Raw genomic sequence first — 55,917 nt, forward strand, 5'->3', positions numbered from 1 at the left:
GGTGGAGGGGGGCAGTTGGGGCCGGGGGTGGGTGCGTCGGCCGTCGGAGGGCGGGGGGTGCGGCGGCACTGGGGGCGGTGGGTGGGGGGTTGTGCGGCGCTGGTGATGGTCGCCGTTGGCGGGGTGGGGTGGACGGTCTACCAGAAGCTGGACGGGAACATCACGCCCGACGAGGCCGCCGCGGCGGAGCTGGCGCGGTTCGAGAAGGAACGGCCGACGTCCCTCGTGAAGGACGCGCAGAACATCCTGCTGATCGGGTCGGACTCGCGGGCCGGTCCCGGCAACGCCCGCTACGGACGGGACCCGGGGACCGAGCGGTCCGACACCACGATCCTGCTGCACCTGTCGGGCGGGCGGCGCAGCGCGACCGCGGTCTCCTTCCCCCGGGACCTGATGGTGGACGTGCCGGGCTGCCGGAAGCGGGACGGCTCCCGCAGCGAGCCGATGTTCGCGATGCTCAACTACGCGTTCCAGATCGGCGGTTCGGCCTGCACGATCCGGACCGTGGAGAAACTCACCGATATCCGCGTCGACCACCACATGGTCGTCGACTTCCAGGGGTTCAAACGGATGGTCGACGCCGTGGGCGGGGTGGAGGTCTGCGTCGCGGAACCCATCAACGACAAGCAGGCGAAGCTGCGGCTGCCCGCGGGGCGGGTGAAACTCAACGGTGAGCAGGCACTGGGGTACGTGCGCGTCCGCAAGACCCTCGGCAACGGCAGCGACACCGGCCGCATGGACCGCCAGCAGCAGTTCCTCGGGGCACTGGTCAGCAAGGTGCGCAGCAGTGACGTACTGATGAATCCGGTGAAGCTCTATCCGCTGCTGGATGCCGCGACGTCGTCGCTCACCACGGATCCGGGGCTGGCCAGTCTGCGTGGTTTGTACGAACTCGTACGTGGCGTGCGCGACATTCCCACGGAACGCGTGCAGTTCCTGACGGTGCCGCGGGAGTCGTACGTCAATGACACCAACCGCGACCAGCTCGTCGAACCGGAGGCGGAGCGGCTGTTCGCGCGGTTGCGCCGGGACGCTCCGGTGGTCGTCGCGCAGGACATTCCGCGGAATTCCCCCGAAAGCGGCTTCTCGCACGGAGATTCGGGTCGACCGTCGTACGATGTCGGGCGGTACGAAGGAAGCAACTGGTACGACGGCAGGCTCTACCCCCGAGGCGACGTTTCCCCCGCGCCCACCTTTCGCGGGAATACGGCGGCAGAGGACGCCTGCAAGTAAAACGCTCGCCAAGGACTCGCCAAGGCGACGAACGCCAGTCCAATGAATTGGGCGATTTTGCCCGGTTGTAGGGACGTGGAATTTGTCACCGCCGTCGCTCGACGCTGAGCTGGGCGGATAGTGTGAGCGACCTTGTACGAGACCCGAGCGCCTTTGAGGGGGAAGGCGCCGCGTGGCCCCGACGGAGGATTCAGACAACCGTGGACGCGCAAGGCCGTGGGCGGGCGGACGACATCGATCCCGCCGACCAGTGGGTGCTCAATCCGAACACCGGCGAATACGAACTGCGACTGTCTCCTTCCGCACCGCAGTCACCGGTGCCCAGGCCCCGCAGGGCGGCCTCCCCGGGCAGCGGCGGGACCGCCACCGTGCCGAGCGGTCGCAGGGCTGCGCCCGGCCGCTCGCCCGCCGCGCCGGACCGGGACGAGCCGGGCCGCGACGTCCCGGGACCGCGCAGACGCCGCGACGCCCCCGAGGAACCGCCCCGCCGCCGTTCCCGACGCCCGGCGAAGAAGTCGAAGTCCAAGGCGAAGAAGGCCGTCATGTGGACGGGCGGCACCATGGCGTTCGTGCTGGTCGCCGTCGGTACCGCCGGATACCTGTACCTCAAGCACCTGGAGGGCAACGTCTCCACGACGGACGTCGGTGACGTGGCCGCCAACGGCTTCAGCAAGGACGAGGCCTTCAACATCCTGCTGATCGGCACCGACAAGCGCACCGGTGCGGGCAACGAGGGCTACGGCGACGCGGGCAGCGTCGGGCACGCGGACACCACGCTGCTGCTGCACGTGGCCGAGGACCGGTCGAACGCGACCGTGCTGAGCATCCCGCGCGACATGATCGTGGACATCCCGGACTGCGAGACCAAGCTCTCCGACGGCAGCACTACGGTCATCCCCGGGACCACCGGGCAACGCTTCAACACCAGCCTGGGCCAGAACGACCGGGACGCCGGCTGCACCATGCGCACGGTGGAGGCGGTCACGGGCATCGAGGTCGACCACTTCATGATGGCCGACTTCAACGCCGTGAAGACACTGACCACCGCGGTGGGCGGCGTCGACGTCTGCGTCGAGAAGGCGGTCGACGACCCGGACTCCAAGCTCAAGCTGCCCGCGGGCGAGTCGACCGTCGAGGGCGAACAGGCGCTCGCCTTCGTCCGCACCCGGCACGCCTGGGGCAACCAGGGCGACCTGGACCGCATCAAGGTGCAGCAGCAGTTCCTGGCGTCCCTGATGCGCAAGATGTCCTCGAGCGACACCCTGACCAGCCCCGCCAAGCTGCTCAAACTGGCGGAGGCGGCCACCAACGCGCTGACCGTGGACACCGCCATCGGCAAGGTCGGCACGCTCAAGGACGTCGCGCTGGAGCTGAAGAAGGTGCCGCCGAAGAACATCTCCTTCGCCACGGTCCCGGTCGTCGACAACCCCGCAGAAACGGTCAAGGCGACGGTCGTCCTCGACGAGACCGCGGCCCCCCCGGTCTTCGAAGCCATCAAGAACGACGTCTCCTTCACCGAGGTCGAGCAGAAGAAGAAGGCGCAGAAGAAGAAGGAGAAGGCCGCCGTCGCCGCGCGGCTGGAGGGGGCGAAGGCCGACGCGTCCGAGGTGCGGGTCAGGATCCTCAACGGGGGCGCGCCCTCGGGGTCCGCGCAGGAGACGCTCAACTGGCTCCAGCTGGAAGAGGGCGTGACGAAGTCCGAGAACGCGGGCAACGCGGACGAGGAGCTGAGCAAGACCACGCTGGAGTACGCGCCGGACCAGGCCGACCAGGCCCGTCGGCTCGCCGCCATCATGGGGCTGTCCGGCTCGGCGATGAAGCCGGGCGAGAGCGTCCTGAACGCGCAGGGCCTGCCGACGATGACGCTGACGCTGGGCGAGGACTTCAAGGGCGCGGGCGTGTCGCTCACCGCACCGACGAAGGCACCGGACGTGGACAAGTCGACGGCCGACAAGGTCCAGTGCGCAAGCTGACGTTCATTCGGTGAACGTCAGCGGTCGCTTGTGAACAGGGGGTTCGTCCGAGTCTGACTCTCGGTGACCGGACGACCGCAAATTGGGGGGTAACCCAACGGGTCCGTCGTGCGTCTGACTTGACGCGGGACGGACCCGTGTCGGGTACAGGGCGGGGAGGGGCGGCCAGTTGGCGCGCAGCAGTGTGCGGGAGGATGTGGCCTCGGCGCCTTCGGCGGAGGACACCATGCCTCTCGCGACGAAGGACGCGGAGCGCACCGGTGACGAAGAGGCACCGGGTTCCGGCCGCCACGGCGGCGGCGGGGGCGGCGGACCGCGCCGTACCGGCGCGGGGTCGCGGGGGCGGCGGGTACTGCGCTGGACGGCGATGGCGCTCTCGGTGGTGGTACTGGGCACGGCGGGCGCCGGATACCTCTACTACCAGCACCTGAACGACAACATCAAGAAGGACGACCTCAACCTCGGGGACAGCAAGGTCGCCGCGCCGACGCCGAACGCCGCCGGGCAGACGCCGCTGAACATCCTGCTCATCGGCTCCGACGCGCGCGACAGCAAGGCGAACCAGAAGCTCGGCGGCGCCCGGGAGACGTTCGGGGCGCCCCCGCTCGCGGACGTCCAGATGCTGCTGCACCTGTCCGCGGACCGGTCCAACATGTCCGTCGTCAGCATGCCGCGCGACACCCTCGTACAGATACCGAAGTGCACCGACCCCGACGACGGCGAGGTGTACCCCGCCAGCGACGGCCGGACCATGACCAACGAGAGTCTCGGTCACGGCGGGCCCGGCTGCACGGTCGCGACCTGGCAGGAGCTGACCGGCATCCACATCGACCACTTCATCATGGTCGACTTCGCCGGTGTGGTGTCGATGGCGGACGCGGTCGGCGGGGTGCCGGTGTGCGTGGACGCCAACATCCACTCCCGCGACAGCAAGGGGCACGGCTCCGGGCTGAAGCTGGAGAAGGGCACGCACCCGGTCAAGGGCGAGCAGGCCCTCCAGTGGCTGCGGACGCGGTACGGCTTCGAGGACGGCAGCGACCTCGCCCGCGCCAAGGCCCAGCACATGTACATGACGTCGATGGTCCGCGAGCTGCGCGAGAACGCCACCCTGAGCAGCCCCAACAAGCTGCGCAAGCTCGCCGAGCAGGCCACCAAGGCGCTCACCGTCGACCCGGGCCTGGACACCGTCAAGAAGCTCTACGACCTCAGCAACGAGCTGCGGAAGGTGGAGCCGGAGCGGATCACCATGACGACGATGCCGAACCGGCTGGTCGGCAACCGGGTGGAGCCCACCGAGGACGCCGAGCAGCTGTTCCGGCTGGTGCGTGAGGACATCTCGCTGGACGGCAAGGACGCCCCGAAGAAGACCGGGGACGCCGACGACAAGGAGTCCGACGACCCGGCCGCCCCGGACGCGGAGATCGCCGTACAGGTGCAGAACGGCACCAGCACCGAGGCGCTGGGCGCCGCCAACGGGCGGGCCAGTACCGTGGCCGGTCAGCTGGCGGAGCTGGGCTTCACGGGCGCCGTGGCCGACCCGTCCACGATCCTGAGCGAGGACCGGACCGTCGTCCGCTACCCGAGCGCGGACCTGGAGGGCGACGCCCAGGCGGTGGCCAAGTCACTGGGGATTCCGCTGGGTTCGGTGAAGAAGTCGACACAGGTGTCCGGGGTGACGCTGGTCGTCGGCGCCGACTGGCGCGAGGACACCGCCTACGAGGCGCCCGAGCAGGACAACACCACCCCGGACAGCGCGGACGTCCTCAACGGTGCCGACGACGAGGCGTGCATGCACGTGGACCCGAACTTCAGCTGGTCCTGACCGGCGTCAGCTCAGCTCCGCGGTGTCCGTGCTGCGCACCGCGGGGCGGCGGCTCGCGATCACCTTCCTGGCCAGCGACCTGGGGCTGGTCAGGAAGCCCCAGCCCCACGACATGTGCATGGTGGCCAGGGCGACGGGGATCTGGAGGCGGGCCTTCAGCGGCAGCCCCTTGCCCGCGGGGACGGAACCGGCGGCGATCGCCGCGAGGTAGCCGCCGGGAACCAGCAGGCCCCACGGGGTGAGCAGGGCGCCGACGACAAGGCCCGCCGCTATCGCGCACACCGCGGTGGGCGGGGCGAGATAGCGCAGGTTGATGGAGCCGGAGTGGTAACGGGCGACGACGTGCCGCCAGCGGCCGTAGTCCTTGTACTGCTTGGCCAGCGCCCGCACGCTGGGCCGGGGCCGGTACGACACCCTCAGCTCGGGCGAGAACCAGATCAGCCCGCCCGCTTCCCTGATGCGGAAGTTCAGCTCCCAGTCCTGGGCGCGGATGAACTCCTCGTTGTAGCCGCCCTGCTGTTCCAGGGCCGCGCGGCGGAAGACACCGAGGTAGACCGTCTCTGCCGGGCCCGCCTGACCGCCGGTGTGGAAGGCCGCGTTGCCGACGCCGATCTTCGAGGTCATCGCCGCGGCGACGGCGTGCTCCCAGTCGTTCTCGCCCTCGGCGTGCATGATGCCGCCGACGTTCTGCGCGCCGGTCTCCTCCAGGAGGCGTACGGCGGTGGCGATGTAGTCGGGCGAGAGCATGCCGTGCCCGTCGACGCGGACGACCACCGGGTGCCGGGAGGCCTTGATGGCGGCGTTCAGCGCGGCGGGGGTGCGGCCCGTCGGGTTGGGGACGGTGTGGACGCGCGGGTCCTCCCGGACCAGCTCGGCCGCGATCTCGTCCGTGCGGTCCGTGGAGGGACCGAGGGCGATCACGACCTCCATCTCACCGTCGTACTCCTGGGCGAGGATGGCCCGGACGGCGCCGCGCAGATGCCGCTCCTCGTTGAGGACGGGCATGATGACGGACACGGGCGGAAGCTGCACGTCGGACTTGGCGTTCATAGGGCCCTCACGTTACCGCGTACGGGGGACAGCGATGCGCGCCGCGGGGGCGGTACACCGGGCAGCAGATCGTATGGGCCTACGGTGCTCACGGATCCCCCGCCCCCTTGTGCCCGGGATCTCCACGCACGGCCCGAGCGCCCGGCCCCGGCGCCCGCCCCGGAGGTGTCCCCATGCCCCGCACCACCCCGCCCCGCTCCCCCGCAGCCCGGCCGCCGCGCCGCCCGCGGCAGCGCCAGGGCGGACGTCCGCCCGTACGGCCCAGGCGCCCGCGCTGGGCCATGCGGGCGGTGACGACGCTGTCGGTGCTGGTGCTGGCGTCGGCGGGCATCGGGCACGCGGTGCTGACCGGGCTGGAGTCCGACATCGCCCGTGTGGACGCCTTCCGCGACATGAAGAACCGGCCGCGCGCCGGGCACGGCATGAACGTGCTGCTGGTCGGCACCGACGGCCGCGACAGGATCTCGGAGGCGGAGCGGCGGGCGTACCGGCTCGGCGGTGAGCCCTGCCACTGCACCGACACGATCATGATCGTGCACATCTCGGAGGACCGGGAGCGGGCCAGCGTCGTCAGCCTGCCGCGCGACTCGTACGCCGAACTGCCCGCGCACACCGACGCCACCACCGGCGCCCGGCACCGGCCGCACCCCATCAAGCTGAACGCGGCGTACGCGGAGGGCGGGCCGCAGCTGACCGTGCGGACCGTGGAGCAGATGACCCGGGTGAAGATCGACCACTACCTGGAGGTCGACTTCACCAGCTTCATGAAGACCGTCGACGTCCTCGGCGGGGTGAAGATGTGCACCGCCAAGCCGCTGAAGGACTCCCACAGCGGCCTCGACCTGCCCGCCGGGACGCATGACCTCAACGGCGGCCAGGCCCTCCAGTACGTCCGCGCCCGCTATGTCGACGGCGCCTCCGACCTGGGGCGGATGGAGCGGCAGCAGCGTTTCCTCGCCGCGCTCGTGGACCGGGCGACGTCCTCCGGGGTGCTGCTGAACCCGATGAAGTTCCGGGACGTCACCCGGGCCGTGCTGGGCTCGGTCCGCGCGGACGAGGGCTTCGGCACGGACGAACTGCTGGCGCTGGGCCGGGCGATGCGGAACTTCTCCCCTTCGTCCTCCGAGTTCACCACCGTCCCGATCGGGCAGATGGGGTACGCCGTCGAAGGCGTCGGTTCGACGCTGAAGTGGGACCCCGTCAAGGCGGGGCGGCTCTTCCAGGCCCTGCGCGAGGACCGGCCGCTGTCCGCGGAGCGGCCGAAGAGCACCCCGGTGCCGCGGGTCGAGGTGGCGCCGTCGGAGATCCGCGTCCAGGTGGAGAACGGCACCCCGACCGCCGGACTCGGCAAACGCGTCGACACCGCGCTGGCGGCGGCCGGGTTCCGCACCACCGGCCTGCCCGCGAACGCGGCCGACACCTCCGTGAGCCGTACGGTCGTCGCCTACGACCCCCGCTGGGACCGCTCCGCCAAGTCCCTCGCAGCGGCCCTGCCGGGCAGCGAGCTGCGGGCGGTGCGGGGGCAGGGGGCGACCCTGAAGGTGATCGTCGGCTCGGACTTCCGCCAGGTGCGGAAGGTACGGCCGCAGGAGCGGCCCGCGCAGGGGGAGTCGCCGGTGGTGCGGGGCGACGAGGTGAAGTGCCCGTAGCACTGGCCTCCGTGGGCCGTCTCAGTCCTCGAAGCCCTCGGCCGCCCGCTGGGCGCGCAGCTCCGTGATCGCGCGGCGGCGGGCCAGGCGGTGGGTGCGGCGGATCTGGGCCTCCTGGAAGCGGCGCTTGTCGCGCTCGGTCTCCGGCAGGACCGGCGGCACCCGGCGGGGCTTGCCGTCGGCGTCGACGGCGGCGAAGACCAGGTAGGCGGAGCCGACCTGGGTGGGCGGGGCGGACTCGTTCCAGCGCTCGGCGAGGACGCGTACGCCGACCTCCATGGAGGTCCGGCCGGTCCAGTTGACCTGGGCCTTCACATGGACGAGGTCGCCGACGCGGACGGGTTCGAGGAACGCCATCTCGTCCATGGAGGCGGTGACGGCGGGACCGCCGCTGTGCCGGCCGGCGACGGCCCCGGCGGCGTCGTCGACGAGCTTCATGATCACGCCACCGTGCACGGTGCCCAGCAGGTTGGTGTCGCTGTGGGTCATGATGTGGCTGAGCGTGGTCCGGGAAGCGGAGGTGGGCTTGCCCGGCAGGTCCGCCTCGGCGGGTATATCCGTGATGCCGGGGTTCTCCGGCTCCGGTGCGCTGGCCTGGTCTGTCATGGCCTCCACCTTATGCCGAAGCGACATCCGGGGTTTTTGTGTCAGCTTCGCAACAGCGGCGCTCCTATTTTCCGCCATCCCTTGTAAGGACCACGGCCGCGACCGGCAGACTGGGCGCATGAACGATTGGCCCCAGGGGTGGTCCGACGACAACCGCGGCACCCGGTACGGACGCGGCAGCTCCGGTGCGCAGCCCGAGAGCGCCCGCGTCATGCGCCAGGTGCGGCGCGGACCCTCGGTACCCCCCGGCGGGGGCCAGGCGGCACCGCCGTATCCGGCTGGCGTCCCGCAGCAGCCGTCGTACGTCGACGGACACGGTGAGGCGGGCTACGACAGCGGTTACAACACCGGCCAGGTCTACGGCAGCCCCGGCGGCCGGGGCCCCGGCGGCGGGGGCGGGTACGGCGAACCGCGCCCCGCGCCGAACTGGCGGCGCCGCATCAAGATCACCGCGATCACGGTCGTGACCGTCCTGCTGGTCACCACCATCGGCACCTACTTCTGGGCCGACTCCAAGCTCAACCGCGAGGTCGACCTGTCCAAGGTGATCGACAGACCCGAGGCGGGCGAGGGCACCAACTACCTGATCGTCGGCTCCGACAGCCGCGAGGGCATGTCCGCCGAGGAGAAGAAGGAACTGCACACCGGGTCCGCCGAGGGCAAGCGCACGGACTCGATGATGATCCTGCACACCGGCGACAACGGCTCCACCCTCATCTCCCTGCCCCGCGACTCCGACGTGGAGATCCCCACCTTCGTGGGCTCCGAGTCCGGCAAGACGTACCAGGGCACGGGCCGCCACGTGAAGCTGAACGCCGCCTACGCCGAGGACGGCCCCGAACTGCTGGTCCGCACGGTCGAGTTCAACACCGGCCTGCACATCGACCACTACGTCGAGATCGGCTTCGCGGGCTTCGCGAACATCGTCGACGCGGTCGGCGGCGTCGAGATCGACATCCCGCAGGACATCAAGGACACCAAGTCCGGCGCCGACCTGAAGAAGGGCAAGCAGACCCTGAACGGCGAGGAGGCGCTCGCCTTCGTCCGCACCCGCTACGCGCTCGCCGGGTCCGACCTGGACCGCACCAAGAACCAGCAGAAGTTCCTCTCCGCCCTCGCCAACCAGGTCGCCACGCCGGGCACGGTCCTCAACCCGTTCAAGCTGTACCCGACCATGGGCGCGGGCCTCGACTCCCTCATCGTCGACAAGGAGATGGGCCTGTTCGACCTCGCCTCCATGTTCTGGGGCATGAAGAGCGTCAGCGGCGGCGAGGGCACGTCCATGAACATGCCGATCTCCGGCTCCTCCGGCGGCAACCTCATCTGGGACAAGGCCAAGGTGAAGACGCTGGTGGAGCAGTTGAACAACGACGAGAAGGTCACGGTGACGAGTGACTGACGGAGCGGGGGACGCTCCGTTCGACGCCGTCCTGTGCGACGTCGACAACGTCATCCGCTTCTACGACCCGACGGAACTGCTGGCCCTGGAGCGCGCCGCCGGTCTGGCCGAGGGCACCACGATGAAGATCGCCTTCGCCCCGGAAACGGACCTGCCCCTCCTCCTCGGCCAGGTCACCCAGGACGAGTGGGCCGAGTCGGTGGCGGCGGGCCTCACGGGGCTGGTCCCGGAGGCGCAGGCGAGGCAACTCGCGCAGACCCTGTCCCACCAGCCCTTCCACGCCGACGAGACGGTGGTGGACCTGCTGCGCCGGGCCCGCGCGCACGTCCCCTTGGTCCTCCTCACCAACGCGACCCTCCAACTGGAGGAGGACCTGGCGTCCCTGGGCCTGACCGACCTCGCCGACCACCTGGTGAGCAGCGCCCGGGTGGGCCTCGCCAAGCCCGACCCACGCATCTTCGAACTGGCGGCGGACCGGGCGGGGGCCCGTCTCGACCGGTGCCTGTTCGTGGACGACACGCTGGAGAACGTGGAGGCGGCGACGGGGCTGGGAATGCGGGCGGTGCACTTCCGCTCCGCTGCGGATCTACGGCGGGCCCTTGCCCCGCTCCTGGAAGCCTGAGCGAACCGGGTCAGCGGGCCAGCATCCAGTCCACCGCCACGAGGGCGAGGACACCGAGGGCCCACAGCACCATGGGCGGCCCCAACTCCCGCCGCGTGGCAGCCCGGGTAGGGCGCAGCTCGGGGTAGCGGGCCATGAGGGTGAGCAGGTCGGCGGTGCGCTGCGCGGTCGCGGGCACCCCGGGCAGCCGATGAAGCACCGGCGGCACGAAGGCCCCCGCACGGAGGGTCGGCCCGTCCCCCGTGGCGAACTCCAGCACGCCCTCGTTCCCCGGCTCGACCCCGCGCAACTCATCCCAGCCGATCCGCCGGACACCGAGGAAGCCCCGCACCCACACGCCCGCCGCGTCCGCACCGATGCGCGCCAGGGCGAGCCTGCTGCCCAGCCACGCCCAGACGACCAGCCCCCAGACGAGGAAGAACCAGTCGTCGTACCCCCACCGCGAGGCCTCCGGCTCCACGCCCCACAGCAGGTACCCGACGGTGAGCGCCACCGCGAGACCCCGCATGAACCAGCTGGCCCCCACCGCCAACGGCGCGGGCGCCACAGGCATCACCGGCAACAGCTCCACGAGCCGCTTCTCCCGCGCCAGCAGCACGGCCTCCCGCACCTGTCTGCGCTTCACCCGGCCCCTCCCCCACCGCCCACCTCGAACCACAGCAGTTTCCCCGTACCCTCCCCCATCGCCCAACCTCCCCAACAGTCGGCGTACTCCTGCACGAGCCGCAGCCCGCGCCCACCCTCGGCGTCAACCGGGGCGGGACCACGGAGCAGCGCGGGGATGTGCGGGTGGCTGTCCCAGACCCCGACGCGCAGACGCCCGTCCGCGAGGGCGGTCAGCCGGAGGGAGGCGGGGCCGTCGGTGTGCAGGTAGGCGTTGGTGACCAGCTCGGACGCCAACAGCTCGACGGCGTGCAGGTGTTCACCCTTCCCGTGCCCGGTCAGCGCGGCCCGCACGGTCATCCGTGCGACCCGTGCGGCACGGGGGTCGTGGGGCAGACGGAGGGCGTACGTCCAGGTGTCGGGCGGGGATACGGTGTCCATGAACGGCTCCTAGGGCGGAAGGACTTGGCGTGCTGGACAGCTCGGGTTCACCGTAGAGTCCGTTCACTGAAGGTTTTGCCGAGTTGAGCAAAACCTTCAGCACTTCCCTTCCTGCGAGTGACCGCTACGCCAGGTGTACGAAACGGAGCGAGGGCATGCCCCCCAGGCCCATCCCCACAGCGCGCCGCCTCCGCATCGGCACGGAACTGCGTCGGCTCCGGGAACGCGCGGGCATGACCGCCGCCGAGGCAGCGAGAGTCCTGGGCACGACTCCCGGGCAGCTCAGCAACATCGAGTCCAACCGCTTCGGCATCAGCGCGGACCGCGTCCACGCGCTCGCCCACATCTACGACTGCACGGACCAAGCCCTGGTCGACGCCCTCGCCGCCATGGCCGCCGACCGCACACGCGGCTGGTGGGAGGAGTACCGCGACACCCTGCCGCCCCGACTCCTTGACCTAGCCGAGTTGGAACACCACGCCACGGCACTGCGCGTGACCCAGGTCATCAACATCCCCGGCCTGCTCCAGACGCCGGAACACGCCCGCGCGCTGTTCCGCCAGGCGGTTCCCGCCCTGCGTCCGCATCAGGTCGAGTACCGCATCTCCCACCGCATCAAGCGTCAGGCCATCCTGCACCGCGAGCAGCCGCCGTCGTACACGGCGATCGTCCACGAGGCCGCTCTGCGCATGCAGTTCGGCGGCCGTGAGGTGACCAGGGCGCAGTTGCGCCACCTCGCCGCGATGAGCGAGCACCCGGCCGTCAGCCTCCGCGTCATCCCGTTCGACGGCACCTCGTTCCCCACTACAGGCCACGCCGTCGACTACTTCCACGGCCCGGTACCCACCCTCGACACCGTCGAGGTGGACACGGCACATGGCGGCACACTCGTCGACGCGGCAGGACAACTCGAGAAGTACCGTCTCGTCCTGGACCGTATGGAGGCCGTAGCCCTGAAGCCAGCCGCGTCACGCGACCTCATCCACCGCATCGCCCAGTCCATCTGAGGAACGGCCCATGACGAAACAGACCTGGCAGAAGTCGACCTACAGCGAAGAAGGCTCCGCCTGCGTCGAGATATCCCCGACCCCCACCACCATCCACATCCGCGACTCCAAGCACCCCCACGGCCCTCGCCTCGTGCTTCCACGCGCCGCGTGGTCGGAATTCATCCGGTACACCGGGCAGGAGAGCCCCGAGGGGTGACCGGACCGGACGGTAATTGGCCGCATTGGCTCAGACCCGACCCAGGAAAACCCGGGCCCTCCCTGAGCCAAAGGCGCCAATCAGTACCCCTCTTGGGCGGGGTCACCCCTGCCGACCGTCGCCGCCCAGCTCACGGTGGAGGGGGCTTCCACCGACACCATTCCTGCTTTGTGCGCGGCGCGTACGGCGGCCTGGTTGTAGGTCACCGCGGGGGTCTTGGTGCCGCCCTCGAGCCCCGGCCACGCCGGCCGGGGGTTCCTTCGGCGGCCGGTTACGGCAGGTTGCGGGCCATCACGATGCGCTGGACCTGGTTCGTGCCCTCGTAGATCTGGGTGATCTTGGCGTCGCGCATCATGCGCTCGACCGGGTAGTCGCGGGTGTAGCCGTAGCCGCCGAGGAGCTGGACCGCGTCCGTGGTGACCTCCATGGCGACGTCGGACGCGAAGCACTTGGCGGCGGCGCCGAGGTACGTCAGGTCCGCGTCGCCGCGTTCGGAGGCGGCGGCGGCCTGGTAGGTCAGGGCGCGGGCGGCGGAGATCTTCATGGCCATGTCGGCGAGCATGAACTGGATGCCCTGGAAGTCGGCGATCGGCTTGCCGAACTGCTTGCGTTCCTGGACGTAGCCCTTGGCGTAGTCCAGGGCGCCCTGGGCGATGCCGAGGGCCTGGGCGGCGATGGTGATGCGGGTGTGGTCCAGGGTCTTCATCGCCGTGGCGAAGCCCGTGCCCTCCTCGCCGAGCATGCGGTCGGCCGGGATGCGGACGTTGTCGAGGTAGACCTCGCGGGTCGGGGAGCCCTTGATGCCGAGCTTCTTCTCCGGGGCGCCGAAGGAGACGCCCTCGTCGGACTTCTCGACGACGAAGGCCGAGATGCCCTTCGAGCGCTTCGAGGGGTCCGTCACCGCCATCACCGTGTAGAACTCCGAGACGCCCGCGTTGGTGATCCAGCGCTTCACGCCGTTGAGGACGTAGTGGTCGCCGTCGCGGACCGCCTTCGTCTTCATGCCCGCCGCGTCCGAGCCCGCGTCCGGCTCCGAGAGGCAGTAGGAGAACATGCCGTCGCCCTTGGCGAGCGGGGTCATGTACTTCTTCTTCAGCTCCTCCGAGCCGGAGATGATCACCGGCAGGGAGCCCAGCTTGTTGACCGCCGGGATGAGGGAGGACGACGCGCAGACGCGGGCCACCTCCTCGATCACGATCACCGTGGCGAGCGCGTCGGCGCCCGCGCCGCCGTAGGACTCGGGGACGTGCACGGCGTGCAGGTCGTTCGCCACCAGGGCGTCCAGCGCCTCCTGCGGGAAGCGGGCGTCCTCGTCCACCGCGGCGGCGAACGGCGCGATCTTCGCCTCGGCCAGCGCGCGGACGGCGTCGCGGAGCATGTCGTGCTCCTCGGACGGGCGGTACAGGTCGAAGTCAGCCGATCCGGCCAAGGTCTCTCACGCTCCAGAACGATGCGATGGTGACGCTCACTGTCGTCGCTAACAGCCGTTGCTTACTAGCCTTGCTAACTACCGTTAAGTAACCCAAATTTTAGAGGTCGCCCCGCCTCCGGGGATACGTGAGTTTGGCGACAGCGGGAAATCTTCCCAACAGCCCTCCGGGCTATGCTCGACCAGCGCATCCACGCCGTATTTCCCCAGGAGCACGCATGGCCCTCAAGATCACCGTGATCGGTACCGGCTACCTCGGCGCCACACACGCGGCGGCCATGGCCGAGCTGGGCTTCGAGGTGCTGGGGCTCGACGTCGTGCCGGAGAAGATCAAGATGCTCCAGCGCGGCGAGGTCCCGATGTACGAGCCGGGGCTCGAGGAGCTGCTGCGCAGGCACGTCGCCGGGATCGAGGGGGCCAGCGGGCGGCTGCGGTTCACCACCGACTACGCCGAGGTCGCCGCCTTCGGCGATGTCCACTTCGTCTGTGTGAACACACCGCAGCGGCACGGGGAGTACGCGTGCGACATGTCGTACGTCGAGGCCGCCTTCGCCTCCCTCGCTCCGCACCTGACCGGGCCCGCCCTCGTCGTCGGGAAGTCCACCGTGCCCGTCGGGTCCGCCGACCGGCTCGCCGACTACCTCGCCGAGCACGCGCCCGCCGGGGCCGACGCCGAGCTGGCCTGGAACCCGGAGTTCCTGCGGGAGGGGTTCGCCGTCAAGGACACCCTGCACCCCGACCGGATCGTGGCCGGTGTGCGCAGCGAGCGCGCCGAGAAGCTGCTGCGCGAGGTGTACGCCACGCCGGTCGAGGAGGGCTCGCCGTTCGTCGTCACCGACTTCCCGACCGCCGAGCTGGTGAAGACCTCCGCCAACTCCTTCCTCGCCACCAAGATCTCCTTCATCAACGCCATGGCCGAGGTGTGCGAGGCGGCCGGCGGGGACGTGGCCAAGCTGGCCGAGGCGATCGGGCACGACGACCGGATCGGGAAGAAGTTCCTGCGGGCCGGGATCGGGTTCGGGGGTGGCTGTCTGCCCAAGGACATCCGCGCCTTCATGGCGCGCGCCGGTGAGCTGGGGGCCGACCAGGCGCTGACCTTCCTGCGCGAGATCGACTCGATCAACATGCGCCAGCGCGGGCAGATGGTCGAGCTGGCCCGGCAGGCGCTGGGCGGCGGGCCGTTCCTGGGCAAGCGGGTCGCGGTGCTCGGCGCCACCTTCAAGCCCGACTCCGACGACGTCCGCGACTCCCCCGCGCTGAACGTCGCGGGCCAGATCCACCTCCAGGGCGGCCAGGTCACCGTCTACGACCCCAAGGGCATGGAGAACGCCCGCCGGATCTTCCCCACCCTCGGCTACGCCGACACCGCGCTGGACGCCGTACGCGGCGCCGATGTCGTACTGCACCTGACCGAATGGCGCGAGTTCCGCGAGCTGGACCCGGCCGCGCTCGGTGAGGTCGCCGCGGCCCGCGTCGTCCTGGACGGCCGCAACGCCCTCGACCCGGAGCTGTGGCGGCGGGCGGGATGGACGTACCGGGCTATGGGGCGCCCGACCGCCTAGCCGTAGCGAGCGACACCGGTTCGGCCGAGGCTCAGTCGGCCGAACCGGTGTCTGCACGCATTCTGCACCACATGCCGGGGGCTCACGTCCCCTTCGCCCGGTAACGGCGCATCTTGGCGCGGGCCCCGCACACCGACATGGAGCACCAGCGGCCGCGTCCCGCGGGGCTGCGGTCGTAGTACGCCCAGTGACATTCGGGCAGCTCACAGGCCTTCAGCCGGTCCCAGGTGCCCGCCGTGAGCGCCTCGGCGACGGCGGCGGCGACCCGGGAGAGCAAGGGGCCGCCGTCGGCGGGCACGAGGGTGGCCGAGCCGTCCCGCTGGTCGACCGCGATGTAGAGGGGGGCGGCGGCGAGCAGCTCGCCGAGCGGGGTCACCGGGGCGTGCGGCGGGTGCCCGGCGTGGGCCAGACAGGCCGCGCGCAGCGACTCGCGCAGTCGGCGTACGTCCGTCAGGTCGCGTTCCTCGATCCCGAAGCGGGCGCGGCCCTCGGCGGTGTCCAGCGTGTCGGCACCCGATTCCAGGTCCACCGTGTTCACCAGCGCCTCGACCAGGGCGAGGCCGCCCGGCGCGGGCGCTCTGTCATTCATGGTTGCGACGTTACCGCCAATGCGGGAGCATGCAGTAACCGTTACCGGTTACCCGGCTCTAGAGGTAACCGGTCCCTGAGTATCTGTGAGCTTCGAGGAGGAAGTCATGGCTCTCGCCAAGCTGGACGTCGTCGTCCTGGACTGTCCCGACCCGCGCGCGCTGGCCGGTTTCTACGCCGGGGTGCTGGGCGGTGAGGTGGAGGCGCAGGAGGACCTGTCCTGGGTGGACCTCAAGGTGCCCGGCGGGCCCTCGCTGGCGTTCCAGGCCGCGCCCGGCTTCACCCCGCCGCAGTGGCCGCGCGCCGACCAGGACTCCCAGCAGTTCCACCTGGACCTGACCGTCGACGACCTGGACGCGGCCGAGCGGGGCGTGCTGGAGCTGGGCGCGAAGGTGCTGGACGCCGAGGACCGGTCGCGTTCCTGGCGTGTGTACGCCGATCCGGCAGGGCACCCGTTCTGCCTCTGCGCCAGCTGACCCGGTCGGTCCACAGGAGTTTCCCGGAGGAGTTCATGCCACGCGTCGCCCGCTTCCGTTCCGTCGTCCTCGACTGCCCCGACCCGCGCGCCCTCGCCCGGTTCTACGCGGAGATCGTCGGCGGTGAACCGGAGAGCGACGATCCCGACTGGGTCGTGCTCCAGGTCCCCGGCGGTCCCCGGCTCACCTTCCAGCGGGCGGAGGGGTACACGCCCCCGGAGTGGCCGCGCGCCGACCGCAACTCCCAGCAGTTCCACATCGACCTCGACGCCGGGTCGACCTGGGAGGAGATCGACCTGGCGGAGAAGCGGGTGATCGCGCTGGGCGCCCGGGTGCTGGACGCGGAGGACTTCGAGTCGAAGGACTTCCGGGTGTACGCCGATCCGGCCGGGCATCCGTTCTGCCTGTGCCGGATCGAGCGGAACCCGGGTCCGTCCTAGCCGCACGTTCCGCTCAGCCGTCCAGGTCGGCGATCTGGGCCGTGGACGGCTCGCGGCGGGTCTGGGCGGCGCGGGCCGTGAAGTCGGCGGTGCGCAGGACGCGCTGGAGGTTGCCCCAGGTCAGCAGGGCCAGGTCGGTGTCGGTCCAGCCGCGCCGGAGGAGTTCGGCGACCAGGTACGGGTAGCAGGAGGCGTCGCCCAGCTCCTGCGGGTGGGCGCTGCCGGTGTCGTAGGTGCCGGACAGGCCGACGCACTCCGGGCCCGCGACCGCGCGTACGTGGTCGAGGTGGTCGGCGACGTCCCGGACGGTCGAGCCGGTCTGCGCGGCGGTCAGCGGCACCATGACCAGGCCCTGCGCGGCGCCCAGCTCGGCGAGCAGGTCGTCGGGCAGGTTGGCCGGGTGGGGGCGCAGCGCGCGGGCGGCGGAGCGGGTGCACAGGACGGGGGCCTTGGACACGGCGAGGACCCGGGCGCCGGTCTGGTCGGAGGCGCCGGAGAGGTCGATGAGGACGCCGAGCCGGTTCATCTCCCGGACGACCTCCTCGCCGAACCGGGTCAGCCCCGCCTCGCTCGCCCAGGAGGTGCCGGTGAGGGTGATCACGCGCAGGCCGAGGTCGTGCAGGAGGCGCAGGATGCCGAGGGAGTCGTCGAGGGCGGCGCCCGCGGCGGGGCCCAGCAGGACGGCGGTGCGGCCGCAGGCGCGGGCGTCGAGGACCTCTCCGGCGGTGCGGGCCGGCCGTAGTCCCTCGGGGTGGCCCGCGATGATCGTGCGGACCAGGTCCAGCTGTTCCAGGGTGGTGGCCACGGCCCGGTCCGCCGCGAGGCCCTCGGGCAGGTGGAGGGAGCAGAACAGGGCGCCGACATGGCCTTCCCGCAGCCGTGGTACGTCGGTGTCGACGGCGGACTCGCCCAGTTCGAGGTCGTACCAGGGCAGGTGCCGCAACGCCCAGGGCAGCCCGCTGTAGCCGTCGGCGACGGGGTGTTCGGCGAGCAGGGCGTGGGCGCGTTGGAGGAGGCCGGTGTCCGGGTCCGTGGCGGGGGCGGCGGTTCCGGTGGTTCCCGTCGGGAGAGGGTCGTCCAGGGGCAGCCCGTCGAGGTCGGCGACCTCGGTGGTGGGGTGCAGATCGTCCTGGAGTTCTGCCATGCGGCCCTCCGTGCGTGCGCGGTGATCGCTGTACGGTCACCGTCGCACGCGGTACGGGGGGCTTCGAGGTGGATGGTGCGTTCGGGGTATGGCCCGGCCGGGGGTCGCCCCGTCCCGGTGGCGTCAGCCGTCCAGTTGCTCCAGCGTCGCGTTCGACGGGCCCCGGGTGGCCTTCAGGTCGCGGGCCACCGATTCCGCCGCGTCCAGCACGCGTACCGCGTTCTGCCAGGTCAGCTTGGCCAGGTCCGCCCTGGACCAGCCGCGGTCGAGAAGTTCGGCGATCAGGTTGGGGTAGCCGGAGACGTCGTCGAGGCCGTCGGGCAGGAACGCCGTGCCGTCGTAGTCGCCGCCGACGCCGATGTGGTCGATGCCCGCGACGTCGCGCATGTGGTCGAGGTGGTCGGCGACCGTGGCGACGGTGGCGACCGGGCGCGGGTGCTCCTCCTCGAAGGCGCGGTGCACCTTCATCGCCTCGGCGGTGGTGTCGAGATGGTGGAAGCCGTGCGCGCGCATGTTGTCGTCGGCGGCGGCGGTCCAGTCGACGGCGGCCTGGAGCACGAACTTCGGCACGAAGGTCGCCATGGCGACACCGCCGTTGCCGGGCAGCCGCTCCAGCACGTCGTCGGGGATGTTGCGGGGGTGGTCGCAGACGGCCCGCGCCGAGGAGTGGGAGAAGATCACCGGTGCGACGGAGGTGTCCAGCGCGTCCCGCATCGTCGTCGCGGCGACATGGCTGAGGTCCACGAGCATGCCCTCGCGGTTCATCTCCCGCACCACCGCGCGGCCGAACGCCGACAGGCCCCCGACGACCGGTTCGTCGGTCGCGGAGTCCGCCCAGGCCACGTTGTCGTTGTGGGTGAGGGTGAGGTAGCGCACGCCGAGGGCGTACAGCGCGCGCAGGGTCGCCAGCGAGTTGGCGATGGAGTGGCCGCCCTCCGCGCCCATCAGCGAGGCGATCCGGCCCTCGGCACGCGCGGCCTCGAGGTCGGCGGCGGTGAACGCCGGACGCAGGTGCTGTGGGTAGCGGGCGAGCAGCTGCCGTACGCAGTCGATCTGCTCCAGCGTCGCGGGGACCGGGTCGGGCAGGTCCGAGCGGACGTACACCGACCAGTACTGCGCGCCGACGCCGCCCGCGCGCAGCCGGGGGATGTCGGTGTGCAGGTGGGCGCGCTGGTCGGTGCCGACGTCGCGGGCGTCGAGGTCGTAGCGGACCTGTTCGCGCAGCGCCCAGGGCAGGTCGTTGTGGCCGTCGACGACGGGGAACTCGCGCAGCAGTTCCCTGGCCCGCTCCAGCGCGCTCATGCCCGTCACTTCCCGGCGCCGAAGCCGAAGCCCGCGGCCCCGTCGACCTTGGCGCGCAGCCGCTTGCCCTTCTCGGTGGCCTGGTCGTTGAGGTCCTGCTGGAAGTCGCGCATGCGGGAGAGCAGGTCCTCGTCGTGGGTGGCGAGGACGCGGGCGGCGAGGAGACCGGCGTTGCGGGCCCCGGCGACGGAGACGGTGGCGACGGGCACTCCGGCGGGCATCTGCACGATGGACAGCAGCGAGTCCATGCCGTCGAGGTACTTCAGCGGCACGGGTACGCCGATCACCGGCAGCGGGGTCACAGAGGCGAGCATGCCGGGCAGGTGGGCGGCGCCGCCCGCACCGGCGATGATCACCTTGAGCCCGCGGTCGGCGGCCCGCTCGCCGTAGGCGACCATCTCGCGCGGCATGCGGTGCGCGGAGACGACGTCGACCTCGTAGGCGATCTCGAACTCGTCGAGGGCCTTGGCGGCGGCCTCCATGACGGGCCAGTCGGAGTCCGACCCCATGACGATGCCTACGACGGGGCCTGCGCCGGTGCTCATTCGGTGATCGTCCCTCTCAGGTATCCGGCAGCGTGACGGGCGCGCTCCAGCACGTCGTCGAGGTCGTCGCCGTAGGTGTTGACGTGGCCCACCTTGCGGCCGGGCTTCACGTCCTTGCCGTACATGTGGATCTTCAGCTGGGGGTCGCGGGCCATGCAGTGCAGGTACGCGGAGTACATGTCGGGGTAGTCGCCGCCGAGGACGTTGACCATGACGGTCCACTCGGCGCGCGGGCGGGGGTCGCCCAGCGGCAGGTCGAGGACGGCCCGGACGTGGTTGGCGAACTGGCTGGTGATCGCGCCGTCCTGGGTCCAGTGGCCCGAGTTGTGCGGACGCATCGCCAGTTCGTTGACGAGGACGCGGCCGTCGCGGGTCTGGAACAGTTCGACGGCGAGGTGGCCGACGACGCCGAGTTCCTTGGCGATGCGCAGCGCCATCTCCTCGGCCGCCAGGGCGAGGGACTCGTCGAGGCCGGGGGCGGGCGCGATGACCGTGTCGCAGACCCCGTCGACCTGCTGGGACTCCACGACCGGGTAGGCGACGGCCTGGCCGTGCGGGGAGCGGACGACGTTCGCCGCGAGTTCGCGGACGAAGTCGACCTTCTCCTCGGCGAGCACGGGCACCCCGGCGCGGAACGGGGCCTCGGCCTCCTCGACGGAGCGCACGACCCACACGCCCTTGCCGTCGTAGCCGCCGCGGACGGTCTTGAGGACCACGGGGAAACCGTCGCCCTCGGCACCCTCGGGAAGGCCTTCGGCCGCGAACGCGGCCACGTCCTGCGGGTCGGCCACGATGCGGTGCCGCGGGCAGGGCACGCCGATCGCGTCGAGCTTCGCCCGCATCACGCCCTTGTCCTGGGCGTGGACCAGCGCGTCCGGGCCGGGGCGGACGGGGATGCCGTCCGCTTCGAGGGCCCGCAGGTGCTCGGTCGGGACATGCTCGTGATCGAAGGTGATCACATCGCAGCCGCGTGCGAAGGCGCGCAGCGTGTCCAGGTCGCGATAGTCGCCGACGACGACCTCGTTCACGACCTGTGCCGCGGAATCCTGGGGGGTGTCACTGAGGAGCTTGAACCTGATGCCGAGCGGGATGCCCGCCTCGTGTGTCATACGAGCGAGCTGGCCACCGCCGACCATGCCGACTACCGGGAACGTCACGCCCCCAGGGTATCCGGCGCGCCGCAGTGGCCGGATCGTGGACCTCCGGGCCGTCCACAAGCGATCACTCAGGGGGGATGGTTAGCATGGCCGGGTTGACGATACCGACGGATGGGGGCCGCACGACCATGGGACGTGCCTCCTCGGGGCTCCAGACCAAGCCCCCCAGCGCACTGCGCGTGCGCGTCGAACGGCTGACGCGCGAGGTCGCGAAGTTCGGTGCCGTGGGCGGTGCGGGCCTGCTCGTCAACCTCCTCGTGTTCAACCTGGTGCGCGCCGTGACCGACCTGCCGGTGGTGCGCGCGAGCGTGATCGCGACGGTCGTGGCGATCGTCTCCAACTACCTGGGCTTTCGCTACTTCACCTACCGCGACCGTGACAAGAACGCGCGCACCCGCGAGATGACCCTGTTCCTGCTCTTCAGCGGGGTGGGGCTGCTGATCGAGAACGGTGTGCTGTTCGCGGCGACCTACGGGTTCGGCTGGGACAGCCCGCTCCAGAACAACGTCTTCAAGTTCCTCGGCATCGGCATCGCGACCCTGTTCCGCTTCTGGTCGTACCGGACGTGGGTGTTCCGGGCGCTGCCGGAGCCGGCGCCGGCGCCGGTGCCCCTTCCGGAACAGCCCCTCGCCACCGAGCGGGTCAGCCCGCCGCAGCGCGCCCGGGTGTGAGAACCGCCCGGCGTCTCGCTACCGCCCGGCGTCTCGCTACCGCCCGGCGTCTCGCTACCGCCCGGCGTCTCGCTACCGCCCGGCGTCTCGCTACCGCCCGGCGTCTCGCTACCGCCCGGTGTCTCGCTACCGCCCGGTGTCTCGCTACCGGACGGCGTCTCGCTACCGGACGGTGCGCCGCTCCTCCCCGGCGTCCTTCCTGACCGGCGTACGGGACAGGAACAGCCCGAACACCGGCGGTGTGGCCTGGAGCATCTCCAGGCGTCCCCCGTCCGCCTCCGCGAGGTCCCGGGCGACCGCGAGGCCGATGCCGGTGGAGTTGCGTCCGCTGATCGCCCGCTCGAAGATCCGGGCGCCGAGGTCGGCGGGGACGCCGGGGCCCTCGTCGGTGACCTCGATGACGGCCTGGTTGCCGGTGACGCGGGTGCGCAGGGCGACCGTGCCGCCGCCGTGCATCAGGGAGTTCTCGATCAGTGCCGCCAGCACCTGGGCGACCGCGCCCGGGGTGCCCACGGCGTGCAGATGCCGTTTGCCGGAGCTGACGATGGCGCGGCCCGCGCTGCGGTAGGCGGGGCGCCACTCGGCGAGCTGCTGCTGGATGACCTCGTCGATGTCGAAGGTGACGGCGGAGCCGGTGCGCGGGTCGCGGGAGTTGGTCAGCAGCCGCTGCACGACGTCGGTGAGCCGCTCCACCTGGGCGAGGGCGATGGTCGCCTCCTCCTTCACGGTGTCCGGGTCGTCGGTGAGGGTGATCTCCTCCAGGCGCATGGACAGCGCGGTCAGCGGGGTGCGCAGCTGGTGGGAGGCGTCGGCGGCGAGCCGTCGTTCGGCGGTGAGCATCCGGCCGATGCGCTCGGCGGAGGAGTCCAGGACATCGGCGACGCGGTCCAGCTCGGGGACGCCGTACCGCTTGTGGCGGGGGCGGGGGTCGCCGGAGCCGAGGCGTTCGGCGGTCTCGGCGAGGTCGGTGAGCGGGGAGGCGAGCCGGTTGGCCTGGCGTACGGCGAGCAGGACGGCGGCGATCACGGCGAGCAGCGCCACCGCGCCGATGATCAGCAGGGTGCGGGCGACCTCCCGGGTGACCGCCGAGCGCGGCTCCTGGACGGTGACCGTCTCGCCCTCCTCGCCGGTGCGGGTGGCTTCGATGACATCGCCGTCGGGCCGGTCGCCGACCTCGATGGGGGCGCGGTCGGGGATGCGGATGACGGCGTACTGGTCGGCGCCGAACTGGTCGCCGAGGAGTTCGGGGGTGATCTTCTCGGCGGCGAGGATGCGGCTGTCGACGATGCTGGCCAGCCGTACGGCCTCGGAGTCGACGCGCTCCTGGGCGCTGGCGGTGATGGTGCGGGTCTCCACGATGACGAGGGAGACGCCGAACACGGCGATCACCACGAGCACCACGGCGAGCGTGGACTGGATCAGTCGGCGGCGCATGTCCTCTTACTCACGGGTTCAGCTCTTCTCGAAGCGGAAACCCACTCCGCGCACGGTGGCGATGTAGCGCGGGTTGGCGGCGTCGTCGCCGAGCTTCTTGCGCAGCCAGGAGATGTGCATGTCGAGGGTCTTGGTCGACGACCACCAGGTGGTGTCCCAGACCTCGCGCATCAGCTGGTCGCGGGTGACGACGCGGCCCGCGTCCCGGACGAGGACCCGCAGCAGGTCGAACTCCTTGGCGGTGAGCTGGAGTTCCTCGTCGCCCATCCAGGCGCGGTGCGACTCGACGTCGATGCGGACGCCGTGGGTGGCGGGCGGCTGCTGCGGTTCGGCGGCGCCGCGCCGGAGCAGGGCCCGGACCCGGGCGAGCAGTTCGGCGAGGCGGAACGGCTTGGTGACGTAGTCGTCGGCGCCCGCGTCCAGGCCCACGACGGTGTCCACCTCGTCGGCGCGCGCGGTGAGGATCAGGATGGGCACGGTGTGACCCTCGGCCCGTAGTCGCCGCGCCACTTCCAGGCCGTCCATGCCGGGCAGGCCCAGGTCGAGCACGACCAGGTCGATGCCTCCCTGCATGCCCGCGTCGAGCGCGGCGGGTCCGTCCTCACGTACCTCGACCTCGTAACCCTCCCTGCGCAGTGCGCGGGCCAGCGGCTCCGAGATGGACGCGTCGTCCTCGGCGAGCAGTACACGGGTCATGGGGTGATGGTAGTCCGCCGCCGACAACTGCCGGGGTGTGACCGCCGAGCCGGGATTCTCACCTCCTCCGGAAGGGACTCTTACCTCCGCGTGTTAGTGACACGAACCTGTGTCTATAAGGTGAGAAGCTGGAGTGGGCCTTGGAAAGCGGGTGTCTGGTTCCCTCAATTCCTGTGATCCATCTCTCAAGTCCTTCCATTTCCGGCAGTGGGCTGTCGTATGGTGATGCAACGCCTTTAGCACCGCGGGGACCTTTGGCGGCGTATGCACCGGATGGGCACGGTATACGCGCGCTGAAGGTCTTCTTTGTGTGTGCGCTGAAAACGGAACACCCCCACCGAGCGCGCATCGCTCCAAGCGGACCCACGCGCGTCTTGACAGCAAGGAACGACCATGGCGTCCAGCCTGACGAAGGACTCGGTCACCCCGGGCACCCCCGGTTCCGAGAAGACCTTCTTCGGCCACCCCCGCGGACTGGCCACTCTCTTCATGACCGAGATGTGGGAGCGTTTCTCCTACTACGGCATGAGGGCCCTGCTCCCCCTGTACCTCGTCGCGCCGGGCGGGCTGCACCTCAACGCGGCCACCGCGACCGCGATCTACTCCGTCTACGTCTCGCTGGTCTACCTGCTGGCGATGCCGGGCGGCTGGTTCGGCGACCGGGTCTGGGGTCCGCGCAAGACGGTCGCCGTGGCCGGAGCGGTCATCATGCTCGGCCACCTCACGCTGGCGCTGCCGTCCTCCGGCACGTTCTACGCCGGTCTCGGTCTGGTCGCCATCGGCTCGGGTCTGCTGAAGGCCAACATCTCCACGATGGTCGGCCACCTCTACAACGGCCCGGACGACCCGCGCCGCGACGGCGGCTTCACCGTCTTCTACATGGGCATCAACCTCGGCGCGTTCGCCGCGCCGCTGGTGATCGGCACCATCGGTGAGAACGTCAACTGGCACCTGGGCTTCGCGCTCGCCGCGCTCGGCATGGCGCTCGGCCTCGTCCAGTTCCTGCTCGGCAGCCGCCACCTGGCCGCCAACTCCAGCGTCGTACCGAAGCCGCTGACCGTCGCCGAGAAGTCGTCCACCCTGCGCAAGGCCGCCTTCTGGGCCGCCCTCGCCGTGGTCTTCTACGCCATCGTCGGCTTCTCCGGCGTCTACACCCTGAACTGGATCCTGGTCCCGCTGACCCTGCTCGGCGTGATCATCCCGGTGATGGTGCTGGTCAACATGAAGCGCGACAAGGAGCTGGACCGCTCCGAGCAGTCGAAGCTGTCCGCGTACATCTGGTTCTTCGTCGCGGCGGCCGTCTTCTGGATGATCTACGACCAGGGCGGCTCGACCCTGTCGATCTTCGCCGACTCCTCCGCCGAGAACAGCGTCCTCGGCTGGGAGTTCCCGGTCTCCTGGTACCAGTCGGTCAACCCGGTCCTGATCATGGCGCTGGCCCCGGTTTTCGCCTGGTTCTGGCTGGCCCTGAACCGGCGCGGCAAGGAGCCCAGCACGATCGTGAAGTTCGGCTCCGGTCTGGTGCTGGTCGGCGCGTCCTTCTTCCTCTTCCTCGCCCCGCTGTCGATCGCCGAGGGCGGTCACAAGGCGGCCGCGATGTGGCTGGTGGCGATCTACTTCACGCAGACCGTCGGTGAGCTGCTGCTCTCCCCGGTCGGCCTGTCCGTCACCACCAAGATGGCGCCCGCCAAGTACGCCTCCCAGATGATGGGCGTCTGGTTCCTGGCCGTCACCGCCGGTGACGCCACGACGGGTCTGCTCTCCATCGCGGGCGTCGACCTCAACAAGACCGGCGTCGTCGCCATGGAGGCCACGCTCGCCGTGGTCGCGGGTGTGGCGGTGTGGATGTACCGCGGCAAGGTCAAGGCCCTGATGGGCAGCGTCCGCTGACCCCGGCCGCCTGACGCGGTCGGACCCGTCCGGTCCGACCGGCCCGGTCCGACCGAGGGGCCGCCGCATCCGAGGGGGATGCGGCGGCCCTTCGGCGTGTCAGCGCGCCCGCCGTCCCGGCAGGAACGTGAAGATCGCGCCGCCCAGCAGCAGGACCGTGCCCGCCACCAGGGCGAGGGCCTTGAGGGCGGCGTGGTCCCCCGCCCCGGTCTCGGCGAGGCCGCCGCCGGAGGCCGCCGCGCCGCCGCCCGTCGAGCCGCCCGTACCGGCCGAACCACCGGAGCCGCCCGAGGCGCCGCTCGCCTGCTCGGTGGTGTCGAGGGTGAGGGAGACCTCGCTCCTGCTCGGGGTGCAGGTCGTGGTCGTCCCCAGCGCCTCCACCGTCAGCACGCCCGGCGACAGGGTGGATCTGCCGCTGGCGCCCGGTTTGTAGGTGCCGGTCAGGTCGGGGATCTCGATCGGGTCGCCCGCCTTGACGGCCTCGGCGTTGGTGGGCCCCTCCACATGGACGGTGCCCCGGTCGGCGCCGCCCAGCACGACCTCCATCGACGGCTTCACCGAGTCCGCGGGGATCTCGGCCGGGCTGTCCATGACGGACGCGCCGAAGCGCACGGTCACAGCGAAGCTTCCGCCGTCCTTGCGGGCGTCGATCCGCACGGGTGAGGTGGCGCTGCGGTCACCGATGGGGGTCTTGCACTCGTAGGGGACCTGGACCTCCACGCCGGTGAAGTCGGTCTGCCCGCCACCGGTCTCGCTGGGGGAGGCGGTCGGGGTCCGCGTCGGGGTCTCCGTGGGAGTCTCCGTCGGCGTCTCCGTAGGGGTCCCGGTCGGCGGGGTCGGGGTGCCGGGGCCGCCTCCGTCCTCGGTCACCTGGATCGTCGCCGCGGGCGTCACCGCCTCGGTCGGGGCGCACTTGGTGTCCGTCGAGATGGGCTTGTTGACATTGATGTCGTAGGCGTCCGGTGTCAGCGTCACCTCGCCCGCCGCCGTCAGCTTCAGCTTCCCGGTCATGTCGGACAGCTTCATGTCGCTGTTCCTGGGGATCGGCGGGTTCTGCCGGGGCCCCTCCATCGCGATGTCGCCGCTCTGCGCGCCGCCCGCCTTGAGGGTTCCGGTGGGCTGGACGGTGTCCTGTTCCAGGTCGAGGATGTCGGGGTTCTTCGAGGCCGCCCGCACGAACTTCCAGACGATCTCCACCTCGTCGCCGACCTTCGCCGTCGCGGGCGCGGTGATCTCCACCTGAGTGGTGCCCTGCACCGGCGGCAGCCCGGAGATCGCGGGCGGTACGCACTCGGTGGCGTACGACACCTCGGCGGCCTGCGCGGGCCCCGCCGTCAGACCGAGGCCGCCGAGCAGCAGGGCGACGCCCGCCACGCGGGCCCCGACGCGTCGGACGCCCGGGGTGGTTCTCCTTCGGCTGGCTCTCCTTCGCTCGCTCACGTGGGTCCCTTTCTGGTGGGGGCCGTACGGCGGTCTGCCGCGCCCGGGTCGGAGTCCGGGGTGAACCAGGGCAACGTCGGGGCCGGGTCGGCGGGCGGGCCGGGGGACCGACGGGGCCGGGCCCCGGGCCGGGCGCGGGCCAGATCCGGCAGTCGGGGGAGGTGGGGCCGCGTGCGCGCGCCACCCGGCCGGGGCGGTCGCACCCGGTCGACGACCGCCATGCCCACCCGGAACAGCGCGGCCGGGACGACCAGGCACACCAGCACCCAGAACAGGGTCACGCCCCAGGGACGGCCGACCCGCCAGGGCTGCTCGGCGAGGACCTTCCCGCCGTACTTGAGGGAGACGGTGTAGTCACCGTGCGCGCCGCCCGTCAGTTCGACGGGCAGCCGGATCTGCGTCCTGCGGCCGGGGGCGAGCGTGCCGCGCCACTGCCGTTCGTCCCACTGCGGCGCGAACACGCCGTGGGCGGTGCCCACCTGGAAGACCGGGTCCCGGACGGCCTGTGTGCCGACGTTGCCGACGGTGAAGACCAACTCGCGGGCGGGCGGGGCGCCGAACCAGGTCAGCAGCCCGCTGGAGCCGTCGAGCCGGGTGCCGGTGAGGACCTGGAGACGGCCCCCCGCCGGTTCCGGGGGCAGCGGCTCGACCGCGTGCCCCGCCACCTGGAAGATCGCGTCGGCCATCGCCTGCGGACCGGTCACGGTCGCCACGTGCACCACGCACGGGCACGGCACGGGCGGCTCGGCGACCGGCAGCCGCTTGCGGAACCGGCCCTCGGCGTCGGTGGTGACGGCCCTGCCGTCCCCGTTGGCGCAGGAGTCGGTGCCCCCGGGCACGCCCCGCGACGGCACGGACTGCCCGCAGACCAGGATCATCAGCAGCGCCCGCGCCCGCCAGCCGTCACCGGTGACGGTGATCGAACCCCCGGTCCCCGCCTGGGACTTGGACAGCTTCACGCCCGGGCGGTCGTCGTCCGCCGCGGCGGCGGACGCAACCACCGTCCACGGCAGCAGGACCAGGGCCGCCACCAGCACCGCCACCGCACCCCGCCGTCTCACCGCACCGCTCCCCTCAACTCGCCCCGCCCGTCCGCCGGAACCGCCTCGGCGCGGTCCGCCGTACGACACCGGTGCCGCCGTACGACGACCCCCGCGCCGATCACCGCCAGCGCCCCGGCGGCCCCCGCCCCCTCGCGCCACGGCACGAAGCGCGCCGACACGCGTCCGGTGTCCCGGGCGCCGCCCGCGGCGGTCACCGTCAGCCGCACGTCCACGGCGTCCAGGGCGGGCCGGCCGGTCCAGGGTTCACTGAGCTTCAGGCGGCGGCCCGGCGGGAGTTCGACGGCGAGGGTGCGCGGGGGGCGGTCGAGGAGCGGGCCGAGGACACCGTCCGCGCGGACGGCGAGCCGGGGCACGAGGGTGGTGGTGCCGCGGTTGACCAGCTCGTAGGTGATGCGGTCGGCGCGCACCCGGACCCGCTCCACGGTGAGCGCGGCCAACGCCGGGCCGGTGACCCGCAGCCGGACCGGCACGGAACGGGTGCCGCCGGCGCCGTCCCGGGCGGTGATGGTGGCCCGGCGCGCGCCGGGTGCCGTGTCCGCCGGGACGGTCACGGTGAAGGGGACCTCGGCGCGGGTGCGGGCGGGCACGCGTACGCCGGTCTCGGCGAGGGTGACCCGGACGGCGCCGGCGGCGCGCAGCCGTACCGTTACCGGGCGCGTGGCCGGGTTGGTCAGGGTCACGGTGTCCCGCAGCACCGCGCCGGGCGGACCCTCGGCGTAGCAGGCGGGGCGGCCGTCGCCGGAGGGCGCGAACGTCCAGTGCGGGTCGGCGGCGGCTGCGGCGGGCGCCGGGCCGAGCAGCAGCAGAACGGGCAGCAGGGACAGGGTCGTCGGGGTCAGCGGGACGCGGGCGGTGGTCGGCATCGGCGGCTCCCGTGCTCGTACGGACGTCACGCGTACGGCCTCAGCGGCGGGCGCGGGTCAGCTGGTCGCGGCGGGTCAGCCACAGGGCTCCCGCGGTGCCCGCGAGGAGAACGGTGCCGCCGAGGGTGCCGAGGGCGAGGGCGTCGTCCTCGGGGCCGGTCTGCGGGAGCCGCGCGCCGGAGTCGGTGCCGCCGGTGCCGCTCTGGGAGCCGCCCGTCGAGCCGCCCCCGCCGGACGCCTCGACGTCGAGGGTGAGGGACGGGCCGGGGTCGTTGGTGGGGGTGCAGGTGGTGGTCGTACCGAGCGCCTTGATGGTGAGCACGCCCGCCGTGAAGGTGACCTTCCCGCTCTTCTTCGGGGTGTACGTGCCGCTCAGGTCACTGATCTTGATGGGGGTGTCGGCGGGGATCGCCTCCTGGTTGGCGGGCCCGGTGACGGCCATCGTGCCGCTGTCGGCACCGCCCAGCCGGATGGTGGCGCTGGGGTTCATGGCGCCCTTGCCCAGTTCGACGGGGCTGGAGGAGACGCCCTTCTGCCAGGACATGGTGATCTTGTAGCCGGAGCCGCTCGGCACGCCCTCGATGTCGATGGGGGAGACGGCGCTCTTGTCGCCGATGGGCGTCTTGCACTGGTAGTCGACGTCGACGACGTCGGCATGGGCCGCGGGGGCGGCCGACAGCACCGCCGCCCCGGCGAGGGCCGCGACGGATGCGAGCGCGGCGGTGCGTTTCGGGTGGCTGCGTCGAGTCCGGTACGTCTGGTACGCACGGTAGGACACGGTCGTCCCTCCGTCCCCTGGTTTCCTGACGGCATATCAGATCGGCCGTCAAGGTACGCCCGACCACCAGAGGAAGGAAGAGACAGTACGCGCCGGAAGCGTGCGGACGCCCCGGGACCGGTCGCCTACGCCGGTGCCGCCAGTTCAGCCCAGACCGTCTTGCCCGCGACCCCGGGGGCGCGGACGACGCCCCAGTCCAGGCAGAGCCGCTGCACGATGAACATGCCGTGACCGCCGGGGCGGCCCGCGCGGTGCGGGGTGCGGGGCGCGGGCTGGCCCGTGCCCCGGTCGGAGACCTCGATGCGGATCATCTTGTTGTCGCAGGCGATCAGCATCCGCTCCGGCCCCTCGGCGTGCAGGCAGGCGTTGGTGACCAGCTCGGACACGACGAGCAGCACATCCTCGGCGACGGCTCGCTGATCGGCGGAGGCCGCGGGCAGCCAGCCCCACTCGTACAGCGCCTGCCGGGCGAAATCGCGGGCCAGGGGGACGACGCCGCTCTCACCGTCGAGGCTCAGCGTCCGGACCTGAAGCCCCGCGGATGCCCCGGAAGCGCCGCTGGGCTCGGGGCCGCGGTCGCCCGGCGGGGAGGGCCGGGTGGTGCTCATCAGCGCTTCACCTCACCGATTCACCAGTTCATGTTTCAAAAGTCACTACTCGTTCGACCACTGCCCAGTGTCAGTGCTCAGCCGTCCGGGTTCGGTCACCGCCCGGTGTCAGGTTGTCTCCTGCCCGAGCGAACCAGGGGAACACCCCTCTTCGACCGCTCTTCCACCAAGACCGCCCTTACGGCCGAAAAGTGCAGGCCACAGCGGCGGGGCAGACCGGCCGACGGAGGCGGGGTCCGCAGCGGACGGCCTGGACGGCCCGCCCGCGCGGGTGCGGGCCGCGCCCGGCACGCGGGGTCAGCCGACGTCGTCGGCAAGGGCGTCCTCGACGGTGTCATGGACCGAGAAGACCGCCTCCGCCCCCGTGATCTCGAACACGCGAGCGACCGTGGGCAGCATCCCCGCCAGATGCACCCCACCCCCGGCGGCCTCCGCCTTGAGGCGGGCACCGAGCAGCACGTTGAGCCCCGTGGAGTCGCAGAACTCCAGACGGGAGCAGTCGATGACAAGGCGGCTGAGCCCTTTGGCGAGGCATTCGTCGAGTGGCTCGCGCAACAGGTCGGCGGTGTGGTGGTCCAACTCACCCGCCGGGGTCACGACGGCGCTGGAGCCCTCTTCCCGCACCTCCACCAGAAGCCGGCCCGACTGTGCGCTGCCGACCGTCCCGTGGTCCATGCCGTCTCTCTCTCCCGAGGTCGTGGCTGCTGACTGACGCCCTCGAACACTACGCCCTACTCACACACTCCGACCACCGAACATCCGCCCACAATCGGACATTTCTCCACAGAACGCACTTGCGGCGGGCTCGGGAAAGCGGGTAGGGCTAGTAAGGACACGTAATCAACACGGCCGGCTTTGGAGGCGCCGCACACCGCAGTGCACGTATTGGCATCGGCAGCCATATGCCGAGAACGATGGAGGACATCATGTCACCCCGGCTCGACGCATCGCATACCCAGAAGGCGACGTCGGCATCCTCTTCGGACCACCCCGGCCTCGCCGTCGACGACACCGACCACGCTCTCGGCCACGACGACGTACTCGCCGGACTCCCGGAGATCCCCCCGTACGACGAAGTGGCCCCCGTCGACGCACGGGCCCTGTCCAAGACCCTCTTCGAGCGGCTGGAGTCCCTCGAGGAAGGCACCCACGAATACTCGTACGTCCGCAACACGCTCGTCGAACTCAACCTCGCACTGGTCAAGTTCGCCGCCGCCCGGTTCCGCTCCCGCAGCGAACCGATGGAGGACATCATCCAGGTCGGCACGATCGGCCTGATCAAGGCGATCGACCGCTTCGAACTCAGCCGTGGCGTCGAGTTCCCGACCTTCGCCATGCCAACCATCATCGGCGAGATAAAGCGTTTCTTCCGGGACACCTCGTGGTCCGTGCGCGTACCGCGCCGCCTCCAGGAACTCCGGCTCGACCTGGCCAAGGCCGGTGACGAGCTGGCCCAGAAGCTGGACCGCGCCCCCACCGTGGCGGAACTGGCCGAGCGGCTCGGCCTGACCAACGACGAGGTCGTCGAGGGCATGGCCGCGTCCAACGCGTACACCGCGAGTTCCCTGGACGCCCAGCCGGAGGAGGACGACTCCGAGGGCGCGCTCGCGGACCGCATCGGGTACGAGGACCACGGCCTCGAAGGCATCGAGTACGTGGAGTCCCTGAAGCCCCTCATCGCCGAACTGCCGTCCAGGGACCGCAAGATCCTCTCCCTGCGCTTCGTCGCCAACATGACCCAGTCGGAGATCGGCGAGGAACTGGGCATCTCGCAGATGCACGTGTCCCGGCTGCTGTCACGGACGCTGGTACGGCTGCGCAAGGGGCTGACCCTAGAGGAGTGACCCCCCGCCACGGGGGCGGTCCACCAGGGACCGCCCTCGGCAGGGCCGACGGACGAACAGACCACCGACGCCACGCTGTTACCGACGGAAACACCTTTTCTCACGAGCCTCCTTCCACCACTATGGGGCCCCCGAACTGGCCGGTACGTCAGGAGGCGGAGCCATGGCCCGGGGGGACGACAACAGCGCGGAGCACAGGGCGATGTCCGACGCGCGCCTCACCGAGCTGCTGCGCGCCGCCCCGCCCCGCGCGTTCACGGCGCTCCAGGAACTCCGCGCCCGGCACCAGGCCCCGCTCCTCGCCTACGCCCGCCTGTGCACCACGGGCGAGTCGGCGGCGCGGCAACTCGCCGCCCAGGCCTTCACGCTGGCCGCCCGCCGGACCGCGCACGGCACCGACCACGGCGAACCGTGGCGGCACCACCTGCTCCTGACGGCCACGCACGCCGCCGCCCGGTGGGCGTCCGACGAGCGGGCCGCGGGCCTCGACCCCGGGCTGCTGCCCGTCCTGGACGCCGCGGGCCCCGACGGCCCGGTGCCGCCCCTGCTCACCGCGTACCGGTCGCTGCCGTCCCGGGCGCGGGGACTGCTCTGGTACGGCGTCCTCGACCGGGAGCCCGCCGACCGCGCGGCCACCCTCCTCGGCCTCACGCCCGGGGACATCGCGTACGACACCGACGCCGCGCTCCAGGCGCTGGGCCGGGCCCGCCTGCGGTCCCGGCTGACCGCCTCCGACGACCCGAGCTGCCCGGACTTCCAGCGGCTGATCGAGGAGTCGGTACGGCCTGACAGCCCGCGGCACAGCGCCGACCTGACCGCCCACATGGCCGACTGCGCGCACTGCGCGGCCGCCTACGACGAGCTGTCGGCCCTGTTCGACGCCCCGCAGACCACGCTGGCCGAGGGTCTGCTGCCGTGGGCGGGGACGGCGTACGCCCTGCGCGAGCCGGAGCCGCAGGAGCCGCCGCAGGTGCCGGGGACCGCGGCGGCCGCGCCCACGAAGGCCCCTGCCGGACCCCGCCACAGCGCTCCGCGCCCGTCGTCAGGGGCCTCGGCGGTGTCCGCCGCGAACGCGCCGCTCACGGCTTCGGCGGTGCCCGCCGCCGGGGGGCCGCTCTCGATCGACCGCACCTGGCCGCCGTCCCGCCGTCTCGCGCTCGCCTCGGCCGCGCTCGGTGTCGCGCTGGCGCCGCTGCTGGTGCTGCTGCTGCCGCCGGACGCCCCGTCCGCCGAACGCGCCGCGCACCCGGTGACCAGGACACCCGCCCCGTCGCCGACGCCGACCACGGCCTCCCCCGCCACCCGGAGTCCGAGTCCGAGTGCGACGCGGAGCCCCAGCCCGACCCCGCGGCCGACGACCCCCCGGCCCACCCCGACGCCCACCCCGACGCCCCCGCCGCCCCCGGTGTTCCGGCCGCCGGACTCCTCGTACGCCCAGGTCGTGAACGTCTCCACGAGCCGCTGTCTGGACATCCCCGGGCGGATCGAGAAGGGCGGGGACGTCGGCTCGGCCGCCTGTGACGGCTCCCGCACCCAGCCGTGGCGGGTGGACGCGGCGCGCGGGGTCGTGCAGTCGGCCGCCGACCCCGACTTCTGCCTGGACAGCCGGGGTTCGGTGGACCGGGGCGTGGGCATCTGGCCCTGCGCGTCGGTCGAGGGCCGCAACGGCCGCAACCTTCAGTTCGTGGTGGACGACGCGGGCCGGATCCGGCCCGCCATCGCCGTGCAGACCGCGGTGACCCCGGCGGAGGGCGGACACGGGCTGTGGCTCACGCCGTTGGACGGCGGGCCGGAGCAGCGCTGGCGGGCGGGAGCGGTCTGACCGGGGGCGGGGCTCAGAACTCCCGGCGTCCCCCGCGCCACACCTGTGTGACCAGGGGGACGCCGGGCCGGTAGGCGAGGTGCACATGGCTCGGCGCGTCGAGGACGACCAGATCGGCGCGGGCGCCGGGGCGGAGGCGGCCGATGTCGTCGCGCCGCAGTGCCGCGGCGCCGCCCGCGGTGGCCGACCAGACCGCCTCGTCGGGGGTCATCCCCATGTCCCGCACGGCGAGCGCCACGCAGAACGGCACCGAGGAGGTGTACGACGAGCCCGGGTTGCAGTCGGTGGAGAGCGCGACGGTGACGCCCGCGTCGAGGAGGCGGCGGGCGTCGGGCCACTCGGCCCGGGTGGAGAACTCCGCGCCGGGCAGCAGGGTGGCGACCGTACGGCTGTGGGCGAGGGCGTCGACGTCGGCGTCGGTGAGGTGGGTGCAGTGGTCGGCGCTGGCGGCGTCGAGTTCGACGGCGAGCTGGACGCCGGGGCCGTAGGAGAGCTGGTTGGCGTGGACGCGGGGGGTGAGGCCCCTGGCCTTCCCGGCGGTGAGGACGGCCCTCGCCTGGTCGCCGTCGAAGGCGCCCTTCTCGCAGAACACGTCGATCCAACGGGCGTACGGCGCGCAGGCGTCGAGCATCTCGCCGGTGACCAGGGCGACATAGGCGGCCGGGTCGTCGGCGAGGTCGGGGGAGACGATGTGCGCGCCGAGGTAGGTGACCTCGTCGGTGTGCGCGGCGGCGATGCGCAGGGCGCGGGCCTCGTCCTCGACGGTGAGGCCGTAGCCGGACTTGGTCTCGAAGGTGGTGGTGCCCTGGCGGAGGGCCTCGGCGAGGTGGCGGACGAGGTTGCGTTCGAGGTCGTCGTCGCTGGCGGCGCGGGTGGCGGCGACGGTGGTGCGGATGCCGCCCGCGCTGTAGGGGCGGCCGGACATGCGGGCGTTGAACTCGGCGGTGCGGTCGCCCGCGAAGAGCAGGTGGGAGTGGGAGTCGACGAAGCCGGGGAGGACGGCCCGGCCGCCCGCGTCGACCCGGTTGTCAGTGGCGGGTGCTTTGCTTGATTCACCGGTCCACGTGACGCGGTCGCCTTCGATGACGACGGCCGCGTCCTGGATCAGTCCGAGGGGGGAGTCGTCACCGAGGGAGGGGTCGTTGGTGACCAGCGTGGCGATGTTGGTGATGGCGGTGCTGCTGCTCATGGCGGCGTCCTCGTGGCTGGCCGGTCGGGGGGCTGTCGTCAGGCGCGCAGGGCTTCGATCGCCCGCGCGAGCGCTTGCGGCACGTCCGGTACGAGGGTGTGGACCCCGTCGCGCACGACGTGCCGCCCGCCCACGACGGTGTGCCGTACGTCCGCCGCGGTCGCCGCGAATACGGCCGTCTCGGCGCCGAGCCGTGGCACCGGCCCCGCTGTTCTGACCGAGTCGAGGGCGATGGTCGTCAGGTCGGCCCGGGCGCCCGCCTCGATGGTCCCGGCGTCCGGCCAGCCGAGGGCGGCGTGTCCGTCGGCGGAGGCGGCGCGCAGCAGGGCGGCGGCGGTCCAGTGGCCCCGGGTGCGGGTGCGCAGCCGCTCGTTCAGCTCCATGGCGCGGGCCTCTTCGAGCAGGTCGATGACGGCGTGGCTGTCGGAGCCGAGGGAGAGCGGGGAGCCCGCCCACTGGAGGGCGGCCGCCGGTCCAATGCCGTCCGCGAGGTCCCGCTCGGTCGTCGGGCACATACAGGTACCGGTGCCGCTGCCGCCGATCAGGGCGATGTCCTCGTCGGTGAGGTGCGTGTTGTGGACGCCGGTGGTGCGCGGGCCGAGGGCGCCGTGGTCGGCGAGGAGCTGGGCCGGGGTGCGGCCGTGGGCCTCCCGGCAGGCGTCGTTCTCGGCGGTCTGCTCGGACAGGTGCACATGCAGGGGGGCGCGCCGTTCGTCGGCCCAGCGGGCGACGGTGGCGAGCTGGTCGGCGGGCACGGCCCGCACGGAGTGGATCGCCGCCCCGATCCGTGCGTGATCCTGGTCCTTGAGAACTGAACAGCGTGCCGCCCAGGCGTCGGCCGTGCCGTCGGAGAAGCGGAGCTGGGGGGTGGTCGGCGGCTGGCCGAAGCCGGAGGACAGGTAACAGGTGTCGAGGAGGGTGATGCGGATACCGGCGTCGGCGGCGGCCTCGATCAGGGCCTCGCCCATGGCGTTGGGGTCGGCGTAGGGGGTGCCGCCGGGGGCGTGGTGGAGGTAGTGGAACTCGCCGACGGCGGTGATCCCGGCGAGGGCCATCTCGGCGTACACCGCGCGGGCCAGCGCGTGGTAGGTCTCGGGGGTGAGCCGGTCGGCGGTGGTGTACATGACCTCCCGCCAGGTCCAGAAGGTGCCGGAGCCGACCTGGACGGTGCCGCGCAGGGCGCGGTGGAAGGCGTGGCTGTGGGCGTTCGCCAGGCCGGGGAGGGTGAGGCCACGCAGGATCTCGGCGCCGGGGGGCGGGGCGGGCCGCTCCCGGTGGACGGCGGTGACGCGACCGCCGTCGGCCTCCACGACCACGCCCGGCTCCACATGGGTGCCGAGCCAGGCGTGCTCCAGCCAGTAGGTGCCCTTGGCCGCGTGGGTCCCTTCGGTCACGTGCGGACCAGTCCTTCCAGCGCGTCGGCGAGGGCGAGTACCCCGGCGACGCAGTCGTCCTCGGTGGCGTGCTCGGCCGGGGAGTGGGAGACGCCGGTGGGGTTGCGTACGAACAGCATGGCGGTCGGGACGGTCCCGGAGAGGATCCCGGCGTCGTGTCCGGCGCCCGTGCCGAGGACGGGGACCTTGAGGCCGGTGTCCTTGCCGAGGACGCGGGCCAGTTCGTCGCGCAGGGTGTGGTCGAACTCGACGACGGGGGTGAAGGACTCTCGGACCACGTCCAGGTCGACGCCGTGCGCCGCCGCGTGCTCACGTGCCGCCTCCTCGACGCCGGTGACCACGGTGTCCAGGGTGTCCTGGTCGGCGGCGCGGGAGTCGAGCCAGCCGCGGACCAGGGAGGGGACGGCGTTGACGCCGTTCGGCTCGACGGCGATCTTCCCGAAGGTCGCGACGGCCCCGGCGAGCCGCGCCTGCCGTCGCGCGGCGAGCACGGTCTCGGCGTACGGCAGCATCGGGTCGTGGCGGTCCACGAGCCGGGTCGTCCCGGCGTGGTTGGCCTCGCCCCGGAAGTCGAACCGCCACCGGCCGTGCGGCCAGATGGCGCTCGCCAGGCCGACCGGGTCGCCGGACAGGTCGAGCGCGCGGCCCTGCTCGACGTGGAGTTCGACGAAGGCGCCGATGCGGGCGAGCCGCTCCGGGTCCGGCCCGATGGCGTCGGGGTCGTACCCGGCCGCTTCCATGGCCTGCGGCAGGGTCACCCCGTCGCCGTCGGTGAGCCGGTGGGCCTGCTCGACGGTGAGCTGTCCGGTGGCCAGCCGTGACCCGACGCAGGCGAGCCCGAAGCGGGCGCCCTCCTCGTCGCCGAAGTTGACGATGCCGAACGGCTTGGCGAACCGCGCTCCCCTGCGGCGCAGTTCGTCCAGCGCGGCGAACGCGGACACGACGCCGAGCGGCCCGTCGAAGGCCCCGCCGTCCGGTACGGAGTCCAGGTGCGACCCGGTGACGACGGCGTCCCCGGCGGCCGGGTCACCGGCCCAGGCCCACTGGTTGCCGTTGCGGTCGGCCTCGTAGGCCAGCCCCCGCGCCTCGGCCTGCTCGCGGAACCAGGCCCGGCACTCGGCGTCGGCGGCGGTCCAGGCGAAGCGGCGGTAGCCGCCGGAAGCGGAGCTGCGGCCCACCGGCAGCAGCTCCGTCCACATGCGGTGGAAGCTCACGCGTCGCCACCCTCGCGCATCGGCACCCGCACGCCCCGCTCCCCCGCCACCGACTCGGCGATGTCGTACCCGGCGTCGACGTGCCGGATGACGCCCATGCCGGGGTCGTTGGTGAGGACCCGGCGGATCTTCTCGCCCGCGAGCGCCGTCCCGTCGGCGACCGTCACCTGACCGGCGTGGATCGACCGGCCCATGCCGACGCCGCCGCCGTGGTGGACGGAGACCCACGACGCCCCGGACGCCACGTTGACCATGGCGTTCAGCAGCGGCCAGTCGGCGATCGCGTCGGAGCCGTCGAGCATGCCCTCGGTCTCCCGGTAGGGGGAGGCGACGGAGCCGCAGTCGAGGTGGTCGCGGCCGATGACGACGGGCGCGGCCAGTTCACCGGAGGCCACCATGTCGTTGAAGCGCTCACCTGCCTTGTCGCGCTCGCCGTAGCCGAGCCAGCAGATGCGCGCGGGCAGGCCCTGGAAGTGGACCCGCTCCCCGGCCAGCTTGATCCAGCGGGCGAGGGACTCGTTCTCCGGGAAGAGTTCCAGGATGGCCTTGTCGGTCCTGGCGATGTCGGCGGGGTCGCCGGAGAGCGCGGCCCACCGGAAGGGGCCCTTGCCCTCGCAGAACAGGGGGCGGATGTAGGCGGGGACGAAGCCGGGGAAGGCGAAGGCGCGGTCGTATCCGGCGAGTTGGGCCTCGCCGCGGATGGAGTTGCCGTAGTCGAAGACCTCGGCCCCGGCGTCCTGGAAGCCGACCATGGCCTCGACGTGCCGGGCCATCGACTCCCGGGCGCGGACCGTGAACCCGGCGGGGTCCTTGGCGGCGGCGTCGGCCATGTCCTCGAAGGGGACCCCGGCCGGCAGGTAGGCCAGGGGGTCGTGGGCGGAGGTCTGGTCGGTGACGATGTCGACGGGGGCGCCCATGGCGAGAAGCCGGGGCACCAGTTCGGCGGCGTTGCCGAGGAGGCCGATGGAGAGCGGGCGGCGGGCGTCGCGGGCCTCGACGGCGAGCTGGAGGGCGTGGTCGAGGGAGTCGGCCTTCACGTCGAGGTAGCGGTGCTCGATGCGGCGGTCGATGGCGCGCGGGTCGCAGTCGACGCAGATCGCGACGCCGTCGTTCATCGTCACGGCGAGCGGCTGGGCGCCGCCCATGCCGCCGAGCCCGGCGGTGAGGGTGATGGTTCGGGCGAGGGTGCCGCCGAACTTCTTGGCGGCGACGGCGGCGAACGTCTCGTAGGTGCCCTGGAGGATGCCCTGGGTGCCGATGTAGATCCAGGAGCCCGCGGTCATCTGCCCGTACATGGTGAGACCGAGGGCCTCAAGGCGGCGGAACTCCTCCCAGTTGGCCCAGTCGCCGACCAGGTTGGAGTTGGCGATGAGCACGCGCGGGGCCCACTCGTGGGTCTGCATGACGCCGACGGGGCGACCGGACTGGACGAGCATGGTCTCGTCCTGCCTGAGGGTCCTCAGGGTGCGCACCATGGCGTCGAAGGAGCGCCAGTCGCGGGCCGCCTTGCCGGTGCCGCCGTAGACGACGAGCTTGTCGGGGTGCTCGGCGACCTCCGGGTCCAGGTTGTTCTGGAGCATCCGCAGGGCGGCCTCCTGCTGCCATCCCAGGGCGCTCGGTTCCGTGCCGCGCGGGGCTCGGACGGGTCGGGGTCCTGACATGGTCTGCCTCCCGGATGATTGCCGACTCTATTCACATCCTGACTACATGAATAGAGCTAGTCAACACGAGGGCGGGGCGGCGCGGTGCGGGCCCGACGTCACCGGCATCCGCGCATCGGCCCGGGGGTACGGGTTCACCCCGGACGGGGAGGGTCAGGTCGCCCTTGTCGTGGTGCGCGAGACGCAGTCGGTCCGGGAGATCGTCGGCGGCTGCGGGTGCGGGGTGGCTGGTCGCGCAGTTCCCCGCGCCCCTATGAGGCGGGCGGCAGCCCCCGGTGCCGATACGACGGGCGGCGCGCGGATGCCCTGGGGGCGCGGGGAACTGCGCGCCAAGTCCCCACACACCCGCGGCCGACCGACAACACCTACCCCCGGAAGCGAGTCACACCAGCGCCGCGGGCTTCCGCCTCCGGCCGCCCGGGGTCGCGTCGCCCGCCGCGATGCCCGTGCTGCGGTAGGCCTTGACCGGCTTGCCCGCCGGGGAGCCGCCCCTGGTGCTGAGCCAGTCGACGCGGACCCACAGCAACTCGTCCCCGGCCCGCTCGCGGCGGCCGAGCCACGCCGCCTTCAGCCACAGGCCGACTCCCGCGCCCGCCAGCACCATGCCGCCCGCCGCGGGCACCGCGAACGCGCTGCCCAGCGCGGCGAGGAAGGCGAGCAGGAGCCACCAGCGGTGGCCGCGACGCCAGTTGCGGGTGGTGACCGCACGGTCCTGGAGGACGTCGTTGCGGCCCGCGCGCACGGTCCCCCGGGCGAGCGCGGCGTACCGCTTACGCCGCGGCAGCGCCACCGCGGCGGCCACGACGATGAACAGCGCGGCGCCCGCGAGCACCCCGATCCGCCGCCCGGTGATCCCCGGCAGGAGCACACCGGCACCGGCCGCGACCACGCCCAGCCACCACATCGGCGCCGCTCCGGCCCGTACGACGACCGCCACCCGAGCCAGTCCCTGACCTCCGCGTGCCACGATCCGCCTCCTCGTCGCCTCGGCACATCTGACATGTGCACAGTCCTGTTGGGCAGGCAGGTTAGCGAGCGAACGTGAGACGCGTCTGAGAAAGACGCGGCCCCCGCGGTGCTGCCCGACACCTTCCGTGCTACTCGACGAACAGCCCCCGCGCCACCGCCCGCGCATCGAACTCCTCCAGCCGCGCCTGCGCGTCCGGCAGGTCGTCGCACATCGCCTCCAGCAGCACCCGGCCCAGCAGCATCGGGGCGCAGGCGGTGTCGAAGGCGAGGCCGGTGCCGACGGCGGCCGGCAGCAGCAGGTCGGAGACCTTCGCGACCGGCGCGAACGCCGAGTCGGCGACGGTGACCACGGTCAGCCCGGCCTCCTTGGCGTAACCGAGGGTGTCGAGCACCTCGCGCGGATGCCGGGGCAGCGCGAAACACAGCAGCGCGGAGGCGCCCGCGCGCACGGCGCCGTCGATCCGGTCGTGGATCATCGTGCCGCCCTCGTTGAGCAGGCGTACGTCGGGGTGGACCTTGGCGGCGAAGTAGGCGAAGCCGTACGCCTGCGCGGCGGCGGCGCGCAGGCCGAGCACCGGCAGCGGGCGGGAGGCGGCGAGCAGTGCGCCCGCCCGCCGCACCGGCCGCGGGTCGGCGAGGAGTTCGGCGAGGTGGCGCAGGTTCTCGATCTCGGACTCGACGGCCTGCTGGTACTCGTTGAACGGCGCGGCCGGTGCCGTCTGCTCGGCGGGCGCGACCTCACGCAGGTGCCTGCGCAGCGCCGGGTAGCCGTCGAAGCCGAGGGCGACGGCGAAGCGGGTCACGGACGGCTGGCTGACCCCGGCGAGTTCGGCCAGTTCCACGCTGGACAGGAAGGGCACGTCGGCGGCCCGCCGGACCATGCTGTGGGCGATGCGCCGCTGGGTCGGGGTGAGCCGGTGTCCCTCGAAGAGGCTCTGGAGCCGCGCGGCGGGGCTCTCGGCGGGGCCGGTGTCGCGGCTCTCGGTGCCGTTCATGGTGCGGTGCTCCCCCTGTAGATGTCCGTGAACCGGTCGAGCAGCCGGGCCGCTGCCGTCACGTCGTCCGTGAGCGGGCGGTCGGCCCAGTCCGCGTCGAGGACCGGCTCGGCCAGCGCCAGCGCCGCGCCCACCGGCAGCTCCGGGCCGGGCCGCAGCTCGCGCTGGCGCAGCGCCCGTACGGCGGCGACGAGTTCACAGCCGACGACGAGCCGGAAGGCGGCGCAGGCGCGGAGCGTCTGGCGGGCGGCGAGCGAGGCGAAGCTGGCCTGTTCCTCGACGCCCCGGGAGAGTACAGCGTGGCCGAGGGATGCGGGCGCGGAGCAGGCGCGCAGGTCGCCGAGGGCGGCCGCGGCGGAGTACTCCAGGATCATCACGCCGGACGCGGCCGGTTCGTGGTCGGCGAGGAAGGGCCGCAGCCGGGTGAAGGCGGGCTCGTTGAGGGTGGAGAGCCGCGCGGTGGACAGCCGGGCGACCTGCATCAGGGCGAGCCGGAAGTGGTCCAGGGCGAGGGCGAGCTGGGCCTGGTAGAAGCCGCCGTGGTGGTAGGCGGCCTGGTCGTCGACGGAGATCAGCGGGTTCTCGGCGGCGGCGTTGACCTCGACGGCGATGACCTCCTCCAGGGTGTCGGCGGCGTCGAGGGCGGGCCCGTGGATCTGGGGCAGGCAGCGGAAGCCGTACGGGTCCTGGATGCGGCCGAGCGGCGGGTGCGGACGGTCGGCGGCGCCGATCAGGGCGCGCATCCGGCGGGCGGCCTCGGCGCTGCCGCGGTGCGGGCGCGCGGTGTGCACGGGGGCGGCGTAGGGCTCGTGGGAGCCGTCGACGGCGAGCAGGGACAGCGCGGCGACGACCTGGGTGGCGGCGAGCAGTCCGCGCAGTTCGTGCAGGGCGAGCGCGGCCTGCCCGAGGGTGAGGGCGTTGCTGCTGATCAGGGCGAGCGCGTCGTTGTTGTCGAGCGGCTGGGGTGCGGGGGCGCCGCTGCCCTGCCAGGGGTGTTCCCCGGCGAGGGCTAGACCCATCTGGGCGAGCGCGGCGATGTCGCCGGTGCCGACCGAGCCGTGCTCGTTGACGACGGGGTGGGCGCCGTTCTCAAGCGCCTCGCACAGCGCGGTGACGATGCTGGGGCGCAGTCCGGCGCCGCCCGCGAGGATCTGGTTGGCGCGCACGGCGAGCATGGCGCGGACCTGCCGGGCGGGCAGTTCCTCCCCGATGGCCCCGGCGTGGCTGCGCAGCAGCCGCAGCCCGTGCCCGGCGGCGGCCTGGGTCGGCACGGGCACGGAGCGGTTGGCGCCGACGCCGGTGGAGCGGCCGTAGACCCTGCCGGTGGCGGCGAGTTGCCGGGCGGCGTGCCAGGAGGCCTCGGCCCGGCGCATGCCGTCCGGCCCCGGTACCGGGCGCGCGGCCCCGTCGGCGAGGCGTACGACGTCCTCGGCACCGAGCCCGGCGCCGTCGAGGACGACGACGGGCACCCCGGCCGCCGCTCCCCGATCCCCCCGGTCCCCCCGATCCGTCTGAGACGACACAGCCACAGCCCCGCGACCCCTCTCCGCCCCGCACACCCCATTCACCTGAGCAGAACTCTGCATGGATCCATGCAACCGGGCAAGCGGAACGGCCCGGCCGCTCCCGACCGGCCCCCGCGCCCGGCGGGCGATACGGTGGGTCACGCTCGCCGTGGACGGCACCGAGCCGTGGACGGCACCGAAGGGACTGGGCACATGGCATTAAGGGCGCTCCGCTCGGCGCTGGAGACCGTGTACATCAGGCGCCTGGCGCGCAAGCTGGAGGGCAGGCCCCGCCCCCGGCACATCGCGGTCATGCTGGACGGCAACCGCCGCTGGGCCCGCGGCTCCGGCCACGACGACGTCAGCGCGGGCTACCGCGCGGGCGGCGCGAAGGTCGGCGACCTGCTGCGCTGGTGCGACGCGGCGGACATCGAGCACGTCACCCTGTGGATGCTCTCCGACGACAACCTCCACCGCCCGCCGGACGAGCTGGGTCCGCTCCTCGAGATCATCGAGGAGACCGTGGTGAGCGTCTGCGCGGCCGACGAGGACTGGCGGGTCGAGGTCATCGGCTCCACCGACCTGCTCCCCGGGGACACCGCGCGCTCCCTGAAGGCCGCCGCCGCGCGCACCACCGGCCGCACCGGCCTCAAGGTCGACGTCGCCGTCGGCTACGGCGGGCGCCGCGAGATCATCGACGCGGTCCGCTCGGCCTTCGACAAGCACATCTCCGCCGGGGGCGACCCGCGCGAGCTGGCCGAGGAGTTCGATCTCCAGCACATCACCGACAACCTGTACTCCCCCGCGGGCCACGACACCGACTTCGTCATCCGCACCTCCGGCGAGCAGCGGCTGTCCGGCTTCCTGCTCTGGCAGTCCGCGTACGCGGAGGTGCACTTCGTGGACGTCCTGTGGCCCGCCTTCCGCCAGGTGGACCTGCTGCGCGCGCTGCGCTCGTACGCCGCGCGGGAGCGCCGCTACGGAAGGTGACCCGGACCCCCGGGTCCGCGGCCGGTGGGACGCACCCCCGCCGAAACGGGGGCTATCCCCAGTGCGGCCGGCCGCGCCGCTTCCTACCGTGGAGGGCATGAGCGGAATGGATGCGCGGGACGCCGACCTGAAGAAGGAACTCGACGCGACCCTGCGGGCGCGCAGGGACCTCGGCGAGGACTACGACTCCGCGCTGGTCGAGTCGTTCCTGGAGAAGCTCGACCAGCGCATGGACGGTGCGGTGGAGCGCCGGGTGCGGCGGCAGCTCGCGGAGCAGCAGATGGTGGTGGCCCGCGACGCCCGGTCGCCGAGGCCCACGGACAGCTGGGGCGAGCGGTTCGGCTTCGGCATCGTCTCGCTGGTGCTGGCCGTGCCGCTGTCCGCCATCGGCGGCGGGGTCGCGGGCCTGCCCGGCCTGCTGACGGCGTGGGCCGGGATCGTCGGCGTCAACGTCGTCCAGGCGGTCCGCACCAACCCCGGCCTGTTCGGCCGCCGTCAGGACGCCAAGCGCGACGACGCCTGGGAGGACTGACCCCGCCGGGGTGTCACACCTGCCGGGTGGGCAGCGCGACGATGTGGCGCAGATTGACCCGGCGCGGCCTGCTCACCGTGTAGGCGACCACGTCGGCCAGCTCCTCCGCGGACATCGCGCCCACCGCGTCCCGCATCTCGCCGACCTCCCGTGCCAGCCGCGTGTCGTCGATCTGTTCGACCAGCTCGCTCTCGACGAACCCCGGCTCGACGTTGGTGACCCGGACGTCCCGCGGCCCGAACTCGGTGCGCAGGACCTGCGACAGATAGGTGACGGCGGCCTTGGTGGCGCCGTAGACGGCGTAGTTGGGGAAGACGAGGTGCGCGCCGACGGACGAGACGTTCACGATGTCCGCCGTACGGCCGCCGGCCGCCGCCCCGACCAGGTCGTCGCTGAAGGCGCCGGTGACCCTCAGCACCCCGGCGACGTTGGTGTCCAGCATCCGCTGCCACTCGTCGGCGCGCCGGTCGGCGATCGGGTGCGGCAGCATCACGCCCGCCGCGTTGACGACCAGGTCGGCGGGCCCGTACTCGGCGTGGACCCGCTCGACGGCCGCCGCCACGGACGCCTCGTCGGTGACGTCGGCGACCACGGGCAGGGCCCGGCCCCCGTCCGCGCGGATCTTCTCGGCGACGGCGGCGAGCCGCTCCGCGCGGCGGGCCAGCAGCGCCACCCGCGCCCCGTGCCCGGCGAGCAGTACGGCGACGGCCTCACCGATCCCGCTGGCGGCTCCGGTGACCACGGCGGTGCGGCCGGACAGGTTCTCGTACGACATGAAGGCTCCCTGGGTGCTGGCGGCCGGGGCGGCTCCCCGGCCGCTCGCTTCGATGTCCACCACCCTCGGCGCCCGTGCCGCCCCTACCCAGGGATGAGCTTTTCCTGGGTCTGCCAGTACCAGGTTCGCGGGCGGCGCCCCGCCTATCCTCGGTTCCATGGACGGCGAAATCGGAGACTTCCTGCGTTCGCGCCGCGCCCGCATCCAGCCGGAGGAGGTGGGGCTGCCGTCGTACGGCCGCCGCCGCGTCCCCGGTCTGCGCCGCGAAGAGGTGGCGCAGCTGGCGGGGGTGAGCGTCGACTACTACGTCCGTCTGGAGCAGGGCCGCGGGCCGAGCGTCTCGGACGCCGTGCTGGACGCGGTCGCGCGGGTGCTGCGGCTGGACGCGGCGGAGCTCGAGTACCTGCACGCGGTGGCCCGGCCGGCGCGCCGTACGGCCGACCCGTGCCCGGAGTTCGCGCCGGTGCGTCCCGCCGTACGGCTGCTGCTGGACGGCATGGACCGCAACCCCGCCTACGTCCTGGACCACCGGATGAACGCCCTCGCCTGGAACCCCCTGGCCGACGCGCTGCTCGGCTTCTCGGACGCCGAGCGCGCCGCCCGCAACCTGGTGCGCCGTGCCTTCCTCGACCCGGCGGCCCGTGAGCTGTACCCCGACTGGTCCGAGATCGCCGGGCAGACGGTCGCCCACCTCCGGCTGAAGGCGGGCCACCACCCGGACGACCCGACCGTGGCCGCGCTGGTCGCCGAACTGTCGGCGCGCAGCGCGGAGTTCCGCCGGATGTGGGCCGACCACGTCGTCAGCCCCTGCGACAACGGGGTCAAGCGTCTACGGCACCCGGTGGCGGGCCTGCTGACCCTCCCCTACGAGACGCTGACGATCCCCTCGGCACCGGACCAGACGATCGTGGCGTACGTCCCGGACCCGGACTCGGAGACGGCGGACCGCCTGACGATGCTGGGCAGTTGGAACGCGACGACGACCACACCCATCAACTGAGCAACCCCGACGGAAACCGCAACCATCAACTGAGCAACCCCGACGGCGATCAACCAGCTCCGCGAAAGCGGCGGCGGTTCAGCCGCAACAGAGGGTGCTTGCGCGGGGACCGCCGCACCCCCGTATCCGGGGGGCGGGACGACGGCGGTCCCCGCGAGGGACGCGGCCGGGTCAGGCCAGGCATCGCGTCCGTGGCGTCCATGGAGGTCCGGGAGCCGCTCCGGAGGTCCTTGGCGCCGTTCGGGTCGGCCGGGGCGGGGAGCCGCTCCCGCCCTGCCGACACCCACCAATGTGCCGGACGCGTGTTAAGCGGGTGCTGCGCGGACGTGACGCGCTCGTACCACTTCCGCGAAGACCACGTCCGAGGCACGTCCGAGAAGACCGAACGGGGCGCGGGCGCCGTAAGTCGGGCGCCCGAACGCCCCGTCCACCGTACGTTCGCCGTCACTTCCCCGTCTTGGCGAGGAAGGACAGCAGGTCCTGACGGCTGATCACCCCGGTGGGCTTGCCCTCGACGAGGACGATCGCGGCGTCCGCCGTGCCGAGCACCGACATCAGGTCCGCGACCGGTTCGCCGGAGCCGACCTGGGGCAGCGGCGCCGACATGTGCTTCTCCAGCGGGTCCTCGAGGGAGGCCCGCTTGGTGAACAGCGCGTCGAGGAGTTCACGTTCCACGATCGACCCGACGACCTCGGCGGCCATCACGTCGGGGTGCCCGGCGCCCGGCTTGACGACGGGCATCTGCGAGACGCCGTACTCGCGCAGCACCTCGATGGCCTGGCCGACCGTCTCCTCGGGGTGCATGTGCACCAGGGACGGCAGCACGCCGCCCTGCTTGTCGTCGAGGACGTCGGCGACCCGGGCGCTGGGACCGGCGTCCTCCAGGAAGCCGTAGTCGGCCATCCACTCGTCGTTGAAGATCTTGCTGAGGTAGCCGCGTCCGCTGTCCGGCAGCAGGACGACGACCACGTCGTCCTCGCCGAGCCGCTCGGCGACCTTCAGCGCGGCGACGACGGCCATCCCGCAGGAGCCGCCGACCAGCAGGCCCTCCTCCTTGGCGAGGCGGCGGGTCATCTGGAAGGAGTCCTTGTCGGAGACGGCGACGATCTCGTCCGCGACGGTGCGGTCGTAGGCGGTCGGCCAGAAGTCCTCACCGACACCCTCGACGAGGTACGGCCGCCCGGAGCCGCCGGAGTACACGGAGCCCTCGGGGTCGGCGCCGACGACCTGGACGCGCCCGTCGCTGACCTCCTTCAGATAGCGGCCGGTACCGGAGATGGTGCCGCCGGTGCCGACGCCCGCCACGAAGTGGGTGATCTTCCCCTCGGTCTGCTCCCACAGCTCGGGGCCGGTGGAGTGGTAGTGGGAGAGCGGGTTGTGGGGGTTGGAGTACTGGTCGGGCTTCCAGGCGCCGGGGGTCTCGCGGACCAGCCGGTCGGAGACGTTGTAGTAGGAGTCGGGGTGCTCGGGCGCCACCGCGGTCGGGCAGACGACGACCTCGGCGCCGTACGCGCGCAGGACGTTGATCTTGTCGGTGGACACCTTGTCGGGGCACACGAAGACGCACTTGTACCCCTTCTGCTGGGCCACGATGGCCAGCCCGACGCCGGTGTTCCCGCTGGTCGGCTCGACGATCGTGCCGCCCGGCTTCAGCTCGCCGCTCTGCTCGGCCGCCTCGATCATGCGCAGGGCGATGCGGTCCTTCACCGAGCCGCCCGGGTTGAAGTACTCCACCTTGGCCAGGACGGTAGCCCGGATCCCCTGGGTGACGTGGTTGAGCCGCACCAGCGGGGTGTTGCCGACGAGGCTGATCATCGAGTCGTGGAACTGCACCGTTGTCTCCGGTCGCTGCAAAAGAAGTGGTGGTGATTGGTTCCGCCAGCCTACGGGTCAAGGGGCCCGTTCACTCGCTGTTGAGATTGACGCACCGTCGGTACGGGGCAAGCAGTTGATGTAGGGCTATGCGGGAGGTGGCGGCGACCCATGACGAGGATGTCGAGGGCCAGGGTGGCCCGGCGCATCGCGGCCGGTGCGGCCTACGGCGGTGGCGGCGTCGGTCTGGCCGGCGCCGCGGTCGTCGGCCTGGTGCTGGCGGAGGTGCGGCTGGCCAAGCGGCAGGTGGGCAACGGCGCGCTGCCGCACGTGCCGAACGCGGACGGGCTGTACGGCCATCCCTACACCACCTCCGGCGAACCGCCGCTGCTGCTGACCCTGCTCGGCGACTCCACCGCCGCCGGTCAGGGCGTCCACCGGGCCGGTCAGACGCCGGGCGCCCTGCTGGCGTCGGGACTCGCGGCGGTCGCGGAACGGCCGGTCCGGCTCCGCAACGTCGCGCTGCCCGGCGCCCAGTCGGACGACCTGGAACGGCAGGTGGGCCTGGTCCTGGCGGACCAGGCCCGGGTACCCGACATCTGCGTGATCATGATCGGCGCCAACGACGTCACCCACCGGATGCCCCCGACCCGCTCGGTGCGCTGTCTGTCCACGGCGGTCCGACGGCTGCGCACCGCCGGCGCGGAGGTGGTCGTCGGCACCTGCCCCGACCTGGGCACCATCGAGCCGGTGCAGCAGCCGCTGCGCTGGCTGGCGCGGCGGGCCTCCCGGCAGCTGGCGGCGGCGCAGACGATCGGCACGGTCGAGCAGGGCGGGCGCACGGTGTCGCTGGGCGACCTGCTGGGCCCCGAGTTCGCGGCCAACCCGCGTGAGCTGTTCGGCCCCGACAACTACCACCCGTCCGCCGAGGGCTACGCCACCGCCGCGATGGCGGTGCTGCCCACGGTCTGCGCCGCCCTCGGCCTGTGGCCCGCCGAGGAGGAGCGCCCCGACGCCACCCGCCGCGAGGGCTTCCTCCCGGTCGCCCGCGCCGCCGCCGAGGCCGCCTCGGAGGCAGGCACCGAGGTCGCCGCCGCCCTCCCCACCGGCCCCCGCGGCCCCTGGGCCCTCCTCAAACGCCGACGCCGCCGCCGGGTACCGGAGGCGGATCTGGACACGGTGGACACGGGCTCGACAGGTACCTGAGGACGATCCTCCTCCCGCCGTACACGAAGCGTTCACCTCATGAGTCACATGGGATAACCAAGGGCTCTTCTCCACTGGCGAGGGTGGGCGGCTCTGCCTCTGTCATGCAGCCGTCAGGAGTCCCTCCCGCGATGGAAAAGTCGCCTCCCAGACCCACCGACCGCCCGGCGCGCACCAGCCCTGCCCGTGATCCCTGGTGGGACAACACACGGTTCGTCTCGGCCACGCTCATCGTGGTGCTGCACACCATCGGCAGCATCATGAGCCGCCATGAACCGCTGGCCGCCTACCAGGTGGGGACATGGGCCTTCCGCGTCCCCGCCTTCGTCGTACTGGCCGGCGTGTTCAGCGGCGCGGGCCCGCTCGGCCCCCGCCAGCTGCGCAACCTGCTGCGCAGCATCGTGCTGCCCGCGTTGATCTTCAGCCTGCTGTTCTCGCTGGAGTCGTACGCGCTCGGTGCCCCCTTCAAGCTGCACGTCGTCCAGCTGCCGTGGACGCTGTGGTTCCTGATGGCCCTGTTCTTCTGGCGGCTGCTGCTCCCGCTGGTGGTCCAGTTGCGCCACCCGCTGCTGATCACCACCGCCGTCTCGCTCGGGGTCGGCTACATCGACGGCTTCGGGCTCACCTTCTCGGCCAGCCGCGTCCTGGTCTACCTGCCGCTGTTCTACTTCGGCTGGCGGCTGGGCCAGGGCATGCTGCGGGACTGGCTCGAGGCCCGGTGGAGCCTGCCGGTCGCGGTGACGGGCCTGGTCGCCTCCTGCGCCGTGGGCTGGTGGTGGCACGAGGACATCCAGGGCACCTGGCTGTCCATGCGGCACGCCTACCGCGCCGACACCCCGCTCGGCATGGAGGGCGCCTGGCTGATCCGGCTCGCCGTGCTGGCCTCGGCGGCGGTGCTCACCCTGTGCCTGCTGCGGGTGATGCCGAGGCGGCGGCTGCCGTGGATCTCCACGCTCGGCTCCGGCGGCTTCACCATCTACCTGCTGCATCCGCTGGTCATCCTGCCGCTGCGGGAGAAGGGCCTGATCGCCCGCGCCGACACCTACGCCGAACTCGGCGCCCTGCTGGTGGGCGCGGTGGTGCTGGCGGCGGTGCTCGGTTCGCCGTGGGTGCGGCGGCTGGTGCGCCCGCTGACCCGGCCGCCGGTCGACCGTTTCCTCTTCGCCCCGCAGCCCGCCACGCCGGACGGTGTGGGAAAGCCCACCGCCGACGAACTAAGCAAGCGCTTGGAAAAGAGGCCCGTGTCACATCACAATGACAGTGACCGGGAGCTTACCTACGGGTAATTTCCACCGTGCGCCCTACACCGTCGTCGTCTGGAGCCGTGATGCCCGAAGCCGTGATCGTCTCTGCCGCCCGCTCCCCCATCGGCCGCGCCTTCAAGGGCTCCCTCAAGGACCTGCGCCCCGACGACCTGACCGCCACGATCATCCAGGCGGCCCTCGCCAAGGTCCCCGGGCTCGACCCGAAGGACATCGACGACCTGATGCTCGGCTGCGGTCTGCCCGGTGGCGAGCAGGGCCACAACCTGGGCCGGATCGTCGCCGTGCAGATGGGCATGGACCACCTGCCGGGCTGCACCATCACCCGGTACTGCTCCTCGTCCCTCCAGACCTCCCGGATGGCGCTGCACGCCATCAAGGCGGGCGAGGGCGACGTCTTCATCTCCGCCGGTGTCGAGATGGTGTCCCGCAGCGTCAAGGGCACCAGCGACGGCATGCCCGACACCCACAACCCGCTCTTCGCCGACGCCGAGGCCCGCACCGCCGCCGTCGCCCAGTCCGAGGGCTCCGACTGGCACGACCCGCGCGAGGACGGCCTGCTGCCCGACCCGTACATCGCGATGGGCCAGACCGCCGAGAACCTGGCCCGCCTCAAGGGCGTCACCCGCCAGGACATGGACGAGTTCGGCGTCCGCTCCCAGAACCTCGCCGAGGAAGCCATCAAGAACGGCTTCTGGGAGCGCGAGATCACCCCGGTCACGCTGCCCGACGGCACCGTCGTCAGCAAGGACGACGGCCCCCGCGCCGGGGTCACCCTGGAGGGCGTCGCGGGCCTCAAGCCCGTCTTCCGCCCCGACGGCCTGGTCACCGCGGGCAACTGCTGCCCCCTGAACGACGGCGCCGCCGCCCTGGTGATCATGTCGGACACCAAGGCGCGCGAGCTGGGCCTGACCCCGCTCGCCCGCATCGTCTCCACCGGCGTCTCCGGCCTCTCCCCCGAGATCATGGGCTACGGCCCGGTCGAGGCCTCCCGGCAGGCGCTGGCCCGCGCCGGTCTCACCATCGACGACATCGACCTGGTCGAGATCAACGAGGCGTTCGCCGCGCAGGTCATCCCCTCCTACCGCGACCTCGGCATCCCGCTGGAGAAGCTGAACGTCAACGGCGGCGCGATCGCCGTCGGCCACCCCTTCGGCATGACCGGCGCCCGGATCACCGGCACACTGATCAACTCCCTCCAGTGGCACGACAAGCAGTTCGGCCTGGAGACCATGTGCGTCGGCGGCGGCCAGGGCATGGCGATGGTCATCGAGCGCCTCAGCTGAACAACGCCCCCGTGACGGAGGGAAGAACACCTCCGTAACCACGGTGAAACGTTGCGTCACGCAGCGGCCCGGAGTCCGGGACACCCCTGGACGCCGGGCCGCTTTGTGATGCAATCTCCCCCAGGATGTGACCTATCTCCCTCAGCGCGGAAACCACGCAGGTCAGCCCAGCCAATGGGATAACAGCAGCCCCAGGAACCTGTCCGATTCGTGACGTTACGCACTGACAGCTGGTTAGTTCACCTATCAAGCTGATGTAGGAAGTCGGGGGTCGACTTTGAACCGGGAGTACGTCAGTGAGCGCCATGCAGATCGCCTTGCTGGTCACCACGGCCGCCACCGGCGCCGTGGGCGTCGCCGTCCTGCGCACCCTGTTGCAGCTGCGGCGACAGTTCACGGCCCTGCACGCCGAGCTGGTTGAGCACCGCGCCGCCACCCGCGCCACGGTGCCCGCGGCCCGTGAGGCCACCGACACCGACGAGATACGCGCCGCCGTCGCCGAGGCCCTGGCCGAGGAACGCGAACGCGAACTCGCCGAGGCCCGCGCCTTCTGGGCCGCCCAGGAGGCCCGGGACGCCTCGGACACGCCGACCCTGCTGGGCGGCCTGCCCGACGGCGAACTGTTCCTGCCCCGCCAGGCCGACTTCGCGGGCCTGGAGTCCCTGGAGCCGGTCACCGAGCCCGGCCCCGAGCCGGACGACTTCTCCGGGGACTCCCCCGAGCTGGCCGCGGCCCGCCGCCGCCACCCCTCGCACCCCGACTTCGTGCCGGACCCGTCACCGGGCGTGAACGACCACGAGCGTACGGTCTCCACCCTGGAGGACCTCGCCGCCTCCCGCACCGAGCTGACCGACGTCCGTCCGGGCCCCCTCGGCACCCTCGACGTCTATGTCTTCGCCGACGGCACCACGCTCTGCATGACCCCGGGCCACCGTGAGACCGCCGAACGCCTCGCCACGGCCCTGCGCACCGGCCAGACCCCGGTCCTGCTGGGCGGCTCGGGCATCTCGGGCGCGTACACACTGACGTTCGAGTGCGGCGCCGAGAAGGTCTACATCCTGGCTGACAGGGTCATAGCGTCCCTCTGACTCCCGGGCCCACGGGCCCGAGGCCACGCCCCGTCCGTCACACCCCCGCCCGCTTCCGCGCCTCCTCAACCACCCGCACCGCCTCGGCGACTTCCTCGTCGCTCGTCAGCACCACCGCCAGATCCCTCCCGGCGACGGTGATTTGGTCGGCCGCGGCGAACATCCCCGCATCCGGCATCACCCGGGGCTCCGCCCCCGGCGATTCGAGGACCTGCGACCACCGGGCCAACTCCCTGGCCAGCGCCAGCGCCTCGGCAGCGGCCCCGCGCTGCAACCGGCTCTGCGGCGCGGCCCGCAGACGATCGGCGAAGTGGTCCACCGCTTGGATCAGAGACGTCGTATCCACCACGGCGCGAGCCTACGCACCCCACCCGGACTGTTGCCAACGGGCGAACGCTCAGGCACGGTGACCTGAAGGACCGGCTTACATCCCATGCGTCCGGAGGCGCCGATGTCCCAAGTCTTCTCCGAGGAGACCCATCGCAACCTGCTCGCCCGCATCCCTCACTGCACCGGCCGTGAAATCTCCGACTGGCTGCGCACCGTCGAGGAAGGCCCCAGTCTCTTCCGCTTCGAGGAGAAGGTCAGCTGGCTGCGCCACGAGCACAACCTCGCGTACGGCCACGCCAAAGCGATCATTCACGAGTACGACCTGAGGAGGGCCGCGCGCAAACTGCTCTGAGCGCGCTCATCGGCACGGCGAAGGGCCCCGGGGCTGAACCCCGGGGCCCTTCGGTGTCTCGCGCGGCCTCGCCGCCGAGGTCAATCGCTGCTGTTGAGGATCGAGATGAGCCGCAGGAACTCGAGGTAGATCCACACCAGCGTCAGCGTGAGACCGAAGGCGGCGAGCCAGGCCTCCTCGCGCGGGGCGCCGTAGGCGATGCCGTCCTCGACCTGCTTGAAGTCCATGGCGAGGAAGGCGGCACCGAGCAGGATGCCGATGATGCCGAAGACGATGCCGAGGCCGCCGCTGCGGAAGCCGAGGCCGTCACCGCCGCCGAACACGGCGAACAGCAGGTTGACCGCCATCAGCAGGACGAAGCCCATCGCCGCGGCCATCACGAAGCCGTAGAACCGGCGGTTGACGCGGATCCAGCCCGCCTTGTAGGCGACCAGTACGGCCGTGAAGACCGCGAGGGTGCCGATCACCGCCTGCATGGCCGCGCCCTCGGCGATGCGGTTGTCCACCACACTGGAGACGACGCCGAGGAAGACACCCTCCAGGGCGGCGTACGCCAGGATCAGCGGGGGCGACGCCTTGCGCTTGAACGACTGCACCAGCGCCAGCACCATGCCGACGAGGGCGGCGCCGATGGCGATGCCGTACGACCGGCCGATGTTGGCGTCGTCGACCGGCAGCAGCGCCCAGGCGAGGGCGGCCGTCACGACCAGGACACCGAGGGTGGTGCCGGTGCGCATGACGACGTCGTCCATCGTCATCCGGCCGGTGGTGGCCGGGGCCTGCGGCGGGGCGCCGTGCTGAAGGTCCTGCTGTGCGTACGGGTTCTGCGCGTACGGGTTACCGGCCTGCGGCTGGGCGTACGGGTTGCCCTGCGTGCCGACAGCTGCTCCCCCGGCCTGCGGCGCGGTGTTGAAGCCCGCGTAGCCGTTGTCGCGGCTGAACCCCCGTCGCGAGAAGACCGGGTTGCTGCTCCTCATTTCACTCCTCCATGGCCGCACTGCGCGGCCTTGGCTCAAGAGTAATGGAAAGGCAAAGGATTGACCCTACTGCCTGGGGAGGATCTTTCCCTCGCCGTGCTGGTCAACACGCTACGCGTACGAGTGATTCCCGCCACTGGCGGGCCCCATTCCAGCCGTTCGAATTACCCAGTTGATACCGATTCACCCCGTTTCATTCCAGCGGGAACCCCGTGTACGCCTCGGCGAGGTCGGTCGCGGCGGCGCGGGAGTCGGTGACGCGTTCCAGCCGGGCGAGCTGGAGCCGGTCCTCGAAGGGGGTGGCGTCGGGGGCCCGGTGCAGCAGGGTCGTCATGTCGTAGGAGAACCGTTCGGCCTGCCAGACGCGGCGCAGACAGGTCTCCGAGTAGGCGTCGAGGAGGTCCGCCGACCCGGTCTCGGTCAGCCGGGTGAGCGCCCGCGCGAAGGTGACGACGTCCCCCACCGCGAGGTTCAGCCCTTTGGCCCCGGTGGGCGGCACGATGTGGGCGGCGTCCCCGGCGAGGAAGAGCCGGCCGTACCGCATGGGCTCCTGAACGAAGGACCGCATGGGGGTGACCGACTTCTGGGTGATGGGCCCGCGCTCCAGCCGCCATCCGTCGCCGGTCTCGAAGCGGCGCTCCAGCTCCGCCCAGATCGCGTCGTCGTCCCAGGAGTCGGCGTCGGTCCCCTCCGGCACCTGGAGGTAGAGCCGGGAGACGGAGGTGGACCGCATGGACAGCAGGGCGAAGCCGCGGTCGTGGCGGGCGTAGACCAGTTCGTCGTGGGAGGGCGGTACGTCGGCGAGGACGCCGAGCCAGCCGAAGGGGTACGTCCGCTCGTACACGCGTACCAGCTCGGCGGGGACCGCCCTGCGGGCCACACCCCAGGAGCCGTCGCAGCCGACGACGTAGTCGCACTCCAGTACGTCCTCGCGCCCCTGGTACCGGAACCGTACGCGCGGGCGGTCGGTGGCGGCCCCCTCCACGGCCAGCGCCTCCGCGCCGAACAGCAGCGGGCCGCCCT

General features: G+C 72.1%; 53 protein-coding genes (1 of these 53 only partly in view). 23 read left to right on the forward strand and 30 right to left on the reverse strand.

Translation table 11 applies throughout. The features are described 5' to 3' along the window. The first annotated feature begins 15 nt into the window (after positions 1 to 15). The 3 genes from KBY47_RS09990 to KBY47_RS10000 all read left to right on the forward strand — a co-directional run bounded on the left by KBY47_RS09990 (position 16) and on the right by KBY47_RS10000 (position 5,028). Positions 16 to 1,233: an LCP family protein gene (locus KBY47_RS09990; RefSeq protein WP_247694498.1), complete on the forward strand. Its 1,218-nt coding sequence runs from the start codon at positions 16 to 18 to the stop codon at positions 1,231 to 1,233. Between the two features lie 200 nt (positions 1,234 to 1,433). Then, the gene (locus KBY47_RS09995) at positions 1,434 to 3,206 is read left to right on the forward strand and encodes an LCP family protein (protein ID WP_210920655.1); all 1,773 of its coding nucleotides are present in this window, start codon (positions 1,434 to 1,436) and stop codon (positions 3,204 to 3,206) included. Between the two features lie 226 nt (positions 3,207 to 3,432). Then, positions 3,433 to 5,028: an LCP family protein gene (locus KBY47_RS10000; RefSeq protein ID WP_210920656.1), complete on the forward strand. Its 1,596-nt coding sequence runs from the start codon at positions 3,433 to 3,435 to the stop codon at positions 5,026 to 5,028. A 6-nt stretch (positions 5,029 to 5,034) separates the two neighbouring features. Here the strand turns inward: KBY47_RS10000 and KBY47_RS10005 are convergent, their stop codons facing one another. After that, complete coding sequence (locus KBY47_RS10005; protein WP_210920657.1) at positions 5,035 to 6,078, reverse strand: glycosyltransferase family 2 protein; 1,044 nt, start codon at positions 6,076 to 6,078, stop codon at positions 5,035 to 5,037. Positions 6,079 to 6,251: 173 nt separating this feature from the next. Here KBY47_RS10005 and KBY47_RS10010 point away from each other — a divergent pair, with 173 nt between their 5' ends. After that, the gene (locus tag KBY47_RS10010; RefSeq protein WP_210920658.1) at positions 6,252 to 7,727 is read left to right on the forward strand and encodes an LCP family protein; all 1,476 of its coding nucleotides are present in this window, start codon (positions 6,252 to 6,254) and stop codon (positions 7,725 to 7,727) included. Between the two features lie 21 nt (positions 7,728 to 7,748). On the opposite strand, the gene KBY47_RS10015 is transcribed toward KBY47_RS10010, so the two are convergent. Beyond that, positions 7,749 to 8,333: an acyl-CoA thioesterase gene (locus KBY47_RS10015; RefSeq protein WP_374103062.1), complete on the reverse strand. Its 585-nt coding sequence runs from the start codon at positions 8,331 to 8,333 to the stop codon at positions 7,749 to 7,751. A gap of 118 nt (positions 8,334 to 8,451) precedes the next feature. Here KBY47_RS10015 and KBY47_RS10020 point away from each other — a divergent pair, with 118 nt between their 5' ends. Together KBY47_RS10020 and KBY47_RS10025 are read left to right on the forward strand one after the other, a co-directional pair. Continuing rightward, positions 8,452 to 9,732, forward strand: a complete 1,281-nt coding sequence (locus KBY47_RS10020) for an LCP family protein (RefSeq protein ID WP_210920660.1) — start codon at positions 8,452 to 8,454, stop codon at positions 9,730 to 9,732. Next, positions 9,725 to 10,354, forward strand: a complete 630-nt coding sequence (locus KBY47_RS10025; protein ID WP_210920661.1) for an HAD-IA family hydrolase — start codon at positions 9,725 to 9,727, stop codon at positions 10,352 to 10,354. The genes KBY47_RS10020 and KBY47_RS10025 overlap by 8 nt, the downstream gene beginning before the upstream one ends. Before the next feature lie 10 nt (positions 10,355 to 10,364). On the opposite strand, the gene KBY47_RS10030 is transcribed toward KBY47_RS10025, so the two are convergent. After that, positions 10,365 to 10,979 (reverse strand): hypothetical protein, encoded by a 615-nt coding sequence (locus KBY47_RS10030; protein ID WP_210920662.1) that lies wholly within the window; start codon positions 10,977 to 10,979, stop codon positions 10,365 to 10,367. Continuing rightward, on the reverse strand, positions 10,976 to 11,398 hold the full coding sequence (locus tag KBY47_RS10035; RefSeq protein ID WP_210920663.1) for an ATP-binding protein: 423 nt from the start codon (positions 11,396 to 11,398) through the stop codon (positions 10,976 to 10,978). Before KBY47_RS10035 ends, KBY47_RS10030 begins: the two co-directional genes overlap by 4 nt. Positions 11,399 to 11,553: 155 nt before the next feature. Between KBY47_RS10035 and KBY47_RS10040 the strand changes: the two genes are divergently transcribed. Beyond that, positions 11,554 to 12,405 carry a helix-turn-helix transcriptional regulator gene (locus KBY47_RS10040; RefSeq protein WP_210920664.1) on the forward strand — a complete coding sequence of 284 codons (852 nt, stop codon included), beginning with the start codon at positions 11,554 to 11,556 and terminating at the stop codon, positions 12,403 to 12,405. A 10-nt stretch (positions 12,406 to 12,415) separates the two neighbouring features. Continuing rightward, positions 12,416 to 12,604, forward strand: a complete 189-nt coding sequence (locus tag KBY47_RS10045; protein ID WP_210920665.1) for a DUF397 domain-containing protein — start codon at positions 12,416 to 12,418, stop codon at positions 12,602 to 12,604. A 271-nt stretch (positions 12,605 to 12,875) separates the two neighbouring features. Here the strand turns inward: KBY47_RS10045 and KBY47_RS10050 are convergent, their stop codons facing one another. After that, a complete protein-coding gene (locus tag KBY47_RS10050; RefSeq protein ID WP_282108393.1) occupies positions 12,876 to 14,033 on the reverse strand; it encodes an acyl-CoA dehydrogenase in 1,158 nt (385 codons plus the stop codon). A 218-nt stretch (positions 14,034 to 14,251) separates the two neighbouring features. Between KBY47_RS10050 and KBY47_RS10055 the strand changes: the two genes are divergently transcribed. Next, a complete protein-coding gene (locus KBY47_RS10055) occupies positions 14,252 to 15,595 on the forward strand; it encodes a UDP-glucose/GDP-mannose dehydrogenase family protein (RefSeq protein ID WP_210920666.1) in 1,344 nt (447 codons plus the stop codon). Between the two features lie 82 nt (positions 15,596 to 15,677). Here KBY47_RS10055 and KBY47_RS10060 read toward each other — a convergent pair whose 3' ends face one another. After that, positions 15,678 to 16,184 (reverse strand): CGNR zinc finger domain-containing protein, encoded by a 507-nt coding sequence (locus tag KBY47_RS10060; RefSeq protein WP_210920667.1) that lies wholly within the window; start codon positions 16,182 to 16,184, stop codon positions 15,678 to 15,680. Positions 16,185 to 16,290: 106 nt separating this feature from the next. On the opposite strand from KBY47_RS10060, the gene KBY47_RS10065 reads away from it, so the two are divergent. After that, positions 16,291 to 16,659 carry a VOC family protein gene (locus KBY47_RS10065; protein ID WP_210920668.1) on the forward strand — a complete coding sequence of 123 codons (369 nt, stop codon included), beginning with the start codon at positions 16,291 to 16,293 and terminating at the stop codon, positions 16,657 to 16,659. Positions 16,660 to 16,694: 35 nt separating this feature from the next. Beyond that, a complete protein-coding gene (locus KBY47_RS10070) occupies positions 16,695 to 17,099 on the forward strand; it encodes a VOC family protein (protein WP_210920669.1) in 405 nt (134 codons plus the stop codon). 13 nt (positions 17,100 to 17,112) lie between these two features. Here KBY47_RS10070 and KBY47_RS10075 read toward each other — a convergent pair whose 3' ends face one another. The 4 genes from KBY47_RS10075 to KBY47_RS10090 all read right to left on the reverse strand — a co-directional run bounded on the left by KBY47_RS10075 (position 17,113) and on the right by KBY47_RS10090 (position 21,247). Then, positions 17,113 to 18,243 (reverse strand): dipeptidase, encoded by a 1,131-nt coding sequence (locus tag KBY47_RS10075; RefSeq protein ID WP_210920670.1) that lies wholly within the window; start codon positions 18,241 to 18,243, stop codon positions 17,113 to 17,115. 123 nt (positions 18,244 to 18,366) lie between these two features. Next, positions 18,367 to 19,545, reverse strand: a complete 1,179-nt coding sequence (locus KBY47_RS10080) for a dipeptidase (RefSeq protein ID WP_210920671.1) — start codon at positions 19,543 to 19,545, stop codon at positions 18,367 to 18,369. 5 nt (positions 19,546 to 19,550) lie between these two features. Next, entirely contained in the window at positions 19,551 to 20,090 is a 540-nt protein-coding gene (gene purE, locus KBY47_RS10085; RefSeq protein ID WP_210920672.1) for a 5-(carboxyamino)imidazole ribonucleotide mutase, read from the reverse strand. After that, complete coding sequence (locus tag KBY47_RS10090) at positions 20,087 to 21,247, reverse strand: 5-(carboxyamino)imidazole ribonucleotide synthase (protein ID WP_210920673.1); 1,161 nt, start codon at positions 21,245 to 21,247, stop codon at positions 20,087 to 20,089. Before KBY47_RS10090 ends, purE begins: the two co-directional genes overlap by 4 nt. Positions 21,248 to 21,375: 128 nt before the next feature. Here KBY47_RS10090 and KBY47_RS10095 point away from each other — a divergent pair, with 128 nt between their 5' ends. Continuing rightward, on the forward strand, positions 21,376 to 21,918 hold the full coding sequence (locus KBY47_RS10095) for a GtrA family protein (protein ID WP_210920674.1): 543 nt from the start codon (positions 21,376 to 21,378) through the stop codon (positions 21,916 to 21,918). Between the two features lie 162 nt (positions 21,919 to 22,080). Here the strand turns inward: KBY47_RS10095 and KBY47_RS10100 are convergent, their stop codons facing one another. Then, positions 22,081 to 23,352: an ATP-binding protein gene (locus KBY47_RS10100; RefSeq protein ID WP_210920675.1), complete on the reverse strand. Its 1,272-nt coding sequence runs from the start codon at positions 23,350 to 23,352 to the stop codon at positions 22,081 to 22,083. Positions 23,353 to 23,370: 18 nt separating this feature from the next. Then, on the reverse strand, positions 23,371 to 24,048 hold the full coding sequence (locus tag KBY47_RS10105) for a response regulator transcription factor (RefSeq protein WP_210920676.1): 678 nt from the start codon (positions 24,046 to 24,048) through the stop codon (positions 23,371 to 23,373). A gap of 393 nt (positions 24,049 to 24,441) precedes the next feature. Here KBY47_RS10105 and KBY47_RS10110 point away from each other — a divergent pair, with 393 nt between their 5' ends. Then, positions 24,442 to 25,938, forward strand: coding sequence for an oligopeptide:H+ symporter (locus tag KBY47_RS10110; RefSeq protein ID WP_210920677.1), 1,497 nt, complete (start codon positions 24,442 to 24,444; stop codon positions 25,936 to 25,938). Between the two features lie 99 nt (positions 25,939 to 26,037). Here the strand turns inward: KBY47_RS10110 and KBY47_RS10115 are convergent, their stop codons facing one another. The 6 genes from KBY47_RS10115 to KBY47_RS10140 all read right to left on the reverse strand — a co-directional run bounded on the left by KBY47_RS10115 (position 26,038) and on the right by KBY47_RS10140 (position 31,366). After that, positions 26,038 to 27,312 (reverse strand): hypothetical protein, encoded by a 1,275-nt coding sequence (locus KBY47_RS10115; RefSeq protein WP_308405114.1) that lies wholly within the window; start codon positions 27,310 to 27,312, stop codon positions 26,038 to 26,040. Positions 27,313 to 27,374: 62 nt separating this feature from the next. Next, positions 27,375 to 28,439, reverse strand: a complete 1,065-nt coding sequence (locus KBY47_RS10120) for a hypothetical protein (RefSeq protein WP_210920678.1) — start codon at positions 28,437 to 28,439, stop codon at positions 27,375 to 27,377. Next, the gene (locus KBY47_RS10125) at positions 28,436 to 29,305 is read right to left on the reverse strand and encodes a hypothetical protein (protein ID WP_210920679.1); all 870 of its coding nucleotides are present in this window, start codon (positions 29,303 to 29,305) and stop codon (positions 28,436 to 28,438) included. Before KBY47_RS10125 ends, KBY47_RS10120 begins: the two co-directional genes overlap by 4 nt. A 40-nt stretch (positions 29,306 to 29,345) precedes the next feature. After that, positions 29,346 to 30,083 (reverse strand): LPXTG cell wall anchor domain-containing protein, encoded by a 738-nt coding sequence (locus KBY47_RS10130; RefSeq protein WP_210920680.1) that lies wholly within the window; start codon positions 30,081 to 30,083, stop codon positions 29,346 to 29,348. Positions 30,084 to 30,208: 125 nt separating this feature from the next. Next, positions 30,209 to 30,691: an ATP-binding protein gene (locus tag KBY47_RS10135; RefSeq protein ID WP_210920681.1), complete on the reverse strand. Its 483-nt coding sequence runs from the start codon at positions 30,689 to 30,691 to the stop codon at positions 30,209 to 30,211. Positions 30,692 to 30,988: 297 nt separating this feature from the next. Next, positions 30,989 to 31,366, reverse strand: a complete 378-nt coding sequence (locus KBY47_RS10140; protein ID WP_210920682.1) for an STAS domain-containing protein — start codon at positions 31,364 to 31,366, stop codon at positions 30,989 to 30,991. 239 nt (positions 31,367 to 31,605) lie between these two features. Between KBY47_RS10140 and KBY47_RS10145 the strand changes: the two genes are divergently transcribed. Next, positions 31,606 to 32,535 carry an RNA polymerase sigma factor SigF gene (locus KBY47_RS10145; RefSeq protein WP_210920683.1) on the forward strand — a complete coding sequence of 310 codons (930 nt, stop codon included), beginning with the start codon at positions 31,606 to 31,608 and terminating at the stop codon, positions 32,533 to 32,535. Between the two features lie 163 nt (positions 32,536 to 32,698). Continuing rightward, positions 32,699 to 34,357 carry an RICIN domain-containing protein gene (locus tag KBY47_RS10150; protein ID WP_210920684.1) on the forward strand — a complete coding sequence of 553 codons (1,659 nt, stop codon included), beginning with the start codon at positions 32,699 to 32,701 and terminating at the stop codon, positions 34,355 to 34,357. Positions 34,358 to 34,370: 13 nt separating this feature from the next. Here the strand turns inward: KBY47_RS10150 and hutI are convergent, their stop codons facing one another. The 7 genes from hutI to KBY47_RS10185 form a co-directional block, all read right to left on the reverse strand. Then, positions 34,371 to 35,546 carry an imidazolonepropionase gene (gene hutI, locus KBY47_RS10155; RefSeq protein WP_210920685.1) on the reverse strand — a complete coding sequence of 392 codons (1,176 nt, stop codon included), beginning with the start codon at positions 35,544 to 35,546 and terminating at the stop codon, positions 34,371 to 34,373. Between the two features lie 38 nt (positions 35,547 to 35,584). Then, a complete protein-coding gene (locus KBY47_RS10160) occupies positions 35,585 to 36,940 on the reverse strand; it encodes a formimidoylglutamate deiminase (protein ID WP_210920686.1) in 1,356 nt (451 codons plus the stop codon). Then, a complete protein-coding gene (locus KBY47_RS10165; RefSeq protein WP_210920687.1) occupies positions 36,937 to 38,154 on the reverse strand; it encodes an allantoate amidohydrolase in 1,218 nt (405 codons plus the stop codon). Before KBY47_RS10165 ends, KBY47_RS10160 begins: the two co-directional genes overlap by 4 nt. Beyond that, entirely contained in the window at positions 38,151 to 39,815 is a 1,665-nt protein-coding gene (gene hutU / locus KBY47_RS10170) for a urocanate hydratase (RefSeq protein WP_210920688.1), read from the reverse strand. Before hutU ends, KBY47_RS10165 begins: the two co-directional genes overlap by 4 nt. Before the next feature lie 382 nt (positions 39,816 to 40,197). Then, positions 40,198 to 40,782, reverse strand: coding sequence for a hypothetical protein (locus KBY47_RS10175; protein ID WP_210920689.1), 585 nt, complete (start codon positions 40,780 to 40,782; stop codon positions 40,198 to 40,200). A 130-nt stretch (positions 40,783 to 40,912) separates the two neighbouring features. Then, a complete protein-coding gene (locus KBY47_RS10180; protein WP_210920690.1) occupies positions 40,913 to 41,779 on the reverse strand; it encodes a MurR/RpiR family transcriptional regulator in 867 nt (288 codons plus the stop codon). Further along, entirely contained in the window at positions 41,776 to 43,365 is a 1,590-nt protein-coding gene (locus KBY47_RS10185; RefSeq protein WP_210920691.1) for an aromatic amino acid ammonia-lyase, read from the reverse strand. Before KBY47_RS10185 ends, KBY47_RS10180 begins: the two co-directional genes overlap by 4 nt. A gap of 132 nt (positions 43,366 to 43,497) precedes the next feature. Here KBY47_RS10185 and KBY47_RS10190 point away from each other — a divergent pair, with 132 nt between their 5' ends. Together KBY47_RS10190 and KBY47_RS10195 are read left to right on the forward strand one after the other, a co-directional pair. After that, positions 43,498 to 44,274 carry an isoprenyl transferase gene (locus tag KBY47_RS10190; RefSeq protein WP_210920856.1) on the forward strand — a complete coding sequence of 259 codons (777 nt, stop codon included), beginning with the start codon at positions 43,498 to 43,500 and terminating at the stop codon, positions 44,272 to 44,274. 97 nt (positions 44,275 to 44,371) lie between these two features. Next, a complete protein-coding gene (locus tag KBY47_RS10195; RefSeq protein WP_210920692.1) occupies positions 44,372 to 44,806 on the forward strand; it encodes a hypothetical protein in 435 nt (144 codons plus the stop codon). Between the two features lie 13 nt (positions 44,807 to 44,819). Here the strand turns inward: KBY47_RS10195 and KBY47_RS10200 are convergent, their stop codons facing one another. Then, a complete protein-coding gene (locus KBY47_RS10200; protein WP_210920693.1) occupies positions 44,820 to 45,581 on the reverse strand; it encodes an SDR family oxidoreductase in 762 nt (253 codons plus the stop codon). A gap of 157 nt (positions 45,582 to 45,738) precedes the next feature. Between KBY47_RS10200 and KBY47_RS10205 the strand changes: the two genes are divergently transcribed. Continuing rightward, the gene (locus KBY47_RS10205; protein WP_210920694.1) at positions 45,739 to 46,581 is read left to right on the forward strand and encodes a helix-turn-helix transcriptional regulator; all 843 of its coding nucleotides are present in this window, start codon (positions 45,739 to 45,741) and stop codon (positions 46,579 to 46,581) included. A 444-nt stretch (positions 46,582 to 47,025) separates the two neighbouring features. Here KBY47_RS10205 and KBY47_RS10210 read toward each other — a convergent pair whose 3' ends face one another. After that, the gene (locus KBY47_RS10210) at positions 47,026 to 48,414 is read right to left on the reverse strand and encodes a cystathionine beta-synthase (protein ID WP_210920695.1); all 1,389 of its coding nucleotides are present in this window, start codon (positions 48,412 to 48,414) and stop codon (positions 47,026 to 47,028) included. Between the two features lie 150 nt (positions 48,415 to 48,564). On the opposite strand from KBY47_RS10210, the gene KBY47_RS10215 reads away from it, so the two are divergent. From KBY47_RS10215 to KBY47_RS10230, 4 genes are all read left to right on the forward strand, one after another. Continuing rightward, on the forward strand, positions 48,565 to 49,599 hold the full coding sequence (locus KBY47_RS10215; protein WP_210920696.1) for an SGNH/GDSL hydrolase family protein: 1,035 nt from the start codon (positions 48,565 to 48,567) through the stop codon (positions 49,597 to 49,599). A gap of 131 nt (positions 49,600 to 49,730) precedes the next feature. After that, positions 49,731 to 50,885: an acyltransferase family protein gene (locus KBY47_RS10220; RefSeq protein ID WP_247694485.1), complete on the forward strand. Its 1,155-nt coding sequence runs from the start codon at positions 49,731 to 49,733 to the stop codon at positions 50,883 to 50,885. A 41-nt stretch (positions 50,886 to 50,926) separates the two neighbouring features. Continuing rightward, positions 50,927 to 52,147 (forward strand): acetyl-CoA C-acetyltransferase, encoded by a 1,221-nt coding sequence (locus KBY47_RS10225; RefSeq protein ID WP_210920698.1) that lies wholly within the window; start codon positions 50,927 to 50,929, stop codon positions 52,145 to 52,147. A 296-nt stretch (positions 52,148 to 52,443) separates the two neighbouring features. Continuing rightward, positions 52,444 to 53,235, forward strand: a complete 792-nt coding sequence (locus KBY47_RS10230; protein WP_210920699.1) for a hypothetical protein — start codon at positions 52,444 to 52,446, stop codon at positions 53,233 to 53,235. Between the two features lie 37 nt (positions 53,236 to 53,272). Here the strand turns inward: KBY47_RS10230 and KBY47_RS10235 are convergent, their stop codons facing one another. After that, positions 53,273 to 53,584, reverse strand: coding sequence for a hypothetical protein (locus KBY47_RS10235; protein WP_210920700.1), 312 nt, complete (start codon positions 53,582 to 53,584; stop codon positions 53,273 to 53,275). Between the two features lie 102 nt (positions 53,585 to 53,686). On the opposite strand from KBY47_RS10235, the gene KBY47_RS10240 reads away from it, so the two are divergent. Next, a complete protein-coding gene (locus tag KBY47_RS10240) occupies positions 53,687 to 53,917 on the forward strand; it encodes a DUF4287 domain-containing protein (protein ID WP_210920701.1) in 231 nt (76 codons plus the stop codon). Between the two features lie 80 nt (positions 53,918 to 53,997). On the opposite strand, the gene KBY47_RS10245 is transcribed toward KBY47_RS10240, so the two are convergent. Both KBY47_RS10245 and KBY47_RS10250 read right to left on the reverse strand, forming a co-directional pair. Further along, a complete protein-coding gene (locus KBY47_RS10245) occupies positions 53,998 to 54,894 on the reverse strand; it encodes a Bax inhibitor-1/YccA family protein (protein WP_210920702.1) in 897 nt (298 codons plus the stop codon). 193 nt (positions 54,895 to 55,087) lie between these two features. Then, positions 55,088 to 55,917, reverse strand: partial view of a 4-hydroxybenzoate 3-monooxygenase gene (locus tag KBY47_RS10250; RefSeq protein WP_210920703.1) — the 3' portion only. The gene runs 346 nt beyond the window's last position; only the last 830 of its 1,176 coding nucleotides appear in the window; its start codon lies beyond the right edge, outside the window; it ends in the stop codon at positions 55,088 to 55,090.

The organism is Streptomyces sp. B93 (assembly GCF_018070565.1).
Taxonomy (GTDB): Bacteria; Actinomycetota; Actinomycetes; order Streptomycetales; family Streptomycetaceae; genus Streptomyces.

Bases quoted from the DNA above. Each gene is read 5' to 3' on its own strand.
- KBY47_RS10185 (WP_210920691.1), bottom strand. From the start codon at position 43,365: ATGCAGAGTTCTGCTCAGGTGAATGGGGTGTGCGGGGCGGAGAGGGGT.
- KBY47_RS10215 (WP_210920696.1), top strand. From the start codon at position 48,565: ATGACGAGGATGTCGAGGGCCAGGGTGGCCCGGCGCATCGCGGCCGGT.
- KBY47_RS10095 (WP_210920674.1), top strand. From the start codon at position 21,376: ATGGGACGTGCCTCCTCGGGGCTCCAGACCAAGCCCCCCAGCGCACTG.
- KBY47_RS10200 (WP_210920693.1), bottom strand. From the start codon at position 45,581: ATGTCGTACGAGAACCTGTCCGGCCGCACCGCCGTGGTCACCGGAGCC.
- purE (WP_210920672.1), bottom strand. From the start codon at position 20,090: ATGAGCACCGGCGCAGGCCCCGTCGTAGGCATCGTCATGGGGTCGGAC.
- KBY47_RS10010 (WP_210920658.1), top strand. From the start codon at position 6,252: ATGCCCCGCACCACCCCGCCCCGCTCCCCCGCAGCCCGGCCGCCGCGC.
- KBY47_RS10145 (WP_210920683.1), top strand. From the start codon at position 31,606: ATGGAGGACATCATGTCACCCCGGCTCGACGCATCGCATACCCAGAAG.
- KBY47_RS10135 (WP_210920681.1), bottom strand. From the start codon at position 30,691: ATGAGCACCACCCGGCCCTCCCCGCCGGGCGACCGCGGCCCCGAGCCC.
- KBY47_RS10140 (WP_210920682.1), bottom strand. From the start codon at position 31,366: ATGGACCACGGGACGGTCGGCAGCGCACAGTCGGGCCGGCTTCTGGTG.
- KBY47_RS10015 (WP_374103062.1), bottom strand. From the start codon at position 8,333: ATGACAGACCAGGCCAGCGCACCGGAGCCGGAGAACCCCGGCATCACG.
- KBY47_RS10020 (WP_210920660.1), top strand. From the start codon at position 8,452: ATGAACGATTGGCCCCAGGGGTGGTCCGACGACAACCGCGGCACCCGG.
- hutI (WP_210920685.1), bottom strand. From the start codon at position 35,546: ATGAGCAGCAGCACCGCCATCACCAACATCGCCACGCTGGTCACCAAC.
- KBY47_RS10005 (WP_210920657.1), bottom strand. From the start codon at position 6,078: ATGAACGCCAAGTCCGACGTGCAGCTTCCGCCCGTGTCCGTCATCATG.
- KBY47_RS10045 (WP_210920665.1), top strand. From the start codon at position 12,416: ATGACGAAACAGACCTGGCAGAAGTCGACCTACAGCGAAGAAGGCTCC.
- KBY47_RS10070 (WP_210920669.1), top strand. From the start codon at position 16,695: ATGCCACGCGTCGCCCGCTTCCGTTCCGTCGTCCTCGACTGCCCCGAC.
- KBY47_RS10065 (WP_210920668.1), top strand. From the start codon at position 16,291: ATGGCTCTCGCCAAGCTGGACGTCGTCGTCCTGGACTGTCCCGACCCG.
- KBY47_RS10190 (WP_210920856.1), top strand. From the start codon at position 43,498: ATGGCATTAAGGGCGCTCCGCTCGGCGCTGGAGACCGTGTACATCAGG.
- KBY47_RS10225 (WP_210920698.1), top strand. From the start codon at position 50,927: ATGCCCGAAGCCGTGATCGTCTCTGCCGCCCGCTCCCCCATCGGCCGC.
- KBY47_RS10055 (WP_210920666.1), top strand. From the start codon at position 14,252: ATGGCCCTCAAGATCACCGTGATCGGTACCGGCTACCTCGGCGCCACA.
- KBY47_RS10040 (WP_210920664.1), top strand. From the start codon at position 11,554: ATGCCCCCCAGGCCCATCCCCACAGCGCGCCGCCTCCGCATCGGCACG.
- KBY47_RS10105 (WP_210920676.1), bottom strand. From the start codon at position 24,048: ATGACCCGTGTACTGCTCGCCGAGGACGACGCGTCCATCTCGGAGCCG.
- KBY47_RS10195 (WP_210920692.1), top strand. From the start codon at position 44,372: ATGAGCGGAATGGATGCGCGGGACGCCGACCTGAAGAAGGAACTCGAC.
- KBY47_RS10080 (WP_210920671.1), bottom strand. From the start codon at position 19,545: ATGAGCGCGCTGGAGCGGGCCAGGGAACTGCTGCGCGAGTTCCCCGTC.
- hutU (WP_210920688.1), bottom strand. From the start codon at position 39,815: ATGTCAGGACCCCGACCCGTCCGAGCCCCGCGCGGCACGGAACCGAGC.
- KBY47_RS10110 (WP_210920677.1), top strand. From the start codon at position 24,442: ATGGCGTCCAGCCTGACGAAGGACTCGGTCACCCCGGGCACCCCCGGT.
- KBY47_RS10000 (WP_210920656.1), top strand. From the start codon at position 3,433: ATGCCTCTCGCGACGAAGGACGCGGAGCGCACCGGTGACGAAGAGGCA.
- KBY47_RS10180 (WP_210920690.1), bottom strand. From the start codon at position 41,779: ATGAACGGCACCGAGAGCCGCGACACCGGCCCCGCCGAGAGCCCCGCC.
- KBY47_RS10150 (WP_210920684.1), top strand. From the start codon at position 32,699: ATGGCCCGGGGGGACGACAACAGCGCGGAGCACAGGGCGATGTCCGAC.
- KBY47_RS10220 (WP_247694485.1), top strand. From the start codon at position 49,731: ATGGAAAAGTCGCCTCCCAGACCCACCGACCGCCCGGCGCGCACCAGC.
- KBY47_RS10075 (WP_210920670.1), bottom strand. From the start codon at position 18,243: ATGGCAGAACTCCAGGACGATCTGCACCCCACCACCGAGGTCGCCGAC.
- KBY47_RS10240 (WP_210920701.1), top strand. From the start codon at position 53,687: ATGTCCCAAGTCTTCTCCGAGGAGACCCATCGCAACCTGCTCGCCCGC.
- KBY47_RS10100 (WP_210920675.1), bottom strand. From the start codon at position 23,352: ATGCGCCGCCGACTGATCCAGTCCACGCTCGCCGTGGTGCTCGTGGTG.
- KBY47_RS10125 (WP_210920679.1), bottom strand. From the start codon at position 29,305: ATGCCGACCACCGCCCGCGTCCCGCTGACCCCGACGACCCTGTCCCTG.
- KBY47_RS10060 (WP_210920667.1), bottom strand. From the start codon at position 16,184: ATGAATGACAGAGCGCCCGCGCCGGGCGGCCTCGCCCTGGTCGAGGCG.
- KBY47_RS10205 (WP_210920694.1), top strand. From the start codon at position 45,739: ATGGACGGCGAAATCGGAGACTTCCTGCGTTCGCGCCGCGCCCGCATC.
- KBY47_RS10245 (WP_210920702.1), bottom strand. From the start codon at position 54,894: ATGAGGAGCAGCAACCCGGTCTTCTCGCGACGGGGGTTCAGCCGCGAC.
- KBY47_RS10035 (WP_210920663.1), bottom strand. From the start codon at position 11,398: ATGGACACCGTATCCCCGCCCGACACCTGGACGTACGCCCTCCGTCTG.